This is a genomic window from Massilia aurea (assembly GCF_014200505.1).
GTDB lineage: Bacteria > Pseudomonadota > Gammaproteobacteria > Burkholderiales > Burkholderiaceae_D > Telluria > Telluria aurea_B.
Genome location: NZ_JACHBX010000003.1, coordinates 687,919 through 730,422 on the forward strand (window position 1 = coordinate 687,919; position 42,504 = coordinate 730,422).

26 protein-coding genes (1 of these 26 only partly in view) are annotated in these 42,504 nt (G+C 63.1%); 10 read left to right on the plus strand and 16 right to left on the minus strand.

Going from position 1 to position 42,504, the window contains the following annotated elements:
* Positions 1-284 carry the 5' portion of a cell division protein ZapA gene (locus tag HD842_RS16930; RefSeq protein WP_183555883.1) on the minus strand. 28 nt of this gene lie to the left of the window's left edge, so 284 of the gene's 312 nt are visible here — the first part of the coding sequence; it begins with the start codon at positions 282-284; its stop codon lies off the left edge, out of view.
* On the minus strand, positions 281-610 hold the full coding sequence (locus tag HD842_RS16935) for a hypothetical protein (protein WP_183555884.1): 330 nt from the start codon (positions 608-610) through the stop codon (positions 281-283). The genes HD842_RS16930 and HD842_RS16935 overlap by 4 nt, the downstream gene beginning before the upstream one ends.
* A 362-nt stretch (positions 611-972) precedes the next feature.
* Here HD842_RS16935 and groES point away from each other — a divergent pair, with 362 nt between their 5' ends.
* Together groES and groL are read left to right on the plus strand one after the other, a co-directional pair.
* The gene (gene groES, locus HD842_RS16940) at positions 973-1,263 is read left to right on the plus strand and encodes a co-chaperone GroES (RefSeq protein WP_183555885.1); all 291 of its coding nucleotides are present in this window, start codon (positions 973-975) and stop codon (positions 1,261-1,263) included.
* Between the two features lie 39 nt (positions 1,264-1,302).
* The gene (gene groL, locus HD842_RS16945) at positions 1,303-2,949 is read left to right on the plus strand and encodes a chaperonin GroEL (protein WP_183555886.1); all 1,647 of its coding nucleotides are present in this window, start codon (positions 1,303-1,305) and stop codon (positions 2,947-2,949) included.
* A gap of 113 nt (positions 2,950-3,062) precedes the next feature.
* Here groL and HD842_RS16950 read toward each other — a convergent pair whose 3' ends face one another.
* Complete coding sequence (locus HD842_RS16950) at positions 3,063-4,367, minus strand: PEP-CTERM sorting domain-containing protein (protein ID WP_183555887.1); 1,305 nt, start codon at positions 4,365-4,367, stop codon at positions 3,063-3,065.
* Between the two features lie 249 nt (positions 4,368-4,616).
* Between HD842_RS16950 and HD842_RS16955 the strand changes: the two genes are divergently transcribed.
* Positions 4,617-5,054: a hypothetical protein gene (locus HD842_RS16955; protein ID WP_229424812.1), complete on the plus strand. Its 438-nt coding sequence runs from the start codon at positions 4,617-4,619 to the stop codon at positions 5,052-5,054.
* Here the strand turns inward: HD842_RS16955 and HD842_RS16960 are convergent.
* Both HD842_RS16960 and HD842_RS16965 read right to left on the minus strand, forming a co-directional pair.
* Positions 5,051-6,898 carry a glucokinase gene (locus HD842_RS16960; protein WP_183555889.1) on the minus strand — a complete coding sequence of 616 codons (1,848 nt, stop codon included), beginning with the start codon at positions 6,896-6,898 and terminating at the stop codon, positions 5,051-5,053. The two genes, HD842_RS16955 and HD842_RS16960, sit on opposite strands and share 4 nt — an antisense overlap.
* Entirely contained in the window at positions 6,898-8,538 is a 1,641-nt protein-coding gene (locus HD842_RS16965) for an alpha-glucosidase (RefSeq protein ID WP_183555890.1), read from the minus strand. The genes HD842_RS16960 and HD842_RS16965 overlap by 1 nt, the downstream gene beginning before the upstream one ends.
* A 313-nt stretch (positions 8,539-8,851) precedes the next feature.
* Here HD842_RS16965 and HD842_RS16970 point away from each other — a divergent pair, with 313 nt between their 5' ends.
* Positions 8,852-10,402, plus strand: coding sequence for a POT-type proton-dependent oligopeptide transporter (locus tag HD842_RS16970; protein WP_183555891.1), 1,551 nt, complete (start codon positions 8,852-8,854; stop codon positions 10,400-10,402).
* Positions 10,403-10,409: 7 nt separating this feature from the next.
* Positions 10,410-13,127, plus strand: a complete 2,718-nt coding sequence (gene pulA / locus HD842_RS16975; RefSeq protein ID WP_183555892.1) for a pullulanase-type alpha-1,6-glucosidase — start codon at positions 10,410-10,412, stop codon at positions 13,125-13,127.
* A 143-nt stretch (positions 13,128-13,270) separates the two neighbouring features.
* On the opposite strand, the gene HD842_RS16980 is transcribed toward pulA, so the two are convergent.
* The 9 genes from HD842_RS16980 to HD842_RS17020 all read right to left on the minus strand — a co-directional run bounded on the left by HD842_RS16980 (position 13,271) and on the right by HD842_RS17020 (position 32,232).
* Complete coding sequence (locus tag HD842_RS16980; protein WP_183555893.1) at positions 13,271-15,583, minus strand: sensor domain-containing diguanylate cyclase; 2,313 nt, start codon at positions 15,581-15,583, stop codon at positions 13,271-13,273.
* A 288-nt stretch (positions 15,584-15,871) separates the two neighbouring features.
* Positions 15,872-17,737 carry a glucokinase gene (locus HD842_RS16985; RefSeq protein ID WP_183555894.1) on the minus strand — a complete coding sequence of 622 codons (1,866 nt, stop codon included), beginning with the start codon at positions 17,735-17,737 and terminating at the stop codon, positions 15,872-15,874.
* A 203-nt stretch (positions 17,738-17,940) separates the two neighbouring features.
* Positions 17,941-18,960: an alpha/beta fold hydrolase gene (locus tag HD842_RS16990; RefSeq protein WP_183555895.1), complete on the minus strand. Its 1,020-nt coding sequence runs from the start codon at positions 18,958-18,960 to the stop codon at positions 17,941-17,943.
* Positions 18,961-19,021: 61 nt separating this feature from the next.
* The gene (locus HD842_RS16995) at positions 19,022-20,701 is read right to left on the minus strand and encodes an alpha-amylase family glycosyl hydrolase (protein ID WP_183555896.1); all 1,680 of its coding nucleotides are present in this window, start codon (positions 20,699-20,701) and stop codon (positions 19,022-19,024) included.
* Positions 20,702-20,726: 25 nt separating this feature from the next.
* Entirely contained in the window at positions 20,727-22,358 is a 1,632-nt protein-coding gene (locus HD842_RS17000) for an alpha-D-glucose phosphate-specific phosphoglucomutase (RefSeq protein WP_183555897.1), read from the minus strand.
* Positions 22,359-22,493: 135 nt separating this feature from the next.
* A complete protein-coding gene (locus HD842_RS17005) occupies positions 22,494-23,831 on the minus strand; it encodes an MFS transporter (protein WP_183555898.1) in 1,338 nt (445 codons plus the stop codon).
* A 330-nt stretch (positions 23,832-24,161) separates the two neighbouring features.
* The gene (locus tag HD842_RS17010) at positions 24,162-26,006 is read right to left on the minus strand and encodes a DEAD/DEAH box helicase (protein WP_183555899.1); all 1,845 of its coding nucleotides are present in this window, start codon (positions 26,004-26,006) and stop codon (positions 24,162-24,164) included.
* Positions 26,007-26,206: 200 nt separating this feature from the next.
* Entirely contained in the window at positions 26,207-28,870 is a 2,664-nt protein-coding gene (locus HD842_RS17015; RefSeq protein WP_183555900.1) for a TonB-dependent receptor, read from the minus strand.
* Positions 28,871-29,319: 449 nt separating this feature from the next.
* On the minus strand, positions 29,320-32,232 hold the full coding sequence (locus HD842_RS17020) for a TonB-dependent receptor (RefSeq protein ID WP_183555901.1): 2,913 nt from the start codon (positions 32,230-32,232) through the stop codon (positions 29,320-29,322).
* A 385-nt stretch (positions 32,233-32,617) separates the two neighbouring features.
* Here HD842_RS17020 and HD842_RS17025 point away from each other — a divergent pair, with 385 nt between their 5' ends.
* Together HD842_RS17025 and HD842_RS17030 are read left to right on the plus strand one after the other, a co-directional pair.
* On the plus strand, positions 32,618-34,471 hold the full coding sequence (locus tag HD842_RS17025; RefSeq protein WP_183555902.1) for a glycoside hydrolase family 13 protein: 1,854 nt from the start codon (positions 32,618-32,620) through the stop codon (positions 34,469-34,471).
* Positions 34,468-37,374, plus strand: coding sequence for an alpha-L-rhamnosidase-related protein (locus HD842_RS17030; protein ID WP_183555903.1), 2,907 nt, complete (start codon positions 34,468-34,470; stop codon positions 37,372-37,374). Before HD842_RS17025 ends, HD842_RS17030 begins: the two co-directional genes overlap by 4 nt.
* A gap of 10 nt (positions 37,375-37,384) precedes the next feature.
* Here HD842_RS17030 and HD842_RS17035 read toward each other — a convergent pair whose 3' ends face one another.
* Positions 37,385-38,359, minus strand: coding sequence for a diacylglycerol/lipid kinase family protein (locus tag HD842_RS17035; RefSeq protein ID WP_183555904.1), 975 nt, complete (start codon positions 38,357-38,359; stop codon positions 37,385-37,387).
* A 246-nt stretch (positions 38,360-38,605) separates the two neighbouring features.
* Between HD842_RS17035 and HD842_RS17040 the strand changes: the two genes are divergently transcribed.
* From HD842_RS17040 to HD842_RS17050, 3 genes are all read left to right on the plus strand, one after another.
* Positions 38,606-39,589, plus strand: a complete 984-nt coding sequence (locus HD842_RS17040) for a DUF1852 domain-containing protein (RefSeq protein WP_183555905.1) — start codon at positions 38,606-38,608, stop codon at positions 39,587-39,589.
* 26 nt (positions 39,590-39,615) lie between these two features.
* Entirely contained in the window at positions 39,616-40,644 is a 1,029-nt protein-coding gene (locus tag HD842_RS17045) for a methionine synthase (protein ID WP_183555906.1), read from the plus strand.
* A gap of 134 nt (positions 40,645-40,778) precedes the next feature.
* Positions 40,779-40,967, plus strand: coding sequence for a hypothetical protein (locus HD842_RS17050; protein ID WP_183555907.1), 189 nt, complete (start codon positions 40,779-40,781; stop codon positions 40,965-40,967).
* Positions 40,968-41,185: 218 nt separating this feature from the next.
* On the opposite strand, the gene HD842_RS17055 is transcribed toward HD842_RS17050, so the two are convergent.
* Entirely contained in the window at positions 41,186-41,467 is a 282-nt protein-coding gene (locus tag HD842_RS17055; protein WP_183555908.1) for an EexN family lipoprotein, read from the minus strand.
* Positions 41,468-42,504 lie beyond the last annotated feature (1,037 nt).

Sequence of the window (42,504 nt, forward strand, 5' to 3'; positions counted from 1 at the left end):
ACGCGGTCCAGCACCGTGTGCATCGACTCGAGTTTCTGCTTGACCTCGAGGATCGACATGTCCGACAGCGGTCCCTGCGGCGATTTCACCGACAGGAATTCGGCGGCCACGCTCAGCGCCGCCATCACGGCGATGCGGTCGGTACCCTTGACCTTGCCGGAATCGCGCAGCTGGCACATCTTGCCATCGAGGTAGCTCACCGCTTCGCGCAGCGTGCGCTGTTCGCCGTCGCGGCATGCCAGGCGGTAGGACTGGCCCATGATATGCACGTCGAGATGGATCATCGTGCCCCCTGACGTTGAGCGTGAGCGAGATGCGGCGGGATCGGCGCATTGGGATCGCGCGGCGCCTCCTGGGCAGACGCGTCTGCGACAGATGCGTCTGCAGCAGGTTCTTCTTCGGCGTCCGGCGCATCCGGCGGCTTCGGCAATTCGTCGAGCAGCGCTTCGACGCGGCGCTGCGCTTCGATCAGGCGTTCCTTGAACGCCAGATTTTCTGCGCTGAGCAAGGTATTGGCCTGCCGCAGCAGGTAATTCTCGGCACGCAACGACTGGGTCAGTTGCGCAAGCCGGTCGATTTTGTCTGAAAGGTCTTGGAATTCGGAAATCATCCGACACTATAGGATCGAGTTGCTTTTTCCGTCAACCGGTGCTCATTGCCGTGCGGCAGTAATAGCGCTGGCGTGCGGCACCGATGTGGTTGGCGGTGTACGCTGCCGGCCTTCCGTGGCGTCACCCACGGCAGCCAAACGGCGGCAAACATTGCGAATATGCCAATGTCATCATTGCGCTATATCACATGTTTAAAATGATTTCACCATCATGCGCCTTGAAAAGGCAGGTTATCGTCCCTATAATTAGCACTCGTTAGCTGAGAGTGCTAACAACTCTTTGCAGACCGGCGCAGCATCATCAGATTGCTGCGACGGCGTCAAAAACGCTAGTTAAACCATTGAATATTAAGGAGTTTTGCATGAACCTTCGCCCTCTGCACGATCGCGTAATCGTGAAGCGTCTCGACCAGGAAACCAAAACTGCGTCCGGCCTGATCATCCCTGATGCCGCGGCAGAGAAGCCGGACCAAGGCGAAGTTCTCGCCGTTGGTAACGGTAAAGTGCAAGATAACGGCCAGCTCCGCCCTCTGGAAGTGAAAGTCGGCGATCGCGTGCTGTTCTCCAAGTATGGCGCTCAGACCGTCAAGATCGATGGCCAGGAACTGCTGGTGCTGCGCGAAGAAGAAATCCTCGCGATCGTCGCACTGTAATTTCTGACCCCACTCACGAACATTTCGGAGAAATAACAAATGGCAGCTAAAGAAGTAGTATTCGGCGACGCAGCGCGCGCCAAGATGGTCGAAGGCGTCAATATCCTCGCCAATGCAGTCAAAGTCACCCTGGGCCCGAAAGGCCGTAACGTCGTGCTCGAGCGCTCGTTCGGCGCGCCGACCGTCACCAAGGATGGTGTCTCGGTCGCCAAAGAAATCGAACTGAAAGACAAGCTGCAGAACATGGGCGCGCAGATGGTCAAGGAAGTTGCTTCCAAGACCAGCGACAACGCCGGTGACGGCACCACCACCGCGACCGTGCTGGCACAAGCCATCGTTCGCGAAGGCATGAAGTTCGTTGCCGCCGGCATGAACCCGATGGACCTGAAGCGCGGCATCGACAAGGCAGTTGCTGCCACCGTCGAAGAACTGCGCAAGATCGCCAAGCCAACCACCACCACCAAAGAGATCGCACAAGTCGGCGCCATTTCGGCCAACTCGGAAACCTCGATCGGTGAGCGCATCGCTGAAGCAATGGAAAAAGTGGGCAAGGAAGGCGTCATCACCGTGGAAGACGGCAAGTCGCTGAACGACGAGCTGGACATCGTGGAAGGCATGCAGTTCGACCGCGGCTACCTGTCGCCGTACTTCATCAACAACCCGGACAAGCAAGTCGCCGTGCACGAAAACCCATTCGTCCTGCTGTGCGACAAGAAAATCTCGAACATCCGTGACCTGCTGCCGGTACTGGAACAAGTCGCGAAAGCTGGCCGTCCACTGGTCATCGTCGCTGAAGACATCGACGGCGAAGCGCTGGCGACCCTGGTCGTCAACAACATCCGCGGCATCCTGAAGACCGTTGCAGTCAAGGCCCCAGGCTTTGGCGACCGTCGCAAGGCCATGCTGGAAGACATCGCTGTCCTGACCGGCGGCCAGGTCATCGCTGAAGAAGTCGGCCTGACGCTCGAAAAGGTCACGCTGGAAGAGCTGGGCCAGGCCAAGCGCATCGAAGTCGGCAAGGAAAACACCATCATCATCGACGGCGCTGGCCAGGCTGAATCGATCGAAGGCCGCGTCAAGATGATCCGCGCCCAGATCGAAGAAGCGACCTCGGACTACGACCGCGAAAAACTGCAAGAGCGCGTGGCCAAGCTGGCCGGCGGTGTTGCCGTGATCCGCGTCGGTGCAGCCACCGAAGTCGAGATGAAAGAAAAGAAAGCACGCGTTGAAGATGCACTGCACGCTACCCGCGCTGCCGTGGAAGAAGGCATCGTTGCCGGCGGCGGCGTGGCCCTGCTGCGCGCCCGTGCCAACATCACCGTCAAGGGCGACAACCCTGACCAGGACGCTGGTATCAAGATCGTCCTGCGCGCAATGGAAGAGCCACTGCGCATGATCGTCCAGAACGCCGGCGAAGAGCCATCGGTCGTCGTTGCAGCAGTGTTGGCCGGCACCGGCAACTACGGCTACAACGCAGCCAACGGCACCTACGGCGACATGGTCGAAATGGGCGTGCTGGATCCAGCCAAGGTCACCCGCTCGGCACTGCAGAATGCAGCGTCGATCGCCGGCCTGATGCTGACCACCGATTGCATGGTGTCGGAACTGTCGGAAGACAAGCCAGCCGGCGGCATGGGTGGTATGGGCGGCATGGGCGGTATGGGTGGTATGGACGGCATGATGTAATTGCCGGGGCAGTCCGGGCGAAGCGCGCTGCGTGCTTCGCCCATACTACCCACAATAAAAAACCCGCGAGGTTCACACCTCGCGGGTTTTTTGTTGTCTGCGTTTTTTGCGTGTCAGCGGGCGCGCGGGCCCTTGCGACGCAACCACAGCAGCGCGGCCAGTGCGATGCCGCCGAGCCACAGCGTGCCCGGTTCAGGCACTTCGGTCGGCGGGGCCGGTTCGACCACGGTGTCGCCAGGGGTCGTTGGCGTCGCCGGCACGGTCGGGGTACCTGGCGTACCCGGCGCACCAGGGGTCTGCGGCGTGCCAGGCGTGCCAGGGGTACCCGGTGTGACCGGCGTGTCAGTACCGGCGCCTGGCGGCAAAGGCGGCAGCGGCGGCAGAGGCGGCAGCGTATCGACCGGCAGTTCGGGCACGCCGTTGCCGCCGCCGTCCCGCACGGGGGTCAAGGGCAGAACCGGGTTGCCACCAGGGCGATCCGTGCCGACCGGCGGACTAATGCTTCCCGGCACCGTGCTCCCGCCACCATCCCGGACCGGCACTGGTATGTCATTGCCGGTGTCGTCGCTGCCGCCGACAGGGCCAGGAGGGCCCAGCACGCCGCCAGAATAGATCGGCGAGCCATACCAGCCCGGCAGGCCAGGTGGTTGCCCCTGGCGGGACGGCGTCGGCGTCGGCGTCGTATTTTCCGGCGTCAGCAGGCCAGCGCCATCGGGGAAGCTGGTCGCGTAGTAGCGCTGCCCCACTGCCTCGCTGGTGGACAAGTCGTCCATGCCCACCGGCAGTATGCCGCCCTCTTCGCCTGCCACGCCAACCAGATCGGATGGCGTGCCGACAGCGAGCACGGTATCGAGTTCGGCTTCGCTTGGCCCGTGGGGTTCGACCGGATACTGCGGCATGTCCGAAATGCGGTTGGCGCAGCGGGCGCGGATCTCGTGCTCGCCGTCGGTCAGCAGCGTCTCGCCCTTCTCGAGCATGACCTTCTTCGAGGTCCAGTAGATTTGACCGTTTTTCCGGTACGACACATAAACCGCGCGCGGCGCCGTCACGGTCACGGCGCGGGCATGCTCGACATTGAAGGTCGCGTAGTGCGCCGCCACGAGCCGGTCGGTGCGCAGGATCTGCGCCAGTTCGACCTTGTCCGCCACACCGCCGGGCACGACCGAGTGCCGGTAGATGCGCCGCGCCGCGGCCGTTTGCTGCGCCGTGGGCGCCGTCGTGCTCAACGCATGCGCTGGCGCAGCAGTGACCGGTGCCGCGTGCGAGGCCTGCCCGAACGTTGGCCAGCTGATCGAGGGCGATGGCAGCACGACGCCGGCCACGCCGACAGCAACACCCAGCACGGCCAGCGCCATCAGGCGCTTTTCACGGTGCGAGCTTCGTTCGAGACGACGTTGGTAGGTAGCGCGGCTGTCCATGCGATGTATTGACTGGTAGGAGTGATCCTACAGAATATCATTACTTGCACTAACAAAATCAAATGCCGACATGAAACACATTGAGAGCGTGGTGAAAACCACGAAAGCATTTCCATGTGGGAATAATAACGTTCGTATGGACGCTATGGACAACCCATTTGCCGCTAAAACAGGCATGGTTTAGTATGGCCGTCTTATCTTTCGGAACCTGCCATGTCCCTACGCGCCGCTGCCCTCCCTATCTTGCGCATGTCCCTTGCCGCGCTTGCCCTGTGCTGCGCGGTCGCTGCCTGCCAGCGCGCCGAGCGACCGGCGCCACCGCCCGCCCCGGCGCCGGCCACACCCGTCGTCCAGGCGCCGGCGCACAGCAAGGAACAGGCCATGGCCGCCTTACTGGCCTTGCCGGAACTGAAGGCGTGGTCGGCGCAGATCGAACGGCGTACGGACGGCAAGGCGCACGGCGCTGTGGTCGAGGACAACCCGGCGCCGCGCGAGGTGAACGGCAAGACCTACTACCAGCTGAGTTTTGTCGAAAACCGCGCGCAGGACGCGCGGCGGCAAGAGAGCTTCCTGGTCGCGCAGGACGGCAGCGAAATCCTGGTCGAGGACACCGAGTCCGACACCCTCCTGAGCCTGCAGGAATGGCGCCGCACGATCGAGCGCGTCAACCTGAAAAGCGCAGATTAACTATCCAGGTGCGAGATCAGCAGCCGGCGCGGATCCTGCCCCGGCGCCGGTCCATGCTGGCCATCGACCGAGATCCCGACGGCCATGATATCGATCAGCAGCAGCTGCAGGATGCGCGAAATCATCGACAGAAAACTCGTGCTGTCCTCGGCGTGATCGACTGCCAGGCACACGCTGGCCTTGCGCGCCAGCGGCGACTGGCTGTTGCTGATCGCGATGACGTCGGCGCCGGCCGCGCGCGCGATGTCCACTGCCTCCAGCAGTTCGGGCAAGCCGCCTGAATTCGATACCGCAATCACCACGTCGCCCGGCCCGAGCAATTCGGCGGCCAGCGTGAACAGGTGCGCGTCGCCATACAGCGCAGTAGGAATGCGAAAGCGAAAGAACTTGTGCTGGCCATCGAGCGCCACCGCGCGCGAATTGCCCATCGCGTAGAACTCGACGCGTTTGGCACGGCTGACCATCTCGATCGCGCGGTCCAGCGAGCGCACGTCGAGCTGGTCGCGAAAACGCAGGATCGCCGAGACCGTGTTGTCGATGACCTTGGCCGACAGATCGTGCGTGCTGTCGCTCAGGCGCACCTGGCTGTGGCGCACGGGGATCGAGCCGGTCAGGCTGCTGGCGAACTTGAGCTTGAAGTCGGCCAGGCCCTGGAAGCCCAGCGAGCGGCAAAACCGGATCACGGTCGGCTGGCTCACGTCGGCCAGGCGCGCGATCTCGGCGATCGGCTCATTGAGCACCATGCGCGGCTGGTCGATCACGAGGCTGGCCACGCGCCCTTCGGCGGGCGAGAGCTCGTGGCGCAGCTGCGTGATGCGCTCCATCAGCGTGTTGGCCCCGCTGCGTCCGCGCAGGTGTTCGGCCAGGATGGTGGCCACGCCGTGGAAGGCGGGGTTCGGCGTCGTGATCACCCAGGTCGGAATGTCGGCCAGGTAGTCCGAGAAACGGCCCTTGGCTTCGAAGCGCGCGCGAAACGGCGAGCTGGCAAACCACTCGCCCAGGCGCGGCACGATGCCCCCGCCGATGTACACGCCGCCAAACGCGCCAAGCGTGACGGCCAGGTTAGCCGCCGCGCCGCCCAGCATGCCGCAGAAGCATTCGAGCGTTTCCAGGCACAGCGCATCGTTCTGTTCGAGCGCGCCGGCCACGATCGTCGCGGCCGTGCGCGGCGCCGCGTCGACGCCATTGCGGTCGGCCAGCGCGCGGTAGATCACTTCCATCCCGGGCCCGGAAATCAGGCGCTCGTTCGACACGTGCGGCCACTCGCGCCACGCGTATTGCAGGATCGCGAATTCGCGCTCGTCGAACGGCGCGAAGTTCACGTGCCCGCCTTCGCTGCCCAGCGTGACGAAACCGTCGGCGGTCGGAATCCCGCCCGAGACGCCCAGGCCCGTGCCCGGCCCCAGCACGCCGATGACCGCGCCCGGCACCGCCTTGCCCGGGCCGACCTGCATCAGGTCGTCGCGCGCAAAATTGGGCAAGGCCGTGGCCAGCGCCGTGAAGTCATTGACGATCAACAGCGTGGCCAGGCCCAGCTCGCGCCGCACCGCATCGGTGGAAAACTCCCACGCGCGGTTGGTCATGCGCACATAGTCGCCGCTGATCGGATTGGCCACCGCAAAGGCGCCGTGGTGCAGCGTGACGTCCTGGTGGTCGAGCAGATAATGGCGCAGCAGCGGCACGATGCCGGCGAAGTCGTCGCAGCGCAGCACCGCCACGTCGCGAAACACGCCGGGCGCGCATTGCAGCGCGAAGCGCGCATGCGTGGCGCCAATGTCCGCGAGCAGGCGCGGGCCATCGGCGAACGCCGTGCGCGCGAATTTTTCGGGCTGCGCGCCGGCCATCAGCGGTTCGCCGCCACGGTGCCGAACCAGGCCCCGTACGGCGCCAGCGTGACGCGGCCCTGCTGCGCACTGCCCTGCAAGCCGTCGACCGGCATCTGCGCCACGCCGTCGGTTGCCGGCCAGTCGAAGCTGACTTCTTCACCCGACAGATTGAACGCAGCCAGCACGCTGTCGTGCCCGGCCAGGTCCCGGCGCAGGGCCAGAACCGGCTCGGGTGCATCGAAGAACGCGATCTCGCCGCGCGTCAGTTGTGGCAGGCTGCGGCGCAGGGCGATGAAGCGGCGCTGGAAGTTCAGCATCGAGTCATGGTCGCGGTCTTGCACGTCGACGGCCGCCTTGACGTGCGCGGCGTCCACCGGCAGCCACGGCTGGCCGTCGGTAAAGCCCGCGTGCGGCGCGTCGGCGACCCACGGCATCGGCGTGCGGCAGCCGTCGCGGCCCTTGAACTCGGGCCAGAAGGTCTTGCCGTACGGGTCCTGCAGCAGTTCGTACGGCACATCGGCTTCGGTCAGGCCCAGTTCATCGCCCTGGTACAGGCATGGCGTGCCCTTGAGCGAGAGCTGCATCGCCAGCACCAGCTTGGTGAAACCAGGGGCCGGGTTGACGCCGCCCCAGCGCGTGGCCACGCGGATCGCATCGTGGTTACCGACCGACCAGGACGCCCAGCCATCCTTGACGCGCTCGTTGAATTCCTCGACCTGGCGGCGCACATGCGCGGCCGTGAAGACCGGCGTAAGCAGATTGAAGCTGTAGGCCATGTGCAGCTTGTTGCCGCCTTCGGTGTACTCGCTCATCTGGGCCAGCGCGTCGTCCGAGCTGATCTCGCCGATCGACACGGCGCCGAATTCATTCAGCTGTGCGCGCACGCGCTCGAGGAACGCGATGTTCTCGGGCTGCGTCTTGTCGTACAGGTGCGCCTGCATGCCGTACGGGTTCACGTCGGTCACGGTCGACGTGTCGCGCACCAGCGCTGGCGGGTTGCTGCGCAGCTGGCGATCGTGGAAGTGGAACACGCACGCATCCATGCGCACGCCATCGACGCCGCGCTCGAGCCAAAAGCGCTGCGCATCGAGGTGCGCCTGCTGCACCAGCGGATTGTGGAAGTTCAGCTGCGGTTGGCTCACGAGGAAGTTATGCAGGTAGTACTGCTTGCGGCGGGTGTCCCACTGCCACGACGAGCCGCCGAACACCGACAGCCAGTTGTTGGGTGGGTTGCCGTCCGGGAGCGGGTCGGCCCACACATACCAGTCCGACTTCGGATTGTCGCGGTTGGCGCGGCTTTCGACGAACCATTTGTGCGTCTCGGCCGTGTGCGACATGACCTGGTCGATCATGATCTTCAGGCCCAGGCTGTGCGCCTTGGCGACCATGCGGTCAAAGTCGGCCAGGTCGCCAAACAGCGGATCGACGTCGCAATAGTCCTCAATGTCGTAGCCAAAATCGGCCATCGGCGACTTGAAGAACGGCGACAGCCAGACGATGTCCACGCCCAGGCTCGCGATGTAGTCGAGCTTTTCAGTCACGCCGGCCAGGTCGCCGACCCCGTCACCGTTGGTGTCGAGGAAGCTGCGCGGGTATACCTGATAGATGATGGCTTCGCGCCACCAGTTCGGGTTGTCGGTCGTCGAGATCTGGGTCATTGGCTGGTCCGGGCTGATGCGTGATGTGGAATTCTAGGCAATATACATCAGGCGAACGGTCTTGACAATTCCAACCAGCCAGCGATAAAACCCATTTAGTCATTTAATTTCAATGACTTGAAGCGTTATAGGCGATTCTTCCGATTCTTCATCCGTACCTAAACTACGTATGCATGTTGCCACTTTGTTTCTAGTTTGTTTCACGACAATTTTTATGTTGCAAAGAGAGGCGTCCCCGTCATAGCATCGCGTCTGTTTGCCAATTCAAGGAAGCGGTTCGATGACATCTCTCGCAAAACCAGGCACCGGGCGCATGCCCCGGCAAATCCCCTACATCATTGCCAATGAGGGGTGCGAACGCTTCAGTTTCTACGGGATGCGCAACATCCTGACGCCCTTCCTGATCACGACCCTGTTGATGTTTTTGCCGGAAGACATGCGCACCGGCGAAGCCAAGCACGTGTTCCACACGTTTGTCATCGGCGTCTATTTCTTCCCGCTGTTGGGCGGCTGGCTGGCCGACCGCTACTTCGGCAAGTACAACACGGTGTTCTGGCTCAGTCTCGTGTACTGCCTCGGTCACGCCTGCCTGGCCATCTTTGAAGACAACGTCAACGGCTTCTACTTCGGCCTGTTCCTGATCGCGCTCGGCTCGGGCGGCATCAAGCCGCTGGTGGCCAGTTTTGTGGGTGACCAGTTCGACCACACCAACAAGGACAAGGCGAAAGTCGTCTTCGATGCCTTCTACTGGATCATCAATTTCGGCTCGTTCTTCGCCTCGCTCCTGATGCCGCTGCTGCTGCGCGACTACGGTCCGGCCTGGGCCTTCGGCGTGCCGGGCATCCTGATGTTCATCGCGACCATGGTGTTCTGGAGCGGCAAAAAGAAGTACGTGCACGTGCCGCCAGCGCCAGCCAATCCGCACTCGTTCATGCGCGTGGCGAAAAGCGCGCTGCTGGCCAGACAGCCCGGCCAGGGCCGTCCGGGCCTGAACCTGGCCTTGCTGGGCGCAGCCGGCGCCCTCGCGTCGCTGGCCATGGCCGCGCAATGGGGCTTCGTGATCGCTGCCTGTACTGCCCTGGTGCTGCTGATGGCCTTTGGCGGCATGGGCACCTCGATGCAACTGGACCGCGCACGCGGCCTGCATCCCGACGACGCCGTGGACGGCGTGCGCGCCGTGCTGCGCATCCTGATCGTGTTCGCGCTCGTCACGCCGTTCTGGTCGCTGTTCGACCAGAAGGCCTCGACCTGGATCGTGCAGGCCAACACGATGACCACGCAGGTGAACCTCCTGGGCTGGACCTTCGACGTGATCCCGGCCCAGATGCAGGCCTTAAATCCCCTGCTCGTGATGCTGCTCATCCCGATCAACAACATCGCGCTGTTCCCGCTGATGCGCAAGATGGGCGTCGAGCCCACGCCGCTGCGCCGCATGACGGCCGGTATCGCACTGTCGGCCGCGGCCTGGATCGTCGTGGGCAATCTGCAGGTCGCGCTCGACGCCGGCGATGCCGTCTCGATCGCGTGGCAGATCGCGCCGTATGCGCTGCTCACGCTCGGTGAAGTGCTGGTCTCGGCCACGGGTCTCGAATTCGCCTACAGCCAGGCGCCAGCTTCGATGAAGGGCGTGATCATGGCGCTGTGGTACCTGGCCGTCACGGTCGGCAACCTGTGGGTGCTGATCGTCAATGCCAGCGTGAAGAATGAATCGGTGATCGCGTATATCGAAGGCTCGGGCGTCGGGGTGATGGCGTTCCAGATGTACTTCTTTGCCGCGTTCGCGCTGCTATCGGCAGCGGCGTTTGGCTGGTATGCGACGCGCTACCGCATGGTCGACCACTATCGCAGCAGCGTCGCGGGGTAAGCGGTCCATGAAACGTCACCTTGTCCTGCTTGCAGCATCGCTGTCCTCCAGCGCGTACGCTGCTGTTCCTCTCGCCACCTGCGACAGCCCGGCCTTCCAGGAAGTGCTCAGCGCCTCCGCAACCAAGCTCGATGCGCGCGCCGTCTGGCTCGACCGCCGCCTCGTGCGCTGGCCCGGCGCCTCTAGCAATGGCGTATACCGCCTGTACCACTCCCCTGCCGGCGGCATCGAGGCCACGGCCGGCAGCAAGGTCACCGGCAGCGCCGGTTCAATTACGCTGGCCGTCTCGCGCGTCGCGGTGCCGCAAGCCGCGGCCACACGCTTCAAATGGGTCGCCAGCGGCCCGACCCTGAGCGTGCAGGAAGCCGACCTGGCGCGCCTGCCTGCCCTGCACCGCGAACAGCTGGTGCTGGTCCACGAGAACCCCGACGGCACCGTGCGCGACGCAACGCGCGTGCAGGCGGCCGGCGCGCTCGACGACCTGTATGCGGCGGCCGAACGCATCCCGGATCTAGGCGCGACGCCCACCGCCAATAAAACCGACTTCAAGCTGTGGGCGCCAACCGCGCGCGATGTCGCGGTGTGCACCTATGACAGCGCAACGGGCCGCGCGAACGCCGTGCTGCCGCTGACGCTGGACGTACGCACCGGCGCCTGGGCTGCCAGCGTCCCGCGCGATTTGTCCGGCACCTATTACAAGTACGCGGTCGACGTCGTCGCCGAGGGCGCCGGGCTGGTACGCAACCTGGTGACCGACCCATATTCGGTCAGCCTGAACGCCGACTCCCAACGCAGCTACATCGCCGACCTGGACGCGCCGAACCTGAAACCGGCCGGCTGGCACGCCACGCAGCCACCGGCCACGGTCAAGGCGCAGACCGACATGGTCATCTACGAGCTGCACGTGCGCGACTTTTCGCTGATCGACCAGACCGTGCCGCCGTCCAAACGCGGCAAGTACGGCGCGTTTGGCGAGACCAATTCGAACGGCATGCGGCACCTTCGTGCGCTGGCACAGGCAGGCCTGACCGACATCCACCTGCTGCCCGTGTACGACATCGGCAGCATCCCCGAAGTGGCATGCGCGCAGCCCGCCCCCGCCGGCGCGCCGGATGGCGAGAGCCAGCAGGCACTGGTCGTCAAGACCGCCCACACCGACTGCTTCAACTGGGGTTACGACCCGCAGCACTTCAACGCCGTCGAAGGCAGTTACGCGAGCGACCCGCAGGACGGCGCGCGCCGCATCGTCGAGTTCCGCCAGATGGTGATGGACCTGCACAAGGCCGGCCTGCGCGTGGGCACCGACGTGGTCTACAACCACACCTTCATCGCCGGCCAGGAAGAAAAGTCGATCCTCGACCGCGTGGTGCCGGGCTACTACCATCGCCTGAACGCCGTGGGCGGCATCGAAGCCTCGACCTGCTGCTTCAACACGGCGACCGAGAACACGATGATGGCCAAGCTGATGATCGATTCGTCGGTGCTCTGGACGCGCCAGTACAAGATCGATTCGTTCCGCTTCGACCTGATGGGCCACCAGCCGCGCGAGGCGATGGTGCGCCTGCAGGGGGCCGTCGACGCGGCGGCGGACCGCCACGTGCAGCTAATCGGCGAAGGCTGGAACTTCGGCGAAGTGGCCGATGGCGCGCGCTTCGTGCAGGCGTCGCAGTTGTCACTGAACGGCACCGGCATCGGCACCTTCAGCGACCGCGCGCGCGACGCCGTGCGCGGCGGCTCGCCCGGCGACTCGGGCCTGCCCGTGATCAAGCAGCAGGGCTATATCAACGGCCTGGTGTACGACGCGAACGCCCTTGGTGGCGATGCAAAAAAGGCTGACCTGCTGCGCGCCGCGGACCTGATCCGCGTCGGCCTGGCCGGCTCGGTGCGCACGTATCCAATGCAAGGGTTCGATGGCCAGGTGCGCCAGTTGCAGGCGATGGTCTACGGCGGCAACCAGCCGGCCGGCTATGCGAGCGAACCGGGCGAAGCGGTCAACTACGTCGAGAACCACGACAACCAGACGCTGTACGACATCAACGTGCTCAAGCTGCCCGTGGCAACGAGCAGCGCGGAGCGCGCGCGGGTTCAGGTGCTGGGGATGGCGATCAATGCGTTCAGCCAGGGCGTGGCGTACTACCACGCCGGCATCGACACGCTGCGCTCGAAATCGCTGGACCGCAACAGCTTCAATTCGGGCGACTGGTTCAACCGCATCGACTGGACCTACCAGGACAACTTCTTCGGCACCGGCCTGCCACCGGCGCCGGACAATGCCAAAGACTGGCCGCTGTTCAAGCCGTTGCTGGCCAATGCCGCGATGAAGCCCACGCCCGCCGACATCGCGTTCGCGCGCGACGCGTTCCGCGACCTGCTGCGCATCCGCGCCAGCAGCACGCTGCTGCGCCTGCGCACGACCGACGACATCAACAAGCGCCTGCGCTTCTTCAATACGGGGCCGCAGCAGGAACCGACCGTGCTGGCCGCCTGGGTCGATGGCAAAGGTTATCCGGGTGCGGGCTTTGCCGGCATGGGCTATCTGGTGAACGTCGACAAACGGGCGCACACGATCAAGGACGCCACGCTGCGCGGCAAGCGCCTGAAGCTGCATCCGGTGCACAGCGCACCTGGCGCGGCCGACAAGCGCGCGCTCAAGGCGCGCTTCGACAGCGCCAGCGGCACCTTCACGGTGCCGCCCCGCACCGCCGTCGTATTCGTCGACATGTGAAAAGGCGGTTCTCGCGACGGGGCGCCGCTGACCTGAAGACCGTCATTCCAGCGAAGGCTGGAATCCAGGTCTGTTGCGGGCCGCTGTCGATGTTGCGGCAAAGGTGCTGAACTTGGGTTCCAGCCTTTGCTGGAACGACGTTGTCAGGCCAGCACGGACGCTTGCTCCACCGCAGCGACCATCGCCAGCCGCGCAATCGCAAACGTATTGCGCCCCTTGTCCTTGGCCTCATACAAGGCGCTGTCGGCCAGCTCGCTGATCGTCAGCGCTGTCACGCCCGGTGCGTCGGCCAGCGCGATGCCGATCGTCGCACTGACGGAAATTGGCTGGGAGCCGAGCATGAACGGTGCTTCCATGACCTGCATGATCTTCTTGGCCACCAGCTCGACGTCGCGCGGCGAATTGACTTCGTCGAGCAGCACCGTGAATTCGTCGCCGGCCAGGCGCGCCACCATGTCGGAACTGCGCACCACCTTGCGCACGCGCCGTGCAAATTCGACCAGCACCATGTCGCCCACGGCGTGGCCGTAGGTATCGTTGATGCGCTTGAAGAAGTCGATGTCGAGATAGAACAGCGCAAAGGCGCGCTCGCGCTGCGGCGCACGTTCGACGGCGGCCTGCAGCGCCAGCTCGAACTGGCGCCGGTTCGGGATGCCGGTCAGCGCATCGGTGTGGGCCAGTGCGTGCAGGTTGCGTTCGTGCATACGCGCGGCGGTGGCGTCGGTCGTCAGGATATACACGCCCACCACTTCGCCGTCGCGCAGATGCGGCAGGAAGGTCGAGTGGACGATGCGGATGTGCTTCTTGCGCACGATGTCATGCTCGCACTGCGACGCCTTGCCCAGCCAGGCGTCGTCCAGCGCTTCCTTCTGCTGCAGGTAGAAGTCTTCGCCGAAGGCCTCCACCATGGTCTGGCCGACGATCTGGTCGGACGCCTTGCCGAGCCATGACTGGTGCACCGCATTGGCGAACATGTAGCGGTGATCCTGGTCGAGGTGCGCGATCAGGACCGGCAGGTTGTCGGTAATCGTGCGCAGGCGCTCTTCGCTGTCGGCCAGGCGGTCGCGCGATGCCTTCAGTTCGGTGATGTCCTTCATCGCCACCACGGCGCCGAGGGTCTTGCCCTGCGCGCTGCGCAGTGGCCGGCCGCTGGCCAGCAGCGTGTACGGCGCGCGGCCGGCCGGCGCGATGACCATCGCGCCGTCGCGCACGACTTCGCCCTTGAGCGCGCGCACCAGCGGCACGTCGTCCATCGCCATCGGGGTCTGGCCATCGCCGTGGTACAGCGAGTAGAACTGCGGCCATTCCGATGGCGCGATCGCCTTCAGGTCGTGACCATGCAAGGCGCGCGCCGTGCGGTTGAACAGTGTCAGGTTGCCGACGGCGTCGCAGGCGACCACGCCAACGTCGATCGATTCGAGCACCGCGTCGATCAGTTCCTGTTTTTCTTCCAGCTGCTGCTGCGTGCGGATACGGTCCGAGATGTCATTGACGAAGGCGCCGATGTAACGCGCGCCATTCCATTCGTGGGCCGCCACCGTCATCTGGATCGTGATCTGGCGCCCGCTCTGGGTCAGCGCCGGCAGTTCGACGTTCTGGTCCAGGTACGGGCCGGCGCCGGTATCGAGCAGGCGGCGGATGTTCGCGTCATGCGCTTCACGCTGCTGCGCCGGCATGACCAGATCGGACAACTGGCGGCCGCGCGCGTACTCGCCCGACCAGCCGAAGATGCGCTCGGCCGACGTGTTCCACGCCACCACCACGCCATTGCTGTCAGCGCCAATGAAGCCACTGAATGACGAATCGATGATCGTGCGGTTCCAGGCTTCGCTCTCGCGCAGCAGCGCTTCGGCCGCTTCGCGCTGCGTCACTTCGCGCGACAGTTGCTCGACCTTGTCTTCCAGTTCGGCGGTGCGGGCGACGATGCGCGCTTCCAGGTCGGTATTGAGCGACTTGAGCGCCTGCTCGGCGAGCATGCGCGCGGTGACTGCCTTCAGGTGATTGATTTCGACTTCGACCAGTCCGGCCAGGTCGGCCAGCACCTGACGCTGCTCCTGGTTCAGGCGGCGCGGCGCGCGGTCGATGATGCACAGCGTGCCCACGGCTTCGCCATCGCTGTAGACCGGATGCCCGGCGTAGAAGCGGATGTGCGGCTCGCCAGTAACGAGCGGATTCTCGGCAAAGCGGGGATCCTGCGCCGCGTCCTCGATCACGAACAGCGCGCGTGCCTGCACCGCGTGGCTGCAGAACGACAGCGAGCGCGGGGTTTCCGACGCTTCCAGGCCATGGTGCGACTTGAACCACTGCCGCTCCGCATCGATCAGCGACACCAGCGCAATCGGCACGTCGAACGTCATGGCGGCCAGGCGGGTAAAGCGGTCGAAGCGGGTCTCGGCAGGGGTGTCGAGAATCTGCAGTTCGGCCAGCGCGGCAAGGCGGGCCTGTTCAATTAACATTTGGCTGACGATGATAAAACCTCTTCCATGGTCCGGAACGAAGACGACGGGGCAGGACGGCCCTGTTGACACGGCGCCGGGGATTGGGGGAGCCACATGAAATGGTAGCACGCAGTGCTGTGTGGAAACTACACGTTCCGTCCCGTGCGTCGCGTGGCGTTGACGTTTTTTTGACAACTTTTAGCGATACATCGGTACAAAAGCACTCGCACAAGCCATTCTTGACCCGCTGCCGCCCATTCTCGTCAGCACGCATGACACGCGCGTGACATGCGCGTGAATGCCCTGTCAGATATCCAGGTGCGAGATCAGCAGCCGGCGCGCATCGATGTCGCCCTGATGGTCAAGGCTGCCCTCCCCTTGCGTGCCAAGGGAAATCCCGACCGACATGATGTCGATGAGGAGCAGTTGCAGGATGCGCGAAATCATCGACAGGAAGCTCGTGCTGTCTTCGCTGTGATCCACCGCGAGGCACACGGAGGCCTTCTTTGCCAGCGGCGAGCGGCTGGCCGTGATCGCAATGATGTCGGCGCCCCGCGCGCGCGCCGTGTCGACCGCCTCGAGCAGCTCGGGCAACTGCCCGCCGGTGGAAATCGCGATCACCACGTCGCCCGGCCCCAGCAGATCGGCAGCAAGGTTCAACAGGTGCGCGTCGCCGTACAAGGCGGCCGGGATGCGAAAGCGGAAGAACTTGTGCTGGCCATCGAGCGCCACCGCGCGCGCGTTACCCAGCGCGTAGAACTCGACCCGGCGCGCGCGCCGCAGCAGTTCGATGGCGCGGTCGATCGCGTGCACGTCGAGCGCATCGCGAAACTTCAGGATCGCCGAGACCGTGTTGTCGATCACCTTGGCCGACAGGTCATGCGTGCTGTCGGTCATGCGCACCTGGCTGTGGCGCACGGGGATCGTGCCGGTCAGGCTGCCGGCGAACTTGAGCTTGAATTCGGCCAGGCCCTGGAATCCCAGCGAACGGCAGAAGCGGATCACGGTCGGCTGGCTCACGTCGGCCAGGCGCGCGATCTCGGCGATCGGCTCGGACAGCATCTTGCGCGGATGCTCGATCACGAGCGCGGCCACGCGCTGCTCGGCTGGGGAGAGCTCGTGCAGCAGTTGCTGTACGCGGTCGGTGAGCGTGTTGGCGCCGCTGCGCCCGCGCAGGTGCTCGGACAGGATCGCCGAGACGCCGTACAGCGCCGGGTTGGGCGTCATGATGATGTAGGTCGGAATCTGGGCGATGTAGTCGCGAAAGCGCCCCTTGGCCTCGAAGCGCGCACGGAACGGCGACTGCGCAAACCAGGCGCCCATGCGCGGCACGATGCCGCCGCCGATGAACATGCCGCCAAACGCGCCCAGCGTCACGGCCAGGTTTGCCGCCGCGCTGCCCAGCATGCCGGCGAAGGTTTCCAGCACCTCGAGGCACAGCGCGTCGTGGGCATCGAGGGCGGCGCTGACGATGTCGGCGGTGCTGCGCGCTGGCGCCGCGATGCCGTTGCGCTCGGCCAGCGCGCGGTAGATCAGTTCAATGCCGGGGCCGGAGATCAGGCGCTCGTTCGACACGTGCTTCCACTCGCGCCACGCGTACTGCAGGATCGCGAATTCGCGCTCGTCGCTGGGCGCAAAGTTGACGTGCCCGCCCTCGCTGCCGAGCGTGACGAAACCGTCGATGGTCGGGATCACACCCGAGACGCCAAGGCCCGTGCCCGGCCCCAGCACGCCCGACACGGCATGTGTCTGCGGCGCGCCACCGCCGATCTGCAGCAGGTCCTTCGGCTGAAAGCCCGGCAGCGCCATCGCCAGCGCGGTGAAGTCGTTGACGATCAACAGCGTCGACAGGCCCAGCGCGCGGCGCACGGCGTCCGTCGAGAACTGCCAGTCGCGGTTGGTCATGCGGATGAAATCGCCGCTGATCGGATTGGCCAGCGCAAAGGCCGCGTGGTGAATGCGCCCGCCCGGATGCTGTTCGAGGTAGGCGTGCAGCAGCGGGATGATGCCGTCGAAGTCGTCGCAGCGCAGCACGGCGACCTGCCCCAGCACGCCGGGCGCGGTCTCGAGGCCCAGGCGCGCATGGGTGGCGCCGATGTCGGCCAACAGGCGCGGGCCGTCGGCAAAGGCGGCGCGCGGGGGTTTGCTTTTTGGATCAGGGTCTTCCGTCATACCACAAGGATACCATTGGCCGAATGACAAAAGAATGAGGTGCTGCGAAGGATGCGGGCTATCGATGCACTTGGATTCCCACCTCCGTGGGAATGACGTGCCGGGGTAGCGGATTGTTATCCACGGCGATGGCGCGCGCCTTGAAAACCGTCGTTCCCGCAGAGGCGGGAACCCAAGATCTCAAACCGAAGCCACAACAGCAATCAGCGCACGAGCCCCTTCAACAACGCTTTGTGGAACTGCACCGGGTCCTGCATCTGCGGCGCGTGCCCCATCTCGGGGAATGTCACCAGCACCGAGCCCGGGATTGCCTTGCGCGTGGTCTCGGCCAGCACCTTGTAGTTGCCCAGTGTCGGGCGCACGTCAGCGGGCGCGGCGTCCTTGCCGATCGCGGTCGTGTCCTTCAAGCCCATCAGCAGGAAGGTCGGCGTTTTAATCAACGGGAATTCATGCACCACGGGCTGCGTGTAGATCATGTCGTAGATGAGCGCCGAATTCCAGGCCACCACTTCCTTGCCCTTGCCACGGTACATCCCGGCCAGCATCTGGACCCACACTTCGTACTCCGGCTTCCACTGACCGTTGTAGTAGGTCGTGCGCTCGTACTCACGCACGCGCTCGGCCGACAATTTCAGCTCGCGTTCATACCATTGATCGACACCCAGTGATGGCACGCCCAGGTTCTTCCAGTCTTCCAGGCCGATCGGGTTGATCATCACCAGCTGGTCCGTCAGTTCGGGATACATCAGCGCGTAGCGCGTGGCCAGCATGCCGCCGGTCGAGTGGCCGATGATGATGGCCTTCTTCACGCCGATCGAGGCCAGGAGCTTGCGCGTGTTGTCGGCCAGTTGCTGGAACGTGTACTGGTAGTGCTGCGGCTTGGTGGATTTGCAAAAGCCAATCTGGTCGGGCACCACGACGCGATAGCCGGCGTCGCTCAGTGCCTTCGTGGTGCCGGCCCAGGTCGCGCCGCAGAAGTTCTTGCCGTGCATGAGGACGACGGTGCGGCCATTCGGGCTGGCCGGCTTGACGTCCATATAGGTCATCTGCAGGTCGACGCGCTGCGACGTAAAGCGGTATTGCTGCGTCGGTGCAGGGTAGGCGAATTCTTCGAGTTCGGCGCCGTAGACTGGCGCGGCGGCCGATTGCGCCTGCGCCGGGGCCAGCGCGAGGGCGAGACTCAGGCCCGCGATGGCGCGGGCGATGTGCGTAAAGTAGGACATGAAGGCGGGCAGACTGGCAGCCGGAGAGTTAACGGAACGGCCAGTCTACCCCGGAACTCGGTCAGTCCTGCGCGATCAGCGCCACCTGTGCGGCGGTTGCGAACCGCACCTTGCCGTCCTTGACCACGGCGGTATTGCCGGTGTACCAGTCGCGCACCGTGGCGCCGTCGTTGAAGACGCCGCCCACCGAAATTGCCACCGGCTGCTGCGTCGACAGGCCCAGCGCGACGACCACGCGGTCGCTCACGCCATTCTGTTCCCACGTGCGCTTGAACGTGTACGGGCTTGAGCCAATCATCTGGTGCTTGCCGGCGCCGACGGCCGGATGCGCGGCGCGGAAGCGCCCCAGGCGCGCCCAGTGCGCGCGGATATCGGCCACGCGGTGCAGGCCACGCTCGGCGTTCGACGCCAGCTCGTCCCAGTTCATGAAGGTGCGCAGATTGGCGTCGCCCTCGGCGCCGTCGAACTTCAGGACACGCGCCGTTTCATCGCCGTAGTAGATCTGCGCTGCGCCAGGCGCCAGCAGCAGCTTGTTGGCCGACTCGAATGGCTTCTGGCGCAGCGGATCGAACGGGCTGCTGTCGTCGTGCGAACTGATGTAGTTCAGCACCGAGAAGCCTTTCATGTCGCCATGCAGGATGGTCGAGTATTCCGAGAACACCTGTTCGTACGGACGCTTGGCATCGCTGCGGAGGCTAAAGCTGATCATGCTGTCGAAGCCCTGGTCCAGGTAGTCGACGAATTCGCCGCCGCCCAGATCGAACTTGCGCGCATGCTTGATCTCGTAGTTGTAGACCTCGGACACCATCCAGAACGGCTTCTGGTCGATGCTCTTGGCCGGGTTGGCACGCTTCCAGTCCGCCAGCGCCAGGCTCGCTTCCTTCTTCAATTCTTTCCACAGGCCAGGCTCGGTGTGCTTGACGGTGTCGGCGCGGAAGCCGTCGATACCGAACTTGCGCACCCAGTCGGCATGCCATTTCATCAGGTAGTAGCGCGGTGCGCGCGGGTAGCCGGTGCGCTTGAAGAACGCGTCGAGCTCCTTCACCTCACGCTCGTAGCGCCCTTCTTTCTTCCACTTGACCACCAGGTGCGGCGGCAGGCCGACCGGCTTGTCGCTGCCCGTCAAAAAGTCTGGCAGGTTCGCCACCAGCGTGCAATCGACCGTCGTGCGCGCATCCTTGTAGGTGCAGGTCGGGCCCGTGCGCACCCACGACGCCGGCCAGACTTTATCCTGCGGCGTCACGGGGCCCGTGTGGTTCATCACCACGTCGAACACGATGCGGATGCCATTGGCGTGCGCCGTGTCGACCAGCGTGCGCAGTTCGTCCTCGGTGCCAAACGCAGCGTCGAGCGCCGTGAAGTCCTTCGCCCAGTAGCCGTGGAAGGCATAACTCTTGCCGGTGCCTTCATCGGTCGCGCCGTGGATCTGTTCGATCACGGGCGTCAGCCAGATCGCGTTCACGCCCAGGTCGGTGAAATACCCTTCCTTGATCTTGGCCGTGATGCCGGCGATGTCGCCGCCCATGAAACCGCGCAGTGGCGCTGCGTCGTCCTTGCGCCCGTAAGCCTTGTCGTTGGCCGGGTTGCCGTTGTTGAAGCGGTCCGTCAGCAAAAAGTAGACGGTCGCGTTCTCCCAGACGAACGGCTTGGCGGCGGGCGCCGGGCCGGGCAACTGGGCGCTGGCAGAGGCCATCGCACCAAAGGCGAGCAGCATGGCGGAAGCAAGGACGGGTAGTTTCATGCGGGGTTCCTGTGTGGTGAAGGGGTCAGGTGACGACCGTGGGTTCGCTGCGGCCGGTACGCTGGCGCAGATCGGACAGGCTTTCGGCCAGATCGATCAGGCCTTGCAGCGCGGCCTGCGTGTCGAGGTTGTGGTGCGCCGGATCGGCTTCGTAGCGTTCGAGGTAGACCCGCACGGTGGCGCCTTCGGTGCCGGTGCCGGACAGGCGGAACACGATGCGCGAGCCGTCCGCCATGATGACGCGGATGCCCTGCTTGGTGGAGATCGAGCCGTCGACCGGGTCGGTGTAGGCAAAGTCGTCGGCCAGCGCAATCTGGTGGCCGGCCAGCGTCTGCCCTGCCAGCTCGGGCAGGCGCGCGCGCAGCGCGTCCATCATGGCGCCGGCAGCGCCGGCATCCACGGCTTCGTAATCGTGGCGCGAATAATAATTGCGGCCGAAGCGCGCCCAGTGCGCCGCCAGCAGCTGTTCGACCGTCTGGCCGCGCACGGCCAGCAGATTGAGCCAGAACAGCACGGCCCACACGCCATCCTTTTCGCGGATGTGGAACGAGCCGGTGCCATAGCTCTCTTCGCCGCACAGCGTGACGAGACCGGCGTCCATCAGGTTGCCGAAGTACTTCCAGCCGGTGGGCGTCTCGAAGCAGGCGATGCCCAGCGCTTCGGCCACGCGGTCGGCCGCCATCGACGTGGGCATCGAACGGGCGATGCCCTTGATGCCGCCCGCGTAACCCGGCGCCACGGTGGCGTTGGCCGCGATAATGGCCAGGCTGTCCGACGGCGTGACGGCGATGCCACGCCCGACGATCATGTTGCGGTCACCGTCGCCATCCGAGGCGGCGCCGAAGTCCGGCGCATCGGGCGCAGCCATCGCCGCGATCAGCTCGGCAGCGTTGACAGGATTCGGATCGGGATGCCCGCCGCCGAAGTCTTCGCTCGGCACGCCGTTGACGACGGTGCCGGCGGGTGCGCCGAGGATGCCTTCGAGGATCGTGCTGGCATACGGGCCGGCCACGGCATGCATCGCGTCAAAGCGCATCCGGAAGCCACTCGCGAACAGGCCGCGGATCGCGTCGAAATCGAACAGGCCTTTCATCAGCTCGGCGTAATCGGCCACCGGGTCGATCACCTCGATCACCATGTTTTCGAGTTGCGTGGTGCCCAGCACATCCAGGTCGACAGCTGGTGCGTCGCTGATCCGGTACTGCGTGACCGTCTGCGTGTGCGCGAAGATGGCATCGGTGATTTTCTCGGGCGCCGGGCCGCCATTGTCGATGTTGTACTTGATGCCGAAGTCGCCGTCCGGGCCGCCCGGATTGTGGCTGGCGGACAGCACGATGCCGCCCTGCGCGCCGTGCTTGCGGATCACGCAGCTCACGGCCGGCGTGGACAGGATGCCGCCCTGCCCCACCAGCACGCGCTCGACGCCGTGCGCGGCCGCCATGCGCAGGATGGTCTGGATCGCGTCGCGGTTGAAGTAGCGGCCATCGCCGCCGACGACCAGGTGACGGCAGGCGCCTTCGCCCAGCGTCAGGAAGATCGACTCGACGAAGTTTTCAAGGTAGCCCGGTTGCTGGAACTCGGTCACTTTCTTGCGCAGGCCCGAGGTGCCGGGCCGCTGGCCGGCGAACGGGGTGGTCGCGACGGTCTGGATGGTCATGCTTTACTCCTGTCAATGTAAGCGTTCACAACACTGCCGGACAGAGCCGGACAATGTTGATAAAACGTTACGATACGACAGACGCCGGATTCACGGCGCGCACACGCGTATCGTGCGCGCCTGGCGTCCCAGCTGTCAGACGGCAGCGCGTACCGGCGCCGCCTTGTCCGTCACCAGCAGGGTCAGCAGCGCGGCGATGAGCATGCAGCCGCCGCCCAGCACGAGCGTGAGCACCGCGTGGCCATCGAACAGATGCTTGGTCACAAAGCCCAGCAGCAGGCCGCTGACGATCTGCGGAATCACGACGAAGAAGTTGAACAGGCCCATGAAGTAGCCCATGCGCTTGGCGGGCAGCGAGCCGGCCAGGATCGCATATGGCATCGTCAGGATCGACGCCCAGGCAATGCCGATGCCGATCATCGGCACCACCAGCATGTTCTTGTCGGTGATGAGGAACACACTGGCCAGGCTCAGGCCGCCAATGGTCAGGCACGTCGCATGGACGACCTTGCGGCTGGTCATGCGGGCGAATACGGGCAGGATGAACGCAGCCAGCGCCGACACGCCGCTGTACACGGCGAACATGATGCCGACCCAGTTGCCGGCGTCCTGGTAGGCACTCGACTGCGCATCGGTGGTGCCGTAGACGCTGTCGGCAATCGCGGTGCCGGTATAGATCCACATCGCGAACAGCGCGATCCAGGTGAAAAACTGCACGAATGCCAGTTGCACCATCGTGCGCGGCATCTTGGAAAAGCCGCCGAAGATCTCGGCGATGGCCACGCCCACGCTGCGCGAGGCGGCGCGTTCCTTGTTGAACGCTTCCATGTCGGGCGGCGGCAGCTCGTCGGCAGACACCACGGTCCAGGTCACGGCCAGGAAGAACACGAGGCCACCGACGTAGAACGAGTAGCGCACGGTGTCGGGGATCACGCCGCCGATGACGGCGTTCGACACGCCCATGCTTTCAAAGAAGGTCGGCAGGAGCGAGGCGATGACCGCGCCGCAACCAATGAAGAAGGTCTGCATCGCGTAGCCGGCGGTCTGCTGCGACGGATCGAGCTTGTCGCCGACAAAGGCGCGGAACGGCTCCATCGACACGTTGATCGCGGCGTCCATCATCCACAGCACGGCCACAGCCATCCACAGCGCGGTGGAATTGGGCATCAGGAACAGCGCCATGGCAGCCAGCACGGCGCCGATGAAGAAGAACGGCCGGCGGCGGCCCCACTTCGGGTGCCAGGTGTTGTCGCTCAGGTAGCCGACGATCGGCTGGATCAAGAGGCCCGTGACGGGCGCAGCGAGCCAGTACAGGGAAAAGTTTTCGGTATCCGCGCCAAGGGTGGCGAAGATGCGACTGGTATTCGCGTTCTGCAGTGCGAAGCCGAACTGGATGCCGAAGAAACCGAAGCTCATGTTCCACAGCTGCCAGAACGACAGGCGTGGTTTGAGCACGGTCGATTGCATATCCATGTGTGTCCCTAATTTGGCCCGCCGAAGATACGGGTGGTGTTATCTAATCTGTAGCAAAATAACATGGGGGTATCCGAGTGTCAATCGTGTCAATCCCATAGTGCGATCGATATGACAGCTTCGCAGCCAGAAGCAGGTTTGTAGTCAAACAACACCCGGAAAACACCACCGCTGCGCCAAACCGTCAGCCCAAAAACGTCGTTCCCGCGAAGGCGGGAACCCAAGTCCGTCGCGCTGCAGGTAGCAGTGCCGAACTGAGGTTCCCGCCTGCGCGGGAACGACGTGGTAAAGCTTGTGGTAAAGCTTGTGGTAAAGCTGATGGTGAAACAATCAGTCCTTGCTACCCTCGCCCTTGCGATGCGGCTTCTTGCCCGGCATCGGCTTGTCGGTCACGCGGCGGTCGGCGCCGCTTTTCGTGAACGGCTTCTTGGCGCCGGCGGCTGGCACGGCTGGCGTTTCGCCGTCACGCGTGATCGACAGCTGGCGGCCGGCGACCCAGATCGACTTGAGCTGCGTGAACAGTTCTGCCGGCATGTCCGATGGCAGGTCGAGCGTCGAGTAATCGTCATAGATCTCGATGCGACCGATCTGCTTCGACGGGATGTTCGCTTCGTTGGCGATCGCGCCGACGATATTGCCCGGCTTGGCGCCGTGGGCAAAGCCCACTTCGATGCGGAAGGTTGCCATGCCTGGCTCAGGGTCGCGCATGACGCGTTCTTTCTTGAAGCCCGGCTCACGCGCAGGACGCGCCGGACGCTCTTCCCAGTCACCGCGCGGTTCGCGTGGTGCACGCTCGTGGCTGCCACCGAATTCGCGCTGCGATGGCATGCTCTCGGGACGCACGTCGCGGTCTGGCTTGGTCAGCAGCAGCGGCTCGTCGCCACGTGCCATCTTGGCCAGGGCGGCAGCGATGTCGATCGCCGGCACGTTGTCGTCGCGCTCGACGTCTTCGATCAGGGCGCGGAAGACTTCCAGGTTGCCTTCGGCCAGCGTGGCGCGGATCTGGTCCTTGAAGCGCGTCATGCGCACTTCGTTGACGGCCTTGACGGTCGGCAGCTCGAGTGGCGACACCGGCTGGCGGGTCGTGCGCTCGATCAGCTTGAGCAGGCTGCGCTCGCGCGGCGTGATGAACAGGATCGCTTCGCCACTACGGCCCGCACGGCCGGTACGGCCGATGCGGTGGGTATAGCTCTCTGGGTCCGACGGCACGTCGTAGTTGATGACGTGGCTGATGCGCTCGACGTCCAGGCCGCGCGCGGCAACGTCGGTCGCTACCAGAATGTCGATCTTGCCCTTCTTGAGGTTATCGATCGTGCGCTCGCGCTGCTGCTGGGCGATGTCGCCGTTGATCGCAGCGGCCGAGAAACCGCGCGCCTGCAGCTTGGTCGCCAGTTCTTCGGTGCCCAGCTTGGTGCGGGCGAAGATGATCATGCCGTCGAACGCTTCGGCTTCGAGGATGCGGGTGAGCGCGTCGAGCTTGTGCATGCCGGCCACCAGCCAGTAGCGCTGGCGGATATTGTCGGCGGTGCCGGTCTTGGCGGCGACCGTGATCTCTTGCGGCTCGCGCAGGTAGGTCTTGGCGATGCGCTTGATCGCTGGCGGCATGGTGGCCGAGAACAGCGTGGTCTGGCGCGTGGCCGGGGTCTTTTGCAGGATCTGCTCGACGTCGTCGATAAAGCCCATGCGCAGCATTTCATCGGCCTCGTCCAGCACGAGGGTGGTCAGCTTCGACAGGTCGAGCGAGCCCTTCTGGATGTGATCGATCACGCGGCCTGGCGTGCCGACAACGACGTGCACACCGCGGCGCAGCGACGACAGTTGCGGGCCATAGCTCTGGCCGCCGTAGATCGGCAGCACGTGGAAGCCCTTGATGTGGGCAGCGTAGCTCTGGAAGGCTTCGGCGACCTGGATCGCCAGTTCGCGCGTCGGCGCCAGCACCAGCGCTTGCGGCGCGGTCTGCTTAACGTCGATGTTCGAAAGGATTGGCAGTGCGAAGGCGGCGGTTTTACCGGTGCCGGTCTGCGCTTGTCCCAGCACGTCGCGCCCTTCCAGCAACAGGGGAATGGTGGCTGCCTGGATCGGCGACGGCGTTTCGTATCCGACGTCTTTCAATGCTTTCAGGACAGGCGCCGAAAGATTGAGGTCGGAAAACGATGGGATTGGGGTGTCTGACATAGAGGAAGTTGCTCTTATTAAGTAAGTACGAATGCGACAGTTTACACCGTTGCTTCGTTGGGGGCGCTAAATACAATGGACCGGGCGGCCGAAACCACAGAATCCGAACAATGAAAAATGCCCTTGCAGGCACACCTGCAAGGGCATTGGCGATCGCGGTAGCGCCCCATTGGGTGGCGCCACCTTCGCTTGATACCGGATTACAGCTTGTAGTTCAGGCCGAACAGCATCTGGCGGCCATACTTGGCGTAGCCGCGCGGACGGTCTTCGGTACCAGCGTAGCTGCGGAAGGCGGTGTCGGTCAGGTTGTTGACCTGGAACAGCACGGACAGACCTTCGACTTGCTTGAAGTCATAACCCAATTGCAGGTCGACTACTTTATCAGCTTTTACGTAAGTCAGCTCGGTTGCACCACCAATTCCGCCGATTTCACCCACAAAATCGCTGCGATAACGCTGGCTGATACGTGCCGAGAAGCCATCTTTCTCGTAATACGCCGTGAAGTTGAACACGCGCTTCGACAGCCCTGGCAGCGGAATCGCGACATTGCCGAAGCGCTGGTCGAGAATCGAGATCTCGCTGTTGGTGAACGACGCGTTGGCAGTGATGCCAAAACCGTCGAGCATCGGGTGGATCATGTCCAGCGGGGTCGATGCCGCAAACTCCAGACCGCGCAGGCTACCGCCCTCGCCGTTGCGCGGCTGGGTGATGGTACCGATGTTGGTCAGGGCGCCCTGCAGGTTGAACTCCGAGAAGTCACGCGGCACGGTCACGCTGTAGATGTACGAGGACAGGTCCTTGTAAAAACCGGCCGCCGAGATATAGCCCTTGTTGCCGAAGTACTTTTCGTACGACAGGTCGACCTGCTTGGCGCGCCATGGATCGAGCTGCGCATTGCCGCCGTTGCCGTACGGGGTACCGGTGGTCTGGGCGGTCAGGCCCACTTCCAGCGCCGCGTTCAGCTGGTTCAGCTTGGCGCGGGCCAGCGTCTTGCCGGCGCCGAAACGCAGGAATTGCTGGTCAGGCAGGCTCCATGCCAGGTTGATGCTTGGCAGGTAGTCGGTGTACTTCTTGCCGTCGGTCAGTGGCACCAGGTCGGCGAATGGCCAGGCGCGCAGCGTGTTCGCGGTCGAGCTCTGGTCGGTTTCGATGACTTGCATGCCGATATTGCCGCGCAGTGGCATCGACATCAGTTCGGTGTCGATGTTCAGCTTGGCGTAGCCGGTCTTGACCTTCTCTTCGATGGTCCAGTTCTTGGTCGCACCCCATGGCACCAGCACGGCTGGCGTGAATGGGCCGAAGTTGTTGGCCAGCACGCCGTCGATGTCCCAGCTCAGGCTGTTCTGCAGGCCGTACAGCGCTTGCGAGCTGTTGAGAACGTTAGCGCCGAAGGTGCCGTTGCCGATCTTCGAGAAGCCGGTTTCCAGGTGCGCCTTTTCTTTTTCGCGCTTCGAGTAGTTAAAGCCCAGCTCCAGGCTGTTGAAGTAGGCGTTGTCGAACTTGCGCTCGATGCTCGTGCGGAACGAGGTCATCTTGTCAGTCATGTTCGGGGCATTGACATAGCCTTCGCCGAACTGGCCGCCGATGGCGATCTGCGACGGATCGTCGTAGGTGCCCGACAGGCCCAGCACAGGAATCGTGCCGCCGTTGTAGCTGTAGTTCAGCGTCTGGCGCGTCGCGCGGCCAGCGTTGATCTCGATCAGCTGTTCCTTGTGATCAGCCTTCGAGCGGCTGATGTCGACGATGCCGACCCAGTCGCCCGTCGTGTAGCGGTTGTTCCAGCCGAAGGCGGTCAGCTTGTCGTCGCGCGTCAGGCGGTTGTTGCGCACGACCGGATTGACGTTGTTGGCGGTGCCACTGATCATCGTGCCGTTCACGACGGTCGGGTTCGAGAAGCGCACTTCGCCGTCGTCCTTGAGTGGCATTTCGATGCCGCGGCGGATTTCTTCCTGGTCGAAACGCGAGTGGTAGACGTCGAAGGTCGAGCTGAAGTTGCGGTTAGGACGCCATTCGAGCACACCCATCAGGCCATCGCGCACCTGGTTGCCGGTCGTGGCGATCGACTTCATGCCCTTTGGCACTTTGACGGTCGAGCCTGGCACGACATTGGTATCGTCCACCCAGTCCCACGTTTCGAACTGTTCGCCGACGTTCGGCTTGTCCTGGCGTGCGTAACCGATGGCCACACCGAGCGTGCGGTTGGCGAACTGGTCGATGTACGACGCGCTGACACGGCTGCCGGTGTCCGGCGAGCCGGCGCTGACTTCGCCTTTGGAATTCTTTTCACCGCGCACATTGACGGTGACGACGCGTTCGCGCAGCGACAGCGGCTTGATGGTTTGCAGGTCGACCGTGCCCGACAGGCCCTGGCCGATCACGGCGGCGTCGCCGGTTTTATACACGGTAACGGCGCTGATCAGTTCGGATGGGTACTGGTCGTATTCGACGGTACGGTCCGAGCTGGTGGTGACTTGTTCGCGGCCGTTGAGCAGCGCGGTCGACAGGTCGCCCGAGGTGCCGCGGATGCTGATCGACTGGGCCTGGCCGTTGACGCGCTGCGCCGACAGACCTGGCAGGCGGGCCAGCGATTCGGCGATCGACACGTCCGGCAGCTTGCCGATGTCTTCCGACGAAATGGCTTCGACGATGCCGGTCGATTCGCGCTTGACGGCAATCGCGTCCTCGATGGCGCGGCGGATACCGGTGACGGTCACGGTGATGACCGGCGCATCGCTGATGGCGGTGTCAGTCGTCGTGGCGGTTTGCGCCTGCGCGCTGCCGGCCATGATGGTGACAAAGATGGCGCACCCGGCGGCCACTGGGCTCAGCTGGAACGCGGAACGCTTGTTGGCGAAAGTTTTCATGATCTCCTCAGAACGACGTAATTTCCCTAGAGCAGCTTTCGACCGCATGTTCGGGACTTTGTTATGACACGCCTCAACATCAACGCTCGGCGGGATTCTGTATTAAAACTAGATGCACTGTCAACGGGAGTTGGTTTCAAACGAACTCGGGTCATCCATCAATACGATATTCAATGAAAACAACGACTTAGTAACTGATGAGCAGCGCACGTGTGGTTTTTAACGCGTGTAGTCGCGCTACAAACGCTCCAAAAAGCAACGGTTTATGCTTGATTGCACCGAATCGGTGCGCAGGATGTAGTAAAACATTCAGGCATTACAAGAGGGGTTGTAACTTCACTACACGAATTTTGTATTTTTACAACAGACGAAAAAAATCCCCGGCAGCCTTTCGGCTGTCGGGGATTGCTTGGCGCGGATCGAAGGCTGCTACGCAGCCTCGCCGGTCATCAGAACTTGTAGTTGGCGCCGAACTGGTAGGTGCGGCCGTAGTCGACGCGACGGGTGATCGAATCGCTGCTGTTCGTGTACTCCTGGTACGGCGCATTGTTCCAGTTGTTGGCCTGGGCAAACACCGACAAGCCTTTGGCGAAGCCCGACTGGATTTCATACGACAGCTGGAAGTCGACGATCGTCTCGCCCTTCACGAACGTGTACTGCAGCGTGTCCGAGAAGTCCGGCGACTGGCCCAGGAAGTCCGAACGCTTGCGCGCTGCGGCGGCGATCTGGAAGCCGTACTTTTCGTAGTACACGCGCAGGTTGCTGACCTTGCGCGACAGACCCGGCAGCGGGATCGACTGCGCCGACGTCTGCACGTTGCCAAATCCCAGGGCCGGGATATCGATCGCCGAGCTGGTGAACGAGTGGTTGGCCATGATGCCGAAGCCGTCCAGCCAGTCGCTGACCATGTTCAGCGGAATATTCACGGCCAGCTCGTAGCCCTTGATGCTGCCGCCGTTACCATTTTCAGGACGGTTCAGCACGCCAACGGTCGAGCCGGCGAAGTCGCCGGTGGTCGGCAGCGGCGTGGTCGAGGTCGTCCATGGCGCGAAGTCGTATTCCGACGGCGTGCGCAGGATGAACGTGTCGAGCTTCTTGTAGAACACGGCCGCGCTGACATAGCCCTTCTTCGCGAAGTACTTTTCGTACGACAGGTCGAACGCCTTGGCCTTGAACGGCTTGAGCCCCGGGTTACCGCCGCCACCGCTGATGAACGGGTTGGTCACGCCGGTGTTCACGCCAAAGCCGATGCCGCCGCGCAGGTCGTCCAGGTTCGGACGCGACAGCACTTGCGCCAGACCCATGCGCAGCACCTGGTCATTCTTCAGGTCGAACGACAGGTTCAGGCTTGGCAGCACGTCCCAGTAGCTGACGCTGTCGACGACGCGCACTGCCGGGCAGGCATCGGCAGTTTCGCCGGTGCAGTTGCCGCTGTTGTAGCCGCCGCCCGTCTGCTTCGTGTGCACGAACTGCGTTCCGACGTTACCGCGGTATTCGAAGCCGAACAGCTCGCCGTTCAGGTCGCCCATCAGGTAAGCGGTCTGGACCGTTTCCTTGACATCCCAGAACTTGGTCAGGATGTCGGCGTTGACCTTCGTGGCCAGCTGGTACACGGTGCCGAGCGAGCCGGACGGATTCCACGTGGCGATCGGAAGACCGGTGGTGCCGGCAACGCCGGTACCCGTGCCCGGCATCGTCTGCGCAGCGAACTGGGCGCCGCCCAGGATTTCGAGACGGCCTTCTTCGCCGCTGCGCGCTTTTTCACGGTCGGTGAAGTTGTAGCCGAACTGCACGGCCGACATCGGGCCCCACTCCACCGGACGCTTGGCGTTCAGGCGGATCGCCTTGAGCGTGTCTTCCACGTACGGCTGGGCCAGGTAACCGGCTTGCGGCAGGATGTTGGTGGCGGTGCCCGACCAGCCGTTCACGTCGGTCAGTTGTGCAACCGCGCGGTCCGAATAGTTCAGGCCAGTGCGCCAGGCGACGTCGGTGAAATTGCCGCCGTTAAAACCGGTCCACGAGATCGTGTCCAGCGGATTTGCATTGCCCGGCAGGCCAGCGGTGGTCTCGTAACGCGCGCTCAGCTTGGTCGCTTTCGACCACGTGATGTCAGCGCTGGTGCTCCAGTCGCCCAGCTTCAGTTCGTTCTTCCAGCCGACCGTCTTCAGGTCGTCTTCCGACGTCTCGACGTGGTTACGCACCACGCCCTTGTAGTTGGTCAGCGTGCCGCTGGTGGCGACACCGTTCTGCACGACGACGTTCTGCAGCACGCCGGCCGGGTCATACAGGCCCGACGTGTTCGAGCCGACCGCGCCTTCGAAACCGCTGCGCTTCAGGCCCGTCTCGCCGGCCGAATAGAACAGGTCGAGGGTCGAACGGAAATCGCGGTTCGGACGGAACTGCAGCGACATGAAGGCGCCGTCACGCTTGTGCGACGTCGATTCGGTGTCGGCGGTAAAGCCCAGTGGCACCAGCACGTTCTGGCCATTGAATGGCAGAGCTGCCGTGTTGCCGCCCCAGGCGTCGAACTTGCGCTGCTCGCCGCCGGTTTCGTCGTACGACGTGATGCCCAGCGCGATGCCGAACTTGCGGTCGGCGAACTGGTCGATGTACGAGAACGAGACGCGGTCGCCGCTGCCTTCTTCGGCAGTGCGCACGCCCAGGCGGCTGCGCTTGTAGTTGGCGGCGATGACGCGCTTGCCGAAGTCCAGCGGCTGCACGGTTTTCAGGTCGATCGTCGCGGCCAGGCCCTGGCCGATGACGCTTGCGTCCGGCGTCTTGTAGATCACGACGCCGCCCATCAGCTCGGACGGGAACAGGTCGAATTCAGGATTGCGGGCATTGCCGGTCGAGGCCATTTCGCGGCCGTTGAGCAGCGTGCCGTTGAAGCTTGGCGACAGGCCGCGCACCGAGATTTCCGATGCACGTCCCGAACCGCGGCTGCGCTGGGCGGTCACGCCCGGCAGGCGCGCGATCGATTCGGCAACCGACGTGTCCGGCAACTTGCCGATGTCTTCGGCCGAGATCGCTTCAACGATCGAGTTCGAATTGCGCTTGATCGAGATGGCCGCTTCGATGCCGGTACGGATGCCGGTCACGGTCACTTTCGAGACGGCGCTGTTCGGGAACGCGGTGGGTGCGGCGGCCGGCGCTTCTTCCGGCGTCTGCACCGTGGCGGCTGCCACGGGGGTGTTTGGTGCGACGGGGGTGGCTTCTTCGCTGCCCGAGGCTTGCGCATACGCGTTACCTGCCAGGACCGACAGCAGCACGGCGCAACCGGCGGCGAACGGGTTCAACGGGAATGCAAAGGTGGCTGCAGTACGGCGACGGGCCTGGGTGGCCCGGGTGGCGGTGGCGTTCATGTGTCTCCTCGGTTTTTCTTAACTGCCCGTTACGGCTCTGTACTAAAACTAGAACCGGAACAGGCAGCAATGTGTGGCGAGGATCATGGCATGCTTTGCACGACAACAACATTGTGTACGTTGTACTTGGGCTACACATTTGCGGCGTTTTCAGCGCCTTAAAAGACTTTCGCACCGAATCTGAAGGTAATCTGAAGGTTGGCCCGTCTTGAGCCTATGTAGTCGGGGTGAAATCGAATCCGCCCCGCATGATTGTTGGGCAGCAGGGTTTATAGTAACCTTCCATCAACACAACAATTACCGGCCCCGCGTTCCAGCGTCGACATGCAGACCCTGTAGTCCAACTACGTCAGCAGTAGTACGACTGGTACCAGCCCAAGAACCCATGAGACAACTCCTCGCCACCATCGTGCTCGGCAGCGCTTCGCTTGCCGCCTTCGCCCAGGCTCCGGCCATCGACCGCATGGAGCCGCCGTTCTGGTGGGCCGGCATGCACGACAACAAGGTTCAGCTGATGGTGCATGGCGAGGCGATTGGCGATCTGACGCCGACACTGACCTACCCCGGCGCGCGTATTGCATCGGTCACGCGCACACCGAACCGCAACTACCTGTTCATCGACCTCGTACTCGACGCGAAGGTGGAGCCCGGTACGTTCGACATCACGTTCAGCGGCGCCGGCCGCACGACCACGCATGCCTACCGCCTGCTGGCGCGCGATCCGGGTTCTGCCACGCGCCAGGGTTTTTCCAGCAAGGATGCGATCTACCAGATCATGCCGGACCGCTTCGCCAATGGCGACCCGTCCAACGACAACGTCGCCGGCATGCTCGACAAGGCCGACCGCAAGGGCGGCCTGGGCCGCCACGGTGGCGACATCCAGGGCGCGATCAACCACCTGGATTACATCGCGGACATGGGCTTCACGCAGCTGTGGCCGACGCCGCTCATCGAGAACAATATGCCGGGCTACTCGTACCATGGCTACGCGGCCACGGACCTGTACAAGATCGACCCGCGCTACGGCAGCAACGAAGACTTCGTGCGCCTGTCGACCGAAGCGAAGAAACGCGGCATCGGCATCATTCAGGACGTGGTGCTGTCGCACATCGGTTCGCACCACTGGTGGATGAAGGACGTGCCGGCGCCGGACTGGATCAACTACAACGACAAGTTTGTCCCGACCCAGCACTACCACACGGCGGTGCAGGACCCGTACGGCTCGAAGGAAGACGCCGACAACTTCACGCGCGGCTGGTTCGTCAAGAGCATGCCCGACCTGAACCAGTCCAATCCGCTGCTGGCCAACTACATCATCCAGAACAACATCTGGTGGATCGAATACGCGAAGCTCTCGGGCCTGCGCATCGACACCTTCGGCTATTCGGACAGCGCATTTTTGTCGGAGTACACCCGCCGCATCATGGCCGAATACCCGAACCTGAACCTGGTCGGCGAAGAGTGGAGCATCAAGGTGCCGGTCGTGGCGCGCTGGCAGCGCGGCAAGGACAACTTCGACGGCTACCGCGCCTACATGCCGAGCATGATGGACTTCCCGGTGGCCGAGGCGATGCGTACCGCGCTGGCGGACAAGAAAGGCGGCAACGTGTTCTCGGACGTCTACGAGATGCTGTCGCTCGACTACCTGTATCCCGAGCCAGGCAATCTGGTGCTGTTCGCCGACAACCACGACATGTCGCGCATCTATAGCGTCGCCGGCGAAGACTTCGACAAGTACAAGATGGCGATGGTGTTCATGATGACCGCGCCGCGCATCCCGCAGTTCTACGTGGGCGACGAGCTGCTGTTTACCAGCCCGACGAAAGACCGCGACGACGCCAGCTACCGCATCCCGTTCCCGGGCGGCTGGGCCGGCGACAAGGTCAACGCCTTTACCGGCACGGGCCTGAAGGACAAGCCGCGCGCGGCGCAAGCCTTCGTGCGAAAGCTGACGAACTGGCGCAAGAGCCAGCCGGTGATCCACAGCGGCCGCATGATGCATTACGGGCCGCAGAACAATACCTACGTCTACTTCCGCTACAACGCGGACAAGAAGGTGCTGGTCGCGTTCAACAACAACGCGAAAGAAATGGCGCTCGATGTCGACCGTTTCCGCGAAATGCTCACGGGCGTGACCAGCGGCGTGGATGTCCTGACCGGCAAGACGTTCGACCTGCGCTCGACGCTGACCCTGCCCCCACGTGCTTCGGTGATCCTGGAGCTGGAGACGCCACGATGATGCGCAGCGCCATCGCACTGGCCGCCCTCCTCGCCTGCGGCGCCGCCCACGCGCAGTCGGATGCCGCGTTGTTCGTGCGCGGTGCGTTCAATGGCTGGGGGACGGCCGATGCGCTGGCGCCCAAGGGCAAGGGCATTTACCAGGCCGATATCGCTGTCGCGCCGGGTAACCACGCCTTCAAACTCGGTAGCAGCGACTGGGCTGCCGAGTGGGTGATCGATCCGGACAAGAGCGTCAACGTGGCGCCCGACACCGCGTACCAGCTCGAACGCTTATCTGGACCCGAGACCTTCCTGTTCGTGCGCACGTCCGGCACCTACCGCTTCACGCTGGACGCGAGCGATCCGGCCAAACCTGCGCTGAAGGTCACGCGTCTTCCCGATGCCGACCGTGCCAACGCGCCCGATCCGCATGCGGGCCATGCTGCCGTCGCCACGCAAGCCTGGGCAACGTGGGACGGCAAGACCGAGACGGTGCGCTACTCGACGCCGGATGCCCAGGCGCTGCTCCGCCAGTACGTCCAGTCGAGCACGATGAGCTTGCGCGATCCCGGTCCCCAGCATGTCGCGTACGCCGAGCAGGAAGGCTTGCCGCGCGCCCGCACCGGCAACCTCGCCTTCGACGCGCTGTTCGCGCTGGCCGGCGCCGAGATGCGCCTCAATTCGGTCAGCCAGATCAAGGACGGCAACTACAACGGCGGCAACGCCATCGATTGCGACTGCTTCTCCACCGGCGAGAAGTGGGCGTATGTCTGGACGCGCGACCTGTCGTATGCGGCCGACCTGGGCCTGGCCCTGCTCGACCCGCAGCGCGTGCGCAATTCGCTCGATTTCAAGCTGTCGGGCTGGCGCGCCGGCGTCACGCCGGTGACGCAGATCCCTGCCACGGCGGACGGCCTGCAGATCGTGCAGGACACCGGCAGCGGCGGCAGCTGGCCGGTCAGCACCGACCGCCTGACATGGGCCTTTGCAGCCGAAGAGACGCTGCGCACGCTGCCCGCTGCCGAGCGCGCGGCGTTCGCCAGCAAAGCGTTAAAGGCGCTGTCGAACACACTCGAGATCGACCGTGTGGCAGCGTTCGACACAGCCACGGGCCTGTACACGGGCGAAGAATCGTTCCTCGACTGGCGCGACCAGACTTACGCTGCGTGGATGCCGGGCGATCTGGCGTCGATGGCCAGTTCGAAGGCGCTGTCGACCAACGTCGTCATCTTCCAGGCGCTCAAGCTGGCGGCGCAACTGGCGCGCGAACAGCGCGATGCAGCCAGGGCCGAGCGCTACACGCGCTGGGCATCGGCGCTGAAACGCGCGATCAACAAAGAGCTCTGGCTGGCCGACGAAGGCATGTACAGCAGCCTCACCGCCGGCCACCTGGACGGCGCGCCGCTGCACAAGTTCGACTGGCTCGGCCAGGCGCTGGCGATTGTCAGCGGCGTCGCCGATGACAGGCAGACGGCGTCGATCCTGGCGCGCTATCCGCATGGCCCAATGGGCGCGCCCGTGATCTGGCCGCAGCAGATCGGCGCGCCGGTGTATCACAACCGCGCCATCTGGCCCTTCGTCACCGCGTACGGCTTGCGCGCTGCGGTGCAGGGCAAGAACGCGGCGGTGGCCGATGCCGCCTACGCAACGCTGATGCGCGGCGCAGCGGTGAATTTGTCGAACATGGAAAACCTCGAGTGGTTGTCGGGCCAGCCGCTGCTGCTCGACGAGAAGACCCCGGCGCTGAGCGGCCCCGTGATCAACTCGCGCCGCCAGTTATGGTCAGTGGGCGGGTATCTGGGCATGGTGATCGACAATGTGTTCGGCGTGACCGTGCAGGACGATGGCATCGCGCTGCGCCCGTTCGTGACGGCCAAGCTGCGGCGCGAGACCTTTGGCGCGACGAACGAAATTGCGCTGCACGATCTGCGCCTGCACGGCAAGCGCATCGACGTGGTGCTGCGCCTGCCGCCAGCGGCCGGAGGCGACGGCTATCACCGGGTCGAGCGCATTCTGTTGAACGGCAAGCAGGTCGGGGACACGCTGCGTACGGGTGATTTGCAGGCCGAAAACCGCATCGAGATCGTGCTGGGCAAACTCGTCGCCGGCGCGCAGGGCATCCGCCGCGTGCAGGCCAATCCGTATGAAGAATCGTCCGTCACGTTCGGGCCGCGCGAACCGGTGATCGCGGCGCTGACGCGTGCATCGTCCGGCGCCGTGGGGTTGACGATCGGCGCGAACGGGAATGCGGCGGGTGTGATCTACCGCGTCTACCGCGATGGCAAACTGGTGGCCGACAAGCTGCCGGCCGGCGCCTGGACCGACGACAAGGCCGGCGTGGCGTCGTGCTATGCGGCAGAGGCACGCTTTGCCGACAGCGGCAATGTCAGTCACCACAGCCAGCCGCGCTGCATCGACGCAGTGGCTGGTGCTGGCGTCGACATCGGTGTCACCGACCCGCGCGTGACGTCGAACCTGACAACCACGGCGCCGGATGCGCGCTTTTCACTACCCGCGATCCGCGACTGGGGCCGGCCGCAAGACCGCTTTGCCGTGGACGGGATGCGTGTCGAAAGCGCAGGCGATTACCGGGTTCAGGTGCGCTATCACAATGGGGCGAATCAGGTGAATCTGGGGATCAGCGGCGGCGTGAAGTGGCTGGCATTGAAGAATGGCGCTGGCAAGGTCGTGGCCCAGGGCGTGATCCAGTTGCCGCATGCGCCGCTGTTCAAGGGCGCGACGCCAACCGTGTATTCGACGCCGCTGGCCGCGCGCCTGCAGGCCGGCAGCTACCGCCTGGAGATGACGGACTTCTACAATATGAGCTACCTGGAGAGCAACCGCACCTTCACGGGCGCCGGTGGCGCTGAACCGGCGAACCGGTTCGACATCCATGGCGTGCGCTTGCTGCGGGTGAAATAAGCCGGCTGGCTCAGGCAGCGTCGCCAGGTGTGGCGGCGGCTGCCTGTGGCGGCGCCAGCAACAGCTTGAGGCGCCCTTCCAGCACCCGGAACTCGAACGGCGTCGCCATCTGGCTGACCTCGCCATCGACGGCGACCTTCAGGCGCTTGCGCCCGTACAGCGACGGCGTGCGCACGGTCATGCGCTTGAACGAAAACGCCACGACGTCGTCGGCGTTGCCCAGCTTGCCAAGCGCGCCGCGCACCAGCAGGCCCAGCAGCCCAAGTTTACCCATCGGCTTGGGCGCCAGCGCCGCCAGCTGGCCATCCTCGACCGCATCGGTCAACTGTTCCATGCCGACCTGCTCCATCTGCAGGCGATTGTTCCCCACGAACAGCGTCGTCGTGCGCAAACGCTGCTCTTTACCATCGAGCTCGAGCCGGATCTGCAGGTGGCGGTGCGCGCGCAGCGCCATCTTGATGGCCGACAGAAACGCGACCACGCGGCTACGGCCGAACTCGCGTTTGTCGTGCTCGCGCTCTTCGAGCAGCGCCGGATACAGGCCGACACTCGCATTGACCAGGAAGATCTTGTCGTTGAGCATGCCTACCTGCACCGGCTTGATTTTGGCTCGCAGCAGCGCGTGAACAGCCTCGGCCAGGTCTTCCGGAATCCCGTGGGTGCGACCGAAGTAGTTGAAGGTGCCCTGCGGCAGCACGCCAAACGCGCACCCGGCCAGCACCGCCTGGTGCGCGACCGTGTTGATAGTGCCATCGCCGCCAGCGGCCACCAGCACGCCACCGCTGGCGACGGCTTTGGCCGCCATGTCCTTGGCGATCTGTTCGATGCGCTCGGGCTCGTCCACCACTTCCAGATGGCACACGCGGCCACCGGCGTCCATGACCTCGTTGATCGTGGAGATGCGCATCTCGGTTTCGGAATGACCCGACCCCGCGTTCAGAACAATGAAGAAAGGAGCGTCAGGTAGCAACTCGGTGGCTGGCATCGCAGGGTCGATTCGGTAAGAGTGGTTGATCGAGAATGCAGCCATCGTATCACCGGCATTGACGCCGCTGGGTGCGTTACACAACGCTCGCGTGCAGGGGCCAGGACCCTGAGCGCAGCCTATGAACCATGAACGAATTTCATCGTTGAATGAGTTAACATCACTTTTATTCAATCGACTGGCTGGTCATAATCGACGGACCGGGCACACACAGGTGTGCTCTCAATCCCGGAGCAGCTGGCTATGATGAATGAAGATTTTACGTTTGCGATCAAGACCGTTCGGTTCGATGAACATTACCGTCCGGCCGATGGCACGCGGATCACGACCAATTTCGCGAACCTGGCCCGGGGAGAACATCGGCAGGACAATCTGCGCAAGGCCTTGAACATGATGGACGCGCGTTTCAACGCGCTGGCCCAGGCGGACAATCCCAGGGGCGATCGTTATGCCCTCGAACTCGACATCGTGTCGGTCGAGATGGCGTTGTCGGTCGAAGGCGGTGGTGATGCGTTCCCGCTGATCGAAATCCTGAAAACCACGATCGTCGATCGCGAGACCAACCAGCGCATCGAAGGCATCGCGGGAAATAATTTTTCCTCGTATGTGCGCGACTATGACTTCAGCGTCCTGCTGTCGGATCACAACAAGGATCGACAGGAATTTGGCGTCCCGGAGAACTTTGGCGACCTGCACGGAAAGCTCTTCCAGTGCTTCATTGCGTCGGCGGCCTACAAGGAACATTTCGGCAAGCCGCCGGTGATCTGCCTGAGTATTTCAACCAACAAGACGTACCACCGCGCCGACCATCAGCATCCTGTACTGGGCGTGGAATACGTCCAGGATGAACCCTCCCTGACCGACCAATACTTCAGCAAGATGGGACTGCGGGTGCGCTACTTCATGCCGCCCAATAGCGTTGCGCCACTGGCCTTCTATTTCGTCGGCGACCTGCTGGGCGACTACACCGATCTGGAACTGACAGGCACGGTCAGCACGATGGAGGCGTTTCAGAAGATTTACCGGCCCGAGATCTATAACGCCAATGCTTCGGCAGCGAAACACTTTCAGCCGAAATTGAAACACCAGGATTATTCACTGACGCAGATCGTGTACGACCGGGAAGAGCGCAGCCAGCTCGCCGTCAAGCAGGGGAAATTTGCTGAAGAACATTTCATCAAACCATACCAGCCAATCCTCGAGCGCTGGGCAGCCAGCTACACCTTCTAAAGACCAAACACGCAAAGCGATCTGACATGAAAAAATTATTGCCCACTTCAACCGCCGGTAGTCTGCCGAAACCCGCCTGGCTCGCAGAGCCAGAAACCCTTTGGTCGCCCTGGAAATTACAGAACGAGGAACTGGTGGAGGGCAAACAGGATGCATTGCGCCTGTCACTCGAAGACCAGCAACAGACAGGCATCGATATCGTCAGCGATGGCGAGCAGACGCGCCAGCATTTCGTCACGACCTTCATCGAACACCTGAGCGGTGTCGACTTCGAAAAGCGCGAGACGGTCAGGATCCGCAATCGTTACGATGCCAGCGTCCCGACCGTGGTTGGCGCCGTGAGCCGACCGAAGCCCGTATTCGCCGATGATGCCAAATTCTTGCGTCAGCAGACGGACAAGCCGATCAAATGGGCCCTGCCCGGCCCGATGACCATGATCGACACGCTCTACGACAGCCACTACAAAAGCCGTGAAAAGCTGGCCTGGGAATTTGCAAAAATCCTGAACCAGGAAGCGCGCGAGCTGGAAGCGGCCGGTGTCGACATCATCCAGTTCGACGAACCGGCCTTCAATGTGTTTTTCGATGAAGTCAACGACTGGGGCATCGCCACGCTGGAGCGGGCAATCGAAGGCCTCAAATGCGAAACGGCGGTCCACATCTGCTACGGCTACGGCATCAAGGCCAATACGGACTGGAAAAAGACGCTGGGATCGGAGTGGCGCCAGTACGAATCCATCTTTCCGCAGCTGCAAAAATCGAACATCGATATCGTCTCGCTGGAATGCCACAACTCGCATGTCCCGATGGATTTGCTGGAACTCATTCGCGGCAAGAAAGTGATGGTCGGCGCCATTGACGTGGCCAGCAATATTATCGAAACGCCGGAAGAAGTTGCCAACACCTTGCGCAAGGCGCTGAAGTTCGTCGACGCCGACAAGCTGTGCCCTTGCACCAATTGCGGAATGGCGCCGTTGTCGCGGCACGTCGCAAAAGCCAAGCTTGCTGCGCTGAACGCGGGCGCAGAGATCATTCGGCGGGAACTGTCAGCCTGATCCAGGTGACGTTGCAGGGCCATGCAGGCCGAATGTAGACAGTGCAATCCTACATTCATGCCAGCCACGGGACTATTCGTGTGCTGAAGATACCTGACTATCATGAGGCCATATTTCATGACGAGGAGATCAGCATGGCCATGCAAAATGAAGACAATGACGTCAACGCACATCGTGATCAGCCGCGTATGGGTGACGGCACAGGCAACGACGACGCCGCAGGCGAGCCGGCCACAACTGAAGACGACCAGCAGGCCGCGATGCCGCCGAGTGAGACTGACGACGACCAGTATGACCAGGGGACCGTGAAGCGCGAAAGCTGAGCGTGGTTATTCAGATTGTGGCGGCCTCATGGCCGCTACCCGGCGCGTGTAGCGGCATCGGCAGGGCCGGTCACCTGCCCGGCGCGTCGTCAGTTATCAGACAGTGATCCGGATCCTGCAGCAACTGGTACATCACATAGGCAGCATAGCCCACTCCTGCAAGTAGATCGCAGTTCTAAGCACTTCTGAAACGTCGAATCTGTTTAGAATCGCGCTAGCTATCTCTTGTTGATTTCATCGGCTGTCAATGGCTTCACGTCAATAATGCCCCTGGCACTGTGGGTAATCGCGTTAGCAGCGCTCCTGGCATTGACGCAGTTTGGCGTGTTTGCCATTTCTCCCGGATTGTCCTTGCACTTGGCGAGCACCTCCAGGCGCTTGACTTTATTGGCTTTGTACCAATCCACCGTCTGTACAATGTCGACAGGCTTTTCTTCTTTGCACCCGCTTAGGATTGAAAGAATGGCCACTAAAGTCATTGAAATTAAAGGCTTTTTCATCGTAGATTTGTTAAATTAAAAAAAGAAACTTGCTTCAATGCTGTTAGCCGTCGGGCAGAACATAGCAAGCTATTAAACAGCGAATAAAATTGATTGCGCGACCGAAAAATTGCGAAACCAGGTTCGCGCTTGGCCGAACTTGGCAAATTGGGTAATCTTAGCAGGTTGCCGAGGTGAAAAAGTCACAGACTGTCTCGACAGGCATGAACATACCCATTTCAGACATTGGCGGCTATGAGAAAAACGGCGTGGATCGAACGCGTTGATGACTTCTGTTTAGTGTCGTCAGCCGTTGTAGCCGGTCACAATCGGGGTCATACAATCGCACAATCGCGATCAGGCCTGACATTCAGACATGAGTTCAACACTAGGTCTATCTGTGACAGCCCTCGTGGAGGGTCCGATGAATAGACGAGGTCCAAATATCAGACCTTACCCTCACATTCTTGACCCTCACATTCTTTACGCGGAGCCGGACTGCTATTCAGAAATGGTGGAAGTCCATCCACTGTCTGCCCGTAAGTGCAAAGGCAGTGTGGCTATTACATGTGCCGGACCTTCCACATCCCAAGAAAAAATGCAGCAACCGCAACCGTTCATCTCGGACACGTATGACAAATTTTCTTTGTTGTGTTCGACCCACGATTCAGCTTCGTCGACTTCGCCTGCCGTGTCGACGGAAGCGCAGATTGATGCACGCGTTTTCATACTTGAAACCTAAAAAGAGAGGAATTGAGGCCATACGCGAGTCTGCGTCTGGTCGCTCTCGGTCGTCGAAACCAACACAGTACACTAAGGAGATGCCAACCCAATTACCAGAGGTTTCGTAAAATTTCAAATAGCAAGATATTCAAGTTAGCTTTGAAATCGACTTGTGCGGCTGACGGAAAACTTCAGACCGGTTTCTACCCGAGAGGCAGATGCAACCGCCTCCGCAGCATCCATTATCCGCCCGGCGCGTCGTCAGCCGTCGGCCAGTGATCCGGATCCTGCAGCAACTGGTACATCACGTACGCATCGATATAGCCCAGGCGCTT

Excerpts from the sequence above, each read along its gene's own strand:
- HD842_RS16935 (WP_183555884.1), bottom strand. The coding sequence starts at position 610 with ATGATTTCCGAATTCCAAGACCTTTCAGACAAAATCGACCGGCTTGCG.
- groES (WP_183555885.1), top strand. The coding sequence starts at position 973 with ATGAACCTTCGCCCTCTGCACGATCGCGTAATCGTGAAGCGTCTCGAC.
- groL (WP_183555886.1), top strand. The coding sequence starts at position 1,303 with ATGGCAGCTAAAGAAGTAGTATTCGGCGACGCAGCGCGCGCCAAGATG.
- HD842_RS16950 (WP_183555887.1), bottom strand. The coding sequence starts at position 4,367 with ATGGACAGCCGCGCTACCTACCAACGTCGTCTCGAACGAAGCTCGCAC.
- HD842_RS16955 (WP_229424812.1), top strand. The coding sequence starts at position 4,617 with ATGTCCCTTGCCGCGCTTGCCCTGTGCTGCGCGGTCGCTGCCTGCCAG.
- HD842_RS16960 (WP_183555889.1), bottom strand. The coding sequence starts at position 6,898 with ATGGCCGGCGCGCAGCCCGAAAAATTCGCGCGCACGGCGTTCGCCGAT.
- HD842_RS16965 (WP_183555890.1), bottom strand. The coding sequence starts at position 8,538 with ATGACCCAGATCTCGACGACCGACAACCCGAACTGGTGGCGCGAAGCC.
- HD842_RS16970 (WP_183555891.1), top strand. The coding sequence starts at position 8,852 with ATGCCCCGGCAAATCCCCTACATCATTGCCAATGAGGGGTGCGAACGC.
- pulA (WP_183555892.1), top strand. The coding sequence starts at position 10,410 with ATGAAACGTCACCTTGTCCTGCTTGCAGCATCGCTGTCCTCCAGCGCG.
- HD842_RS16980 (WP_183555893.1), bottom strand. The coding sequence starts at position 15,583 with ATGTTAATTGAACAGGCCCGCCTTGCCGCGCTGGCCGAACTGCAGATT.
- HD842_RS16985 (WP_183555894.1), bottom strand. The coding sequence starts at position 17,737 with ATGACGGAAGACCCTGATCCAAAAAGCAAACCCCCGCGCGCCGCCTTT.
- HD842_RS16990 (WP_183555895.1), bottom strand. The coding sequence starts at position 18,960 with ATGTCCTACTTTACGCACATCGCCCGCGCCATCGCGGGCCTGAGTCTC.
- HD842_RS16995 (WP_183555896.1), bottom strand. The coding sequence starts at position 20,701 with ATGAAACTACCCGTCCTTGCTTCCGCCATGCTGCTCGCCTTTGGTGCG.
- HD842_RS17000 (WP_183555897.1), bottom strand. The coding sequence starts at position 22,358 with ATGACCATCCAGACCGTCGCGACCACCCCGTTCGCCGGCCAGCGGCCC.
- HD842_RS17005 (WP_183555898.1), bottom strand. The coding sequence starts at position 23,831 with ATGGATATGCAATCGACCGTGCTCAAACCACGCCTGTCGTTCTGGCAG.
- HD842_RS17010 (WP_183555899.1), bottom strand. The coding sequence starts at position 26,006 with ATGTCAGACACCCCAATCCCATCGTTTTCCGACCTCAATCTTTCGGCG.
- HD842_RS17015 (WP_183555900.1), bottom strand. The coding sequence starts at position 28,870 with ATGAAAACTTTCGCCAACAAGCGTTCCGCGTTCCAGCTGAGCCCAGTG.
- HD842_RS17020 (WP_183555901.1), bottom strand. The coding sequence starts at position 32,232 with ATGAACGCCACCGCCACCCGGGCCACCCAGGCCCGTCGCCGTACTGCA.
- HD842_RS17025 (WP_183555902.1), top strand. The coding sequence starts at position 32,618 with ATGAGACAACTCCTCGCCACCATCGTGCTCGGCAGCGCTTCGCTTGCC.
- HD842_RS17030 (WP_183555903.1), top strand. The coding sequence starts at position 34,468 with ATGATGCGCAGCGCCATCGCACTGGCCGCCCTCCTCGCCTGCGGCGCC.
- HD842_RS17035 (WP_183555904.1), bottom strand. The coding sequence starts at position 38,359 with ATGCCAGCCACCGAGTTGCTACCTGACGCTCCTTTCTTCATTGTTCTG.
- HD842_RS17040 (WP_183555905.1), top strand. The coding sequence starts at position 38,606 with ATGAATGAAGATTTTACGTTTGCGATCAAGACCGTTCGGTTCGATGAA.
- HD842_RS17045 (WP_183555906.1), top strand. The coding sequence starts at position 39,616 with ATGAAAAAATTATTGCCCACTTCAACCGCCGGTAGTCTGCCGAAACCC.
- HD842_RS17050 (WP_183555907.1), top strand. The coding sequence starts at position 40,779 with ATGGCCATGCAAAATGAAGACAATGACGTCAACGCACATCGTGATCAG.
- HD842_RS17055 (WP_183555908.1), bottom strand. The coding sequence starts at position 41,467 with ATGAAAAAGCCTTTAATTTCAATGACTTTAGTGGCCATTCTTTCAATC.